Genomic DNA, 57,296 nt, shown 5'->3' on the forward strand with positions numbered 1-57,296 from the left:
TGGCTAGAAAGGGATCTAGTAAAGTATTGACATTCAGTATTCCTCATGTATTCAAAGCATTACAGTTGTTAACAAATGAAAAATTTGTTAGCAGAGCAACATTCTGTAAAGAAATTCAGATGGGTGAAGGGGCAGTTAAAACCTTAATTTCGCATCTAAAAGAAGCAAAAATTATCGATTCAACTAAATCTGGAAGTTTTCTCACAGATAAAGGAATAAAATTATCTAAACAATTCCAAAAAATTATTCCTAGAGAATGTCAAATTAAGTATTCATCATTGATTCCTGGAAAAAACAATCATGCCATTTTACTAAAAAATTATGTATTTTCAATCAAGTCAGGATTAGAACAAAGAGATTACGCAATAATGTATGGGGCCACAGGATGCATGACAATTCTGTTTAAAGGAAATAGGTTTGTTTTTCCAGGAGAAGAAAAAGATTGTTTTGCTAATGATAAAAAAACAAAAGAACACCTATTGAAAAATCTACAACCTGATGAAGGAGATGTAATCATAATTGCATCCTCAAATGATCCATTCATCTCCGAAATATCTGCAAAAAATTCGGCATTATGGACATTAGCAGTAAATTAGCGAAGATATTTACTTGAAATAGATTTTATTGGAATATGTCAAGAATTTATCTTTTAACAATTCCATTAACCATTGGAATAATTACGGGTTTAATTTTAGTAGTGTTTCCCGAATCAGAAAACGATTCCAAATTATTTACAGTGTCAAAATTAATTGAAAATGGTTCCCCAATTTTAGGAGATTCTAATGCACCAATTACAATTTTAGAGTGGGGGGATTATCAGTGTACGTTTTGTTATAAATTTCATCAAAACACTTTAGATATGATTAATGAGAAGTATATCAAAACAGGTAAAGTCAAATTAGTATTCAAGGATTTTCCATTAAATGGTCCTGATTCATTGTTGGCTGCACAAGCTGCTTACTGTGCTAATGACCAAGACAAATATTGGCAGTATCATGATGAATTATACAAAAATTGGGGAGGAGAACGCACAGGTTGGGTTACTAGAGATTCTCTAAACAGTTTTGCCATATCAGTAAATTTAGATTTAGTAGAATTTAACAAATGTCTTGATGAACGAAAATATGAAAATAAAGTTAATTCTCTGTATGAATTTGGAAGAGAAGTTGGAATTGATGCAACTCCTTCATTTTTGGTGTTTAACGATAACAAAATTATTAAAATTAGAGGAAATCAACCATTAGAAGTATTTCATAAAACATTTGATGAGTTGCAAATTAAAAATGAAATCAATCAAAATTAATATTTGCACATTAAGGAGAAGTTGGAAATGAAAAAAATTGATGTTGAAAAGCAGGATTCAGTTAAACTCTATAAAATAAGAAAAACTTTAGAAGAATTATCTCAAAAGTCAGGAAGAGGAACAGAGTTAATTTCAGTATACATTCCAAAAGGAAAACAACTTCACGAAATTATTAGTTCCCTCCAACAAGAACAAGGAACAGCTGATAACATAAAGTCGGATCTTACTAGATCTCATGTTGTAGATTCACTTGGAAAAGTAGTTCAAAGATTAAAGCTTTATAAAAAAACACCAGAGCGTGGGCTGGTAATGTTTTGTGGGGCATTACCACCAGAGGGAGGAGGCCCATTAGGAAGTGAGACAGTTACGGTTTGGGAAATTGATCCTCCTAAAGATTTGAATCAGTATCTGTATCGATGTGATGATCATTTCCATGTCGATATTCTAAAAGACATGCTAAAAGACGACAATCTCATTGGATTTTTAGCAATTGATGCAAAGGATGCAGGTTGGGGGTTATTACATGGCGATAAAATTGAAGTTTTATCTCAAACAGGTTCAGGGGTTGCAGGTAAACATAGACAAGGAGGTCAATCTGCAAAGAGGTTTCAGAAACTACGTGAGATGGAATTGACTTATTATTTTAACAGAGTTGCAGAGACCACTAGAGAGTACTTTATTGATATTTATCCAATCAAAGGGTTAATTATTTCTGGTCCAGGCCCAACAAAGGAAGATTTTATCAATGGGAATTATTTAGAATATAGATTACAAAATATGATCATCAATACAATTGATGCATCATATTCTGGTGCTGAAGGGATAAGAGAAGCATTTGCAAAATCCTCAGAGATTTTAGGAGATTTCAGAATGGTAGAAGAGAAAAAACTTGTCGAAGATTTGTTTAGAGAGATTAACTCACACTCGGGAAAAGGGTCCTATGGATTACAAGAGGTAATAGAATATCTAAAAAACAATGTAGTTCAGACATTGATAATTACTGATAACACAAATTTGCATAGAGTAGAAGGCAAATGTAAAAGATGCCGGAACTTACAAGAAGCAATTGTTGAACGCCCTCTTGTAATTCCAAAAAAAACTGAATTTTCAAGTAATCCATGTCCAAGTTGCAAAGCTATGGAAGTCGAAGTAAATGAACAAGATATTGTAGACTATCTGGAATTACTTGCAGCAAAGACAGGCACTCAATTGGAAGTAGTTTCAGGTAGTGCTGAACACGGAAATATGCTTGCCAGCCTTGGAAAGGTAGGGGCAATTTTGAGATACAATCCAGGCCATTCTAAATAATATTTTTACGAATTTTATTTGCTAATTCTGAGAGTTCCTCATCAGTTGAAATTTGACGTTTTGTCCAGATAGTTCCTTTACTGTTGTATCTAGGTATAATATGAACATGAACATGAGGTATGATTTGTTTTGCAGCTCTTCCATTGTTTTGACCCAGACTAAAAGCATCAGCACCAGTTGCATCCAAAATGGCTTTTGCAATTTTTGGAACTATTGTGAAAATTTTTCCAACATTTTCTGGTTTCATATCAATAATTTTTTCATGGTGTTCTCTTGGAATGACAAGACTATGACCAACATCAATTGGGTATTTGTCTAAAAACGAAATGTGAAAATCATCTTCATAAATAATGTGTCCATCTCTCTTACCATCTAAAATATCACAAAATATGCAAGCCATACAGATCAGCCATTTAAGATTTTATTTATTGTTTTTATCGAATAGTTAATTAGGGCAAATTCAGGACTTTGTTTATCCAATGGGCAGAAAAGAACGTAGAGAACGTGAACAAAAACGAGAAAATTATGCTACTAAACATTCAGCAGAAAAAAGAAAACAAAATCTTATAGCTATTGGTGTTTTTGCAGTAATTGCAGTAATAGTTGGATATGCTGCATGGCAATTTGCAACCATGACTGAAACTGCGCCAGGAGGACCAGAAAATGCAGGAGCTCTTGGAAGTGAGCATTCACATGCAGCAATTCTTGTAAAGATTTTTGGAGATCAGTTTGATTTTTCAGCACCAGCTTATCAAATTAAATCCAGTTGGATTCATTTTGAAGGAAGAGATGGATCCACCATTCACAAACATGCTACAGGTGTAACGCTAGGCTATCTCTTTGAAACATTAGGTTTGGGACTAGATGATCAATGTTATGTATTTCAAGATGGAAGAAGTTTTTGTACAAATGAAGATTATACACTAAAATTTTTCATTAATGGAGAACCAGTTTCAGACATTAGAGATTATGAAATTAGTGAAGACGATAGAATTCTAATCACATATGGAGCCGAAACACCTGAAGAACTTGAAGGTCAATTATTAGAATTGGAAAACCAAGAAATTATCAAATAATTAGTTAGGAATCACTTTTTGGTCGTAAATTTTGCCATTTTATCAAACAACATATAATATCCACACTTAGCACATCGTAAAACAGTCAGTTCTGTAGTGAGAAATTCTTTATCTTCAAATCTTCCACTTAATTTCACATTTTCTCCAGCAATTTCTGCTTTGGTACTTTTACAAACAGGACATTCAAGTGCTTTTTGTTCCATAAAAGTCTCAAATAGAATTACAATTTAAATCAATGAAATTTGTAAAATGGATAATCTCAATAAAGTCTAAATTATAGCAAACTGAAAATCTCATGTTATGGAAATTTCTAGTAGAAATGTTGTAGAAGGAACTTCAAGATCACCGCAGAGAGCAATGTACAAAGCTATGGGGTTAAATGATGATGATTTATCAAAACAATTCATCGGTGTTTGTCATACAGGAAATGAAGCAACTCCATGCAACATTCATCTGCCAAAATTAGCACTAAAAGCAAAAGAAGGTGTATCAGATGCAGGTGCAACGCCTAGAGAATTTTCAACAATTGCAGTCAGTGACGGTATTGCAATGGGACATGAAGGAATGAAATCATCCCTTGTTTCCAGAGAGATTATTGCAGATTCAATTGAACTAATGGTTAGAGCTCATCAGTATGACGCTCTTGTGGGAATTGCAGGATGTGACAAGAGTCTTCCTGGAACTATGATGGCAATGGCCAGACTAAATATCCCATCAGTTTTTGTGTACGGAGGCACAATCATGCCAGGGATGCTTGATGGGAAGGAGCTTACAGTAGTTGATGTTTACGAGGCAGTTGGAGCTTATGATTCAGGTCAATTAACACTTGAAGCTTTAAAGAATATTGAAAATACAGCATGTCCAAGTGCAGGTTCTTGTGGCGGTATGTTTACTGCAAATACAATGGCATCTATTTCTGAAGCTATAGGTCTTGCATTACCTGGAAGTGCAAGTCCACCAGCAGAAGATGAAAGAAGAGATAAGATGGTGTATGATACTGGTGTTGCATGTGCAAAATTACTAGAACTAAATATTAAACCTAAAGAAATTTTATCATTTGAGGCGTTTGAGAATGCAATTACAATGCTAAATTCAGTTGGAGGATCAACTAATGGAATATTACATTTGTTAGCACTTGCAAATGAAGTAAATATTGATTTGACATATGACGATTTTGAAAGAATTAGAAAGAAAACTCCGCATTTAGCTGATATGAAACCAGGAGGAAACTATGTTATGAATTCACTGGACAAAATTGGTGGAATTCCATTTGTACTAAAAAAACTACTCGATAAAGGATTGTTAAATGAGAATTGTATGACAGTGACAGGGAAAACGATTAAAGAAAATCTTTCATCAATGAAAATACCAGAGGTAGAGCAACACATCGTAAGATCAGTTGAAAATCCCATTCATCAAGTTGGAACAGCTGTAGTTCTCAAAGGTAGTTTAGCTCCAGAGGGAGCTGTAATTAAAACAGCAGGAGTTGAAATGACCAAATTTACTGGAAAAGCGCGAGTGTTTGATAGAGAAGAATTTGCGTTTGATGCAGTTTCAAAAGGAGAAATTGATGAAGGGCATGTGGTTGTAATCAGATATGAAGGACCAAAAGGAGGTCCTGGAATGAGAGAGATGCTAGCAACTACTGCAGCCTTAGTGGGACAAGGATTAGGTAAAAAAGTTGCAATGGTTACAGATGGTAGATTCTCTGGAGGCACTCGTGGATTCATGGTAGGCCATGTAGCCCCTGAAGCTTATGTAGGTGGGCCAATCGCTCTTGTAAAAGATGATGATGAAATTACAATTGATACTGAAACCAATATTTTAGACCTTCATGTATCAGAACAAGAATTAGAAAATAGGCGAAAACAATGGAGTCCACCAAAACCTAACTACACATATGGTGCTCTTGCAAAATATGCAACATTAGTAGGCTCTGCTGCAAAAGGTGCGATTACTAGTCCAAAATTATAGAAAAGATCAATTTGTTCACAAGCTTTATAGATCATAAACTTTAAAATTTTCTAGAGATAACAGGCAGAAAAATAAATTATAATTATCGAATTTCTGTTATCTACTACAGATTGAATAAAAACAAACGTTGAAAGCACGAATTATTTTAGAAGAACTGTTTACTCTTGCAGTCAAAAATAAAAGCCCCTTAAGAGATTAAATGGTCAAAGTCACAGAACTATGAGAATTTGGGATTAATTCAACATTTGTAAAACTGTCAGAACAAAGATTTTGCTTTTGCCAACTCCATCTTAATAGAGTCGATTTTTGCATCAATTGTGTCTACTGCATCTCCATTCTTTATTATGTTTCGAAGATCTACACGTAACATCAATTCTATTTTCTCCATTAGAGTCCTGTCTTTTTGTGCAATGGCACCTTCAACATACTCATAATTTTCCAAGTATGCATTTGTTACAAGTGAGAATGCAATATCCTTTTCACCATTTCTGTAGTTTGTTGATACATCATCTAGAATTTTTTCTATGTTAGTTATTGTATCTAACACCTGACTTTGTTCTGTAATAGAAGTGCCCATCATGTTTCCCATCATGCCAGAACCCATCATGTGACTTCCCATCATCATATCTCCACCCATCATGTTCATCATTTGTTGATTGTTCATCATGGTATTCATCATTCCCTGATGTTGCATCATCATATCTAGCATTTGTTGCTGTAGTTGAGGATCATCCATCATTGTATTCATCATGGGGCCCATCATTTGGTTCATGTGTTGAGGATTTCCCATCATCACATCATGCATTTGCTGCATGGCTTGTGGATCATTCATCATGTTTCCCATCCATTGGTTCATGGCTTGTGGGTCTTGCATCATAGCATTCATCCATTGGTTCATGGTTTGCGGATCATTCATCATTTGTTGCATTTGTTGAGAAGACATCATCATTGGTGATGAAGGTGTGGGTGATTGTAAAACAGCATAGCCTATTCCTATACCTGTAAAAAACACTCCAACCGCAATTCCAATCAGAATGCCTTGACTGACCATATCAAAAGATAATAATTTTCAATAATATATGACTAACTAGATTTTCAAAAGTGATTCTCAAAAGATGTAATTTCAAAAAGGTTTACTTTTTCTCACACTGTTATCCTCTAAAGATTTTCCAAACCCAGAACATCATAGTATGCTTTAGGAATCATTTGTTGTGCTTTGAATAACACATTGTTTACAGCAGTGTCAAGAACATATGTCCTTGCCCAATCATCTTCACTTCTAATTGAGCGTCCAAATCCCTGAAGTAGTTTTGTAAGAGTTTGAGAGGTATACCATAAAGGAAACTTTTCCATCTTTGCTTTTGTTCTCTTTTCTTTATAATTTGGATACGGGACCTTTGCAATTATTTGAAATCTTGATAAATCATCTTTAAGATCCACTCCTTCCCACAATGAGGAGGAAAGTAAAACGCCGGTAGGATCTGATGCATGTTCTGAAATTATTTCATCTTGAGTTTTTCCGTCTTGGTTTTTACTATGACAAATTCGAATTCGCCTAGTATTTTTTGGTGAAAGAAATCTAAGAATTTTCTGACATCGTGGTACAGAAGAAGTAAGAATCAAACCTTTTTCATTTGAATGCTCGTCTAAAATTCGATCAATAACTTTGATTACCTCAATTTCATCTTCTTCAGTTGAGCCATAACTTAATCGCTTAATGTTAAGAAGATCAATTTTTCTGTGTTCAATAGGGAATGGAGATTTTGGAGCATCAACAAAGGCAACATCATCTTTTTTCAATCCCATATTTTCACAAAAACTTGACTTGTCAATGGTAGCAGACATAAAAATTTGATATTCAGTTTCAAAAAATGATTTTGCAAATTTTGAAACATCTATAGGTTTTACAGAAATTGTTCTAAAATTTCCATTAAAATCTTTTATTGGATCATTTACTATGAAATTATCTTTATCATCTAAAATATCTATTTTAGCTTGAGCAACTCTGTCAAACCTACGTTCTAATCGAGTGATTAATTCATAGTCAGGTTCTTTTTCAAATGCAGGACTTTCCTTGATATCTTTAATTTTTTTTGCATAAGAATACGCAATATCATCGGTCAATTTAATCATAGAATCTAAATCAGTAAAATCATATTTTTCTGAATTAAGATTGCATTCATCAATTTGCCCACTAAAAATATCAAATCCTACAAATTGAATAATCTGATCTTCTATTTTATGGGCCTCATCAAAAATAGATACCTTCCTGTCAAGATATTCTTCAAAGAGTTTCTTGTTAAATTTCATTATCTGAAAAAATGCATGATAATTCCATAGAGAATGTTTTGATACCAAGGCCTCATATTTTTGTAAATAATAATGACAAGAAGAAGAATCTTGAGTGTTATCTTCAACTTGTTTAATAGTTGGTTTAAATTTGCAAACCTCAACGCTTTCTTTACCGTTTTTATTAATGCGTTCTTGGCATTGGCCTTTATCACATGTAAGGCCCCATCGCATTGCCCTTCTTGAATTTTCAACTTTCTCAGACGACATCAATTTTAGGCAGGGAAAATTTTGTTTTCCTTTAACTGATTTTAAAAAGGGAATATCTTTGATATATTGATCTTGTAAATGCTTTGAAGCAGTTACTGTAAAAGAACTATCATAATAACTTGCAATTGTTGCACCGACAAGGGATTTTCCTACTCCAGTTGGTGCACATAAAATAATTTTTTTATATCCTAATTTTAATTCCTCTTCAATTTGATGAATTAGATCTTTTTGAATTTCACGTGGGGTGAATTGTTTTGGAAATTTTTCTAAAAGAGACAGGATCATTCATGTTAATTTGGATTATTAAAAGGATGAAGGTTCTTGTAATATCACATTACTGCAATCTAGTTAAATAACTAGTAAGATCTACAATAATCATGGAATTGCTAGATGACAAAATGAGAGTTTGGCTTGAAAGTGCTAAATTTGTTAAACCACTTGCAGGGGTTTATGTTTTGTATAATAGAAATAAAGAGGCAATATTTATCGGAGAGAGTAAAAATCTTGAAGAGACTTTTACAAAATATGTCGATACAAATTTTGATGGAAATGAATGTAAACAGAAAACTCAATCATACCAGAGAGTCTTTACTGAAAATCCTAAAGAATTGCAATTACAACTAATTGAACAAGTTAAAACAGAAACAGGTAAGATTCCTGCATGTAATTCCGAAATTAAATTAGAGACACATTAAAACCACAAATAAAATTTTAGTCAGTTATAAGATGTATATTTTAAAAATATGCAATTATTGATAAAACATAGCAATATTATACCATATTTAGGAACAAATTTTTTTGGATTTACAGAAAGTAATTAATCTTAGATATACGTAATTTAGGAATGCATCAATGTTACTATTGTGAGCAAATATTTGAATCAAAAGAAAAACTATACGAACATGTAGAGGTTCACTCCGATATTGAACGAAATAAGGAAATAATGGAAAGGAAAAAACAATCAACAAAAAAATAATCAATTCAAGGCTAAATTAAAAAAAATAGAGCAAGAGTCAGAATTTTTCAAATTCAGGTGATGATATAACAACTATTAATCAAAATATTATGGATTGGGTTGAAATATTACTAAAAAAATCATGTGATAGAACTCTCACAAAAGGAGAAGTTCTTCACAGTCTATTCCATATGATAGAAGTAAACGAAAATACATTAAATTACATTCAAACAGACAAAAGAGACTTTGGTCCTGAGCTTGAAGAATTAAAACAAACTGAAATTAGAGATTTAAATTTTCATTTAAAATACTATAGAAGTCTAGTAAATTTCATCAATTTAATACCCGAAAATAAAATAATTGAAAATAAATAAGTCATTTATTAATTGAACAAAAAATCATTTTCTCAATTTATCAAAAGTTAAATCAAATTCAAATTGTTTTTCAATATTTTTCCCATAATCGGTTTGGAGATCATATTCATTACTTTGTGATTGAAATTCAGATTCCAATTTTTTAACCTCTGAACCAATCATGTTGCCAGAGTCTTCCTTTGCAAATTGTTTTCGTTGTTCTTCATTTGAACCTCTTGTAGGAAATTTTTTTCCATAAAAGATTTCACATAGTTTCGAAATTTTTTCCTGTTTGATCAATTCAGCCAAATCAAAACGACCTTGTTCATGATTTAATAATTTGTCTTGTTCAATTGAATTTCTTACCCAAGATAATAAAGGATGGAATTCAACAAAAAGTTGTATATTTTCAATAAAAAACATTATTGTATCACCAATTTTTTCAGAATTTACAACCCAAGTATATCTATATTTTATGACACTGTGAGAATCTTCAAAAACAGCAGGATTAGACTCGGCTTTAAAATCTGACCAGTTTAATTTTCTATCTTTTGACCAAACAATAATTTCGTGTTCTCCCATATCATTTCAAATAAAATCGAACATAAAATTATTGACATGTAATAATTAACAAAAATGATTATGTAAAATCATTCTCTCTTACCATCTCGACCACTAAAACTGCCAAAAGTTTGAGGAACATCAAATCCCAACCAAGAATGAATCTTAGATTCTAATGATTTATGATACTTTTCATGCTCAATTAATTCCTTATCCCCCCATTTACCATCATGTAGAAACGAGCATTTTTCCAAGTGGTTGTTTATTTGAGCACCTTTACAAATTATAATCATATTTCTAAAGAATGAATGAAATTGAAAAATTTTGCGTTAAATAACAATATGTTTGACGGCAGTTGAATTCTAGGGTATGGTCGATTAAGGCAAACGTATGAATGCCGTCAAACGATGACTCGACTATTATTTCTCACAGAAGACTAAAAGATATTGTATGTACATTTTGAACATAAATTCAGAAAATAATTTTTGTTTAGGCTCAAATTACAATAAAAACATAATTTGGATCACTTTTTCAACGCTTTTTGATCAAATTACAAAACATGTTTTATTTTAAGAATTTTTGAATATATCAATTATTAATAAATTGGAAGCAAGGTGTTTGCTGGTTTGACATCTAACCGTAACTCCCAAAGAGTCGATGCAAAAAGGATGTCAAACTTGCTTGCTCTCCAAACTATTAATTTCAGTTAATTTTACAAATAACATGAATAAACAATTCTATATTTGGATGGGAGTTTCTATTGGAGCGCTTATAGTCGGATTTACTATTTTGTTTAGCTAATTATTGTGTAATTTCAAAATTTGGATTACATCCTAACTGGAAAACTATTTTATTTAGTTGGTCAATTAATTTATTTTGTTTATCGATTAGTAAATTTACATTTTTACCTTGAAAATTTAATTTATCTATAATTTGTTGAGCTTTTTGATAATCTTGATCAGAGAGAGTTTTATCATCATAGTATTGGTATTGTTTGTAGTATTCATCATATTGGTTTTGCTCATGTGAAATTTTACTTTGAATAGATTGTATTTCAGCACTGATTTCTCGTTCCTGTTGTAATAATACATCTTGGCCTATGTATAATTCTTCAAATCTTTTAGGAACAACAAATCCTTTTGAATCAAAAGATATTTCAGGAGATTCAGTAGAATACATCAAATGACCTTCTTCACTTGTATGACTCAATCCCAAAGCATGACCTATTTCATGCATCAAAATATTGGCAACCATGTTTTCATCATTTTGAATAAATTCTCCAGAACAATCCTTTGCACCTACTGAAATATCCAAAATGCAATGAGTAAAAATTCCAAACAAAACAGTACTACATGTTGCAAGTCCTGTGTGAGTAGGAGATGCATATTCTTGCCATCTAATTTCAATATTCGAATTCTTGGATTGGACAAACTGGAGTTTAGGATTTTTTTGCTCCCAAGTCTCAATTGCTTTTTTAAGTGCAGAAACAGGTATTTGTTTATCAGGTATTTGTGGAACATCCTCAAAAGAATAATAGATAGTTTGCTTCTCATTTGAGGTAATTGCATTTGAGATTTGTTGAATATTCTCAACAGATAGAGCTAGTGTTGGAGATTTTTGAAATGTGTTAAATGGTAGCATTTCAGAATACCACATATATCCAAACACGACCACTGCAAAAACTACTATAACTGTGGCCTTCAATGCAATATTGGAATTAAATTACTAACTAAAACTTTCTATGCAAAGTTTACCTTATGCCTAGATGAATAATTTTAACAATACAAATCAACTATCACACACATTTTTTATTTTAAAAGTAAATTTTGAGACAATAACATTGCCATAGATTAGCTGGGATGTTGGTAATTGCCACAAAGCAAGGCGACATTAATTACCAACTTTATCTGTGGCACAAGTTAGGTCGGATGAGAATTACTAAAATAATCAAAAAACTCGTGATTAGAAAATAACCCGTCATTAATTTTAGATAATTCTTCAACATCATTAAATGCTGGACATTTTTTATCTATAGAGAATAATTCTTCACAATCAGGACATTGAATCACCATATGCGATCCCCAATCACATTCAATATCATCAATAAATTCGAAAACCACATAGCTTTTACAGATGCACTGTAATCTTTGTTTAAATTTTTTTATTGTATCCATACACTAGTTTTAATCCATCATAATTTATTAACATACAATTTGTTAAAACATTGTTTAATTAATGACTGAATGCCCCACTTGTAGATTGTCAATGGAATCTCATTCAACATATGAATTGATGGAGTGTTGTATGAAACAAGTTGGAGATGAAATAAATACAGAAGAATTAGGGGTATGCCCAAACTGTAAACACGATCTTAAAAAACATACAACAAAGGAATTAGCTGAATGCACAATTGCTTTCTTAAAATCAGGAATAAACAACTAAGTCAAGATATAATTAAACAATAGAGAAATATCAAATATTGTGAATCATACTACTAGAAAATTAATAGAAAAGTTCTCTCCAATGTGGACAAATAAAGAGATTTGGGAGTTTGAACAACTTAATGAAAATTTAAGATTTGATTTAGCATACACGGAACCAGAAAAGTTTAGAGTTGAATCTTGGAAATCAAAATTAGCATATCCAGATTCAGATATCAGAGACGTGGTCGTAAGAACTTTTAACAATTTTCAAGATGGAAATGAGTGTTGGATTGCAAACAAAGGGCAAGGAAGAATAGATAAGAAATTCATACCATACCTGATGGCTGTGATGGCAGATATTATGATAGAGGAGGAAATATGCCTAAATTTCAGAATTGAACATGATTGTCTTGTAGTATCTATAGATAACACAGCAGATGTAATTGATTGTAAAGAATTTTTCGAAGAATTTTATCATTTAGCAACGGGTTTCAACTATGATATAGATACTGGAATTCCAGATGACGAAACAGAAGCTGAAATTTATCTCACAAGACTACAAGAAGAATTTGATCAAAAAATGAAATCACTGTTAGGGGACAAGTACTTACCAGGAAATAATGATCCAGATACAATTAATTCAAAATGATAACTAAAATACAAGAAAATCATCAATAATTTAATGTCAGAAAGAAAACCATTCAGAAATTTTAAAACAAAAGAACCCTCATTGCCAATAGAACAAAAAATTGAAAAATTTGTATTGAGGAATTCAAGGAATGGTTTTTTTACCAGATCTTCTACCTTGGCACAGAAATTTGAAATTTCAGAAAGTAAGTCTTGGGACATAATTGGAGAATTGTTATCTTCTGGATTGTTTGAATCAATTCATGATGAGAGAACTGGAGAAATGAAGCTTTGTGAGACAGGAAAAATATATGAAATTATGGATTTGGAAAGAAAACGAAAAAAAGAAAAATTTAGAGATAGCAAAAAGAAAAAATCAAAGAACTGAGATCATTGTGTAGTATTTTAAAATTTGAAACTAGCAAACTCTTAAGTTGAGATATGGATGTAGAGTTATTATGAGTGAAGATGAAAATTTACCAGCACAATGTCATCCATTAATTAAATCAAAAAAGAAAAAAAGTGAGGAAAAAGATGAAACAATGTAAATTGTGCGGAACACCATTTGGAAATGACCCAACGATAGAAGAATTAGAGAAACATTGGAAATCTCAACACAATTGGCATTGGAAATCAAATAAAGAAAAAACACCTAGTGAAGCATTATTAAAAAACAGAATCTAATTGACGTCTTGGAATAGTGATCGTTTATAGCATGCCTAGATCACTAAACGAAGGCGTCATTTATTGATTAGGCTCAAGATATAAAAAAACAAAGTCAAAGGTAGTGAACATTTGTTTAAAATTAACATCAAAATAATACTAATTTAAAGAATAACTTAGAGCAATTTTTCAATTAATTCATTAGTTTTTCATATTTTATTTATAGATTAAATTATAAAAAAAATCCGTCATGCTTAAAAAAATTTTTTTTAAACTAAAAACTATGTAAAAATTAACTTTGGATTTGTAATAGATATGAGGAAATAATGATTAATGTCAGTAATAGAGGCATATGATATCAAAGCACGAAAAAAAGTGTCAATGAAAAACCCACAACCATATTTAATGAAAAATGGAACATGGGCACTAAAAGGAACTAGCTCTGAGACTGGAATAAAAGTATTCAAAATTGTAGGTAAAACAAAACCATCAATTAATCAGTCAAAATTTGAAGCATTTAAAAATATATTCATCAGTAGAAAATGTGAATGCAACAAAAGTTGCTAGATTCCATTTTTTTAATAAAAATGTCACAGATGGGTTTATTTCATCATAAATAATTCAACAACATAGTGTTTTTTCCTCTTCCAGCACGATGTTTTTTCACTAGAAATAATTTAAGACGCAGGTTATTTATTGGCCATAAAGAAGAACATGCCTACTAAATTAATTTACCATAAATTCGAAACCATTAATTTGATATTTTGCACATAATTTTCATTGTCATTTGAAATTACTTGGCACAGAAATTTTTATGGAATTTCATGGGCATATGAAAAGGATCGATTAGTAGTATCTACAGTTTTTGAGGACAAAAAAGAAGCAATAGCCATTGCTAAAGAAATAGAGGATTGGAGTGATAAATTTACTCGTTTAACAATCATTGAGAAAGAAAATGATGAGTTTGCTATTTGCTGTTATCAAGATCCTCAAGTATCTAAAAGTGAGACACATGTAGGTTTGTTTCGAACTGGTATGCGTCAGAGTGGCGGATATGAACAAGCAAAACCAATGATTGAAGAAAAATCCCCGTTACTACAAATTGCATTTGCCGCAGATGTCAGAGATATGAATACATATGAACAAATTTCAAGATTAGTTCCAATGAGAAAATGCAGAATTATTACTGAAAAAGAATTGAAAAAACAAGAGTACTATTATGAAAAAAGTGCAAATTTAGAGAAATAAAATGATGAGATTCAAATCTTAAATTTTTTGAATCATCATCACTTATGGTCGGGTAGTTCATCTAATACGAATTAAATTTAAAGAATCACTACTAAATTATACATAGTATTGATACTGATAAATCGTTCATTTGGGTTAAATACAAATTTGATTAAATCTAATCATGCAAGACAATGATAACCAAGTATCATGGGAAGAAGTAATAGGAATTTCGTGGCTCATTTCTGAGGAATAAATTGTCTAAAATGTATTCATAATGCAGTTTGAATTGTGAGTGAAAACAATCTTAAGACAAGCATAAATGAGATGTAAAATTTTTCAAAACATGCATTGTGATGACAAAAGAACATTATTTGTTTTAAAAGAACAAATTAAAAAAACGTGGGATTTGTTAAAAGAGTCTGATTTTAAGGATAAAGATCTTCTGAAAATGCTCAATGATATTATTTTAGACTATACAGAATGCCAAAAAGAGTCATAGATTCTACCTAGTTATTGTTGAGTGTTTTTGTAGTCATTAGAATCGGAGTTTTTTCCTAAAATCTTATCAATCCACTTAAAGAATGGGCATTTGTCTTCATACATAGCAAAAATAGCAAAAATAAGTATAAATGGATTCGGAGAAATCAAAATCCCTTAAGTAATATTTTGACGTATAAAATGGAATGGATTATGAAAATCTCTTAAAAAGAATCATGGATTCAGACGTCAATATTAGACACAGCATCATTACAGACATCGAGGGAAATATTCTTGCAACAAGTCATAGAGATGGGGTAACAAACTATCTATCACCAGATGAGACTGCTTCTTCACTTAAGAGAGCAGCTGCAGCATGGAAGGGAAGAAGAGAACTAACCCCAAAAATTGGAAAAGGATTGTATGCAGTAGCAGCATTTGAAAAAATCACCAGAATAACTTTTCCATTAGGAGACAAGAATTTGATTTTTGTTAGCATGGGCTCCGATTCAGTAAGAATGGATCTTCACCAAGGAGGACAAAAACAAATTGTTGAACATGTTCTTAACATATTGAGTAGAGATCCAACCAAAACATAGTAACAAAGTAAAGATTAGGAAAAACCTAATCATTTTTTTGTTTTATGAGATTTTCAAAAAAAATATCCAAACAAAAAAGAATATTCTTTTTAGGGATAGCAAGAAGAATAGAACATATGTCTATGATGGAACATACAAAAGAATGCAAATACAGAATAGATAACGATATGCCTCACGTGAATTGCTTTTGTAAATGTCACAAAATAATCATGGCAGAATCATCAAAAATGGAATCAAGAGTTTTTTGATTCTTTAAGTGGATCAAAATTATCAATTATCTCAGTTACATTTTTCAGTATAATTTCTTTGATTTGATTTTGAGTCATACCGGATTTGCTCATTAGTTTCATTTGATCAAGCAAAGCAAAATGAACTCTACCCTGCAGATAATCAACTATACCAAATCCCTTTTTTGGAAATTCTGTAACAAATAGTTCAATTTCAGAAAGAATTTCATCATCTTTAGGCATAATAGAAGTTTAGAAAAACTAGTTATAAAATTTGCAAATCTTCATTAGTATCATCAAAAATCAAATTTCATGACAGAATTTACCCATAAACCATATGATAGAATTTATGTTAGAGATATGATCAAACTAAATCTTGATGATCTAATTGGAATGATGTCCTCATTAGAATCAGCTAATGCATACTGGGTAGATGGGGTATTGTTTGCAAGCTTTGCCATGACCGAATCCGAAGAGTTGGCAAAAAAAGAGATGCAAAATGAGATGTATTTAGATAAGATTGTATTTGCAATTTATCCCAATTACACAAAAACTGTAAAGTCCTCAACAAATCTTGAAATTGGAATTCTAAATATGCAAAAAAGTAATCTTTACCGAGGTTTGATTGCCTGGCTTAAAACACAGCCAATTTGGACAGAATAAATAATTTATCATGATAATATTCATTTATGTATGGACAAGTATCAATAGATTTTTTATTTTTCATAAATTTTTTAATTTTTGAATCTGAAGAAAAAAGCAGTCTCCTTTACTTAGGAGACTTTGTAATATGCATTAACTAGTTTATGTGAGCTTTTGGCCCCCAGCTAACACCGCGAGATGTCTCTGACTCAATAAACGAACTAGAACTCTGTTTTTGTTAAAAAACAGGGATCAAAAAGTATTACTTTTAGCTAAAAAAAGTTATCAGATGATTCTAGGATTGAATTTTTACTAACTTGAATCAGAGATCAAATTTTCAGTCGAATGAATTGTTCTAACATGACGATGAAGAAATCCAGAACTTACTAGTTGAATATCACAGTGAGGGCATTGTTCCATGATCATACAACAAACCTAGTTCTGATAAATATTGTGGAATTCAGATCAAAACAGAGGTTCCTAAATGGAATAATTGATCGTAAATGAATTTATTGTAATGGATAATGAACATCACAAAATAGCACTATTCCATTTGGAAGAGTTTTTGCAGTAATGCATTTACCGTCTTCTATTCCTTTTCCACAAACATAGCACTCAAAATTTGATACTGATGATTGTAGATTATGAGATTTTTTAGCAAATTGCATATCTTGCATTATAGCGCTTCTTACACGTTGCATGATTCTATATAACGATCAAATAGGATATAAAGGTACCGTACTATACCGTAACCTTATTGAGCCTAGAAAATCAATTAATCCAAACAAATTATGTGATAGGCAGTCCTACTCATCAATTTAAATAATAAACCACCAAAATTTTGTCTATGGGTGGACACCTTTGGAAAAATTCAAGCAAAAGTAATACCCCTAGATTTATCTGAAAACCAATTTCAAATTTATAATAAAATTTCAAGAAATTATTCTCACTCATTTCTCTTTGAATCACTAAATGGTCCTGAAGTACTAGCAGAAACATCGGTGATGGGATTTGACCCTAAAATAATTCTAAAAGGATATTCAAATAAAGTTGAGATCATAGAAAATAATCAAACTAAAACAATTGACACATCAGATCCATTTTCAGAATTAAAAAAACTACTCAGTAAATCAAATGACACATCATATAGATATCTTGGAGGAGCAGTAGGAGTAGTAAATTATGATGCAATAAGAATAGTAGAAAAAATTCCAGATACTCATAATGCACCTCAACAGTTGATGGAATTTGGAATTTATGATGATGGAATTTTATTTGATAATGTTCACAAAAAACTATTTTATTTTTATAATGAAAAAAATAGATTTGATGATCTTCAAATGGGGAAAGGGGGTTTTGGGAAATTTAGTGCTAGTGATGTAAAACCAAACATGGATGAGTCAAAATATTCAGAGATTGTAAACAAAGCTAAAAAATACATACATGATGGAGATATTTTTCAAGTAGTATTGTCACGAAAGTTTTCATTTGACATTAATGGAGATAATCTTGCATTATACAAAACACTACGACATCTTAATCCGTCACCTTACATGTACCATTTAAAACAAGGAGAAAAGACAATTATTGGAGCATCACCAGAAATGTTGGTTCGAATTACAGATAACAAAGTTGAAACATTTCCAATTGCAGGAACAAGAAAAATTACAGATGATGAGGATAAAAATAACAGACTAGCTGAAGAGTTAATTCAGGATGAAAAGGAGTTAGCAGAGCATACAATGTTAGTGGATTTAGGTAGAAATGATATTGGTAGAGTTTGTAAATATGGAACTGTTCATCCAGAATCATTAATGGAAATTAAGAGATTCAGTCATGTTCAGCACATTGTAAGCCACATTTCAGGCACTCTAGATCCTAAAAACGACATGTTTGATGCGTTTAAAGCAGTTTTTCCTGCAGGAACTGTCTCAGGGGCACCAAAAGTCAGAGCCATGGAAATAATTGACGAGTTAGAAACTGAAGCTAGAGGACCATATGCAGGGGCCGTAGGATATTTTTCATATAATGGATGTTGTGATTTTGCTATTGCCATTAGAAGTATTTTCATTGAAAAGAATAAGGGATTTGTACAATCAGGTGCTGGAATTGTTTCAGACTCTATTGACAAAAATGAGTTTAAGGAAACAGAACACAAAGCAGAAGCAATGCTTCAAGCATTAAAGGAGGCATCAAATTGAAATTTCTTGTAATTGACAATTATGATTCGTTTGTGTATAACATTGCACAATATTTAGGAGAATTGGGAGTTGATTGTGATGTTATAAGAAATAACAAAATCACATTAGAGAAGATTATTGGAAAAAAATACGATGCAATAATTATTTCACCAGGACCAGGTACGCCTGAAGATAAAAAATACTTTGGAATATGCTCAGATGTAATCAAAGAATTAGGGCCAAATACACCAATACTTGGAGTGTGTCTAGGACATCAAGGAATTATTAATGCATTTGGGGGCAAAGTTACTAATGCAGGTTGTGTAAGACATGGCAAAACTAGTTCAGTAGTACATACCAATTCAGAATTATTCAAAGATGTAAAAAATCCATTTAGAGCAACAAGATACCACAGTCTAGTTGGGGATAAAACAATAATCCCAGATATTCTTGAAATAACAGCTACTGCATCAGATGATGGGGAGATCATGGGAATTAGACATAAAGAGTATCTCATCGAGGGTGTTCAATTTCATCCAGAATCAATAATGACAGAAGACGGTAAAAAAATTCTGGAAAATTTTATAAAACAAGTAAAGGAGAAAAAATGATTTCAAATATTATTGAAAAATTGAAACAAAAAACAGATCTGTCCTATGATGAGACGAATCAGATAATGACAGACATTCTATCTGGAAAAACCACAGATTCAGAAAATGTGGATTTTCTATCAAATCTTGCATCAAAAGGAGAGACAGATGATGAACTTTTAGCCATGCTAGATAAAATGCAGGAATTTTCACTAAAAATTGAGCCTAAAAATGAAGGAACAGTAATTGATATGTGTGGAACAGGAGGAGATAAACTCCAAACTTTCAACATATCCACTACAGCATCATTTGTAGTAGCAGCAGCTGGTGGAATAGTGGCAAAACATGGAAACCGATCAAGTTCGGGAGTATCAGGCAGTGCAGATATTTTTGAATATTTTGGATATGACTTGAATTTAGAACCTTTAGAAATTTCAGAGATTTTACAAAGACACAACATCTGTTTTATGTTTGCCCAAAAATTTCATCCTGCAATGAGATTTGTGTCATCGGCTAGAAAACAAATTGGGAAAAGAACAGCATTTAATCTTCTTGGACCACTTTCAAATCCTGCAAATGTTAAGAATCAACTAGTAGGTGTATTTTCAATTGAATATCTAGATAGACTTCCACTACTTCTCAAAAGAAAAGGAGCTGAAAACATAATGACTGTTCGTTCAGATGACGGAATGGATGAATTTTCTACTAGTGCAACAAACAGAGTGTGTATTTTAAGAAATGAAAAAACATTAATGAATACAATTGATCCTGAAGTATTAGGATTACATAAATCAAATCTATCTGATATTCAAATAAAAACTAAAGACGATGCTATCAAATCATTTGTGTCCGTATTAAATAACACATCAAATCAGGCAATGACAGAAACAACTGCACTTAATGCAGCAGGAGGATTGATTGTATCAAATATTTGTAAGAATTTTGAAGAGGCAATTGAATTAGCTCTAAAAACAATAAAAGATGGAAAGGCAATGTCATTATTAGAAAGATTTGTCAAGGATACAGGAAATTTTTCTAAGTTAAAGGAGATAAAAGATGGCTGAAAATATTCTACGAAAGTTAGTCAATAATTCTCAGATGGCAATTGATGATGGAGTGTATGATGTTGATTCAGATTTACAAAAATCAAACAAAGATTTTATTCATATAATAAAGACAAACCCCCATGCTACCCTACTAACAGAAGTAAAGTTTGCCTCACCTTCTTTAGGAAAAATCAGAACACTGACTGATCCAGTTAGCATTGCAAACCAAATGATTTCTGGAGGCTCAAAAGCACTCTCAATTCTTACTCAGCCTCATCTCTTTAATGGATCTCCAGAATATTTCATGAAAGTCAGACAAGCAGTAGATGTACCCCTTCTAATGAAAGACATCATGATAGATAAAATCCAAATTGATGCAGCAAAAAAGATAGGGGCGGATTTTATTTTGGTAATTCAATCTTTGTACGACAAAGGATTTCTCAATGAAATTGATGAATTCATAGATTACGGTCACAAACAAGGCTTACAGATTTTACTTGAAGTTCATACCAAAGAAGAATTTCAAAATGCATTAAAAACGAATGCAGATTTAATTGGAATAAATAATAGAAATTTGGATACTTTGGAGGTAGATCTCCAAACCACTGAGAATATTTTGGTAGGAGAGAGAAAATCAAGGCTTGTTTTATCTGAGAGTGGCATAGAGACACCGGAAGATATTCAATATCTAAAAAAGTGCGGTGCTGATGCATTTCTAATAGGTTCAAGCATTATGAAAAGTGACAACATTGAAGAACAGGTAAGAAGATTGGTGAATGCATATTGAAATATCCAAAAAATGGTAAATTTGGTGAATTTGGTGGAAAGTATATTCCAGAAACACTAGTTCCAGCAATAGAAGAATTAGAAGAAAATTATCTAAAATATAAAAACGATAAAAATTTCAAAAAAGAATTAGATTATTATCTTAAAGTGTATGCAGGACGTCCAACTCCATTATACTATGCAAAAAATTTGTCTGAAAAATTAGGAGGGGCAAAAATCTATCTTAAAAGAGAAGATCTCTTGCACGGAGGAGCACACAAAATTAACAATACTTTAGGACAAGCAATTCTTGCAAAAAAAATGAATAAAAAAAGAATCATTGCAGAAACAGGAGCAGGACAACATGGGGTTGCTACAGCTATGGCTTGTGCTGCGTTAGGAATGAAAGCAGAAGTATACATGGGATACAAAGATACGATAAGACAAAAACTCAATGTATTTCGCATGAATCTGTTAGGTTCAAAAGTACACCCAGTAAAATCAGGCTCACAAACACTCAAGGATGCAATTAATGAAGCAATCAGAGACTGGATTACAAATGTAGAGACAACATATTATCTTCTAGGATCCGCAGTAGGACCACATCCATATCCTGTAATGGTTAGGGATTTTCAAAGTGTGATAGGAAACGAGATAAAATTACAGATGAAAAAAATCAACAACAAAACACCTGATTCTGTCATTGCATGTGTTGGAGGAGGCTCCAATGCAATTGGAACCTTTTATCCACTTGTAGATTCAAATGCAGAGATTATTGGAGTAGAAGCTGCAGGTCATGGATTAAAAACAAAGATGCACTCTGCTACATTATCAGCAGGAAGTAAAGGAGTTTTACATGGAATGATGACATATTTACTTCAAGACAAAGAGGGTCAAGTTACTGAAACACATAGTATTTCAGCAGGGCTTGATTATCCAGGTGTAGGTCCTGAACATTCTTACTATAAGGATACTAAACGAGTAAAATATCGTTCTGCAACAGATACAGAAGTAATTGATGCATTTTTGATGCTAACTAGAACAGAGGGAATCATTCCAGCACTAGAATCAGCTCATGCAATTGCTGAAGCAATCAAGGTTGCTAGAAAAGGCAAGAAGTCAGAATCAATTGTAGTAACACTTTCTGGTAGAGGAGACAAAGATGTCGAAGAAGTGCAAAATTATTTGAATAAACATGTCAAAGATTAAAGAGAAATTTGCAGAAGTTGCTGCAAAAAATCAAAAAGCATTGATTGCATACATAATGGTAGGATATCCAAATGACAGTGTTACTTTATCAGCAGTAAGAGGTTTGGTAAAGGGCGGAGTAGATATTATTGAATTAGGATTTCCATTTTCAGACCCATTAGCAGATGGACCCACAATTCAAAATGCAAGCACCATATCGTTGAGTAAAGGAACAAAGATTAACAAATTTTTCAACATAGTTAAAAAAATCAGAAAAGAAACAGATATTCCATTAGTGTTGATGACATACACAAATATTTTGTATCATAGAGGGTATTCAAAATTCATCGCAGATGCCAAAAAAGCAGGAATTGACGGATTTATTCTACCAGATATGTCAATAGAAGAGTCAAAAGAATATTTACAAGCTGCAAAAAATAAAGCAGATACAATATTTTTAATTTCACCCAACACAAGTAAAAATAGAATTCAAAGAATTGCTAAAGCATCCACTGGGTTTTTGTATCTAGTATCAGTATTTGGAACAACTGGAATCAAGGCAGGAATAAAACAATACTCATTAAACGCCATTAAAGAAGTAAAAAAATTAACGAAGGAAAAAATACCAGTAGGGATAGGCTTTGGTATTTCAACTCCAGAAGATGTAAAAACATACATCAAAGCAGGAGCAGATGCAGTAATAGTAGGTAGTGCATTTCTAAAAATAATTGAAAAGACAGAACCTAACAGATTAGAAGCAAAGATTACGGCATTTACAAGAAGTCTCAAAAAAGAAACAATTCTAAAATAAGAACCGTCTTAGAGAGGTGGTCAAGTTTTCAGACTTGGATAGAGGGGAAACTCGATTTCAGTTATGACCACCAGACTAGATGTTCTCACAATACAACACCTTAACCAAAATAAAAAAATCTCGGATAAAATACTAAAAAAATGTCCAACTAATCTAAAATTTTTTCACAGGTTTAAAGATCGTTGGTTTTTAATTTAAAGTGATTTTTGAGCGAGTAAAAAATAATGTTGTAATCAATCCCACAGTTAAAATTCCCATTGCCAAAAATCCAAATTCAGGAATAACATGAGTTCCCATAATTTTAATTTCTTTTGAATGTTGAGATATTGGAATGATTAGTTTTGTTCCAGTAGATGTAATTTCAGTTTCAAAATCAGTCATCAAGCCATCAACCCATACAGATGTAGGATTATCAATTAGTTTTGGAGGTAAAATCAAGGTGATTTGTTCATTTTCTGTTTCACCAGATATTTTAAATGTCAAAGTTTTATCGTGAGAATTAATCACAACAGCATTTTGAAGATTGGCATCTAAGACATATTTTACTGTAAATCCTAAACCATCGTCACTTAATCCAGAACCAATATTATGTATTGATTTGACACTCCCAGGATTCTTTACTACATGAACAACACCATTCATCCATGGGTGAATACTACAGAAATAGTAAAAATTTCCAATTTCAAAAAACTGTCTACTGTAAGAATCTCCTGCATTAATAAAGCCACTATCAAACTTTCCATCCACTTCACCAGATTGGGTAACAGATGTAATTGTGTGAAATGCAGTATCTGCATTTTCCCATAATACTGTATCATCAGGATATACAGTTATCTCCCCCGTTGTAATTCCGGTAGTTTTTTCAGACCAAAAATAGGGGGCATCAGGATCTGACGCTCCAGAAGGCATAATGATGGTATGAATGTTTTCTGCAAAAACAAACGAGATAGAACTAATAATCAAAATTGCTAAAAGCGGTAAAACAAAAAACCCTGAACCCATAAGAGGATAAAACAACATCTTCTATTTCAATCAATTATGATCGACAAAACATACAAAAACCAGATACTCGTTTCATAAATGTGCAGACGAAGTTCATTTTTGTCACAGGTGGTGTGATGTCTGGCCTTGGAAAAGGGGTTACAACATCATCAATTGCAAAACTACTCCAACTAGCTGATCAAAAAGTCTCATGCATAAAGATTGACCCATATCTAAACTATGATGCAGGAACAATGAATCCAGTTGCACATGGAGAAGTCTTTGTTACTGAAGACGGAGGCGAGTGTGATATGGATATTGGAAATTATGAGAGATTTCTAAACCAAAATATTCCCAAGTCACATAATATTACAACTGCACAAGTTTATTCATCCGTTATCGAAGCTGAAAGAAAAGGGGAGTATTTAGGAGCGTGTGTACAAATCATCCCACATGTTACTGATGAGATTAAAAATAGAATCAAAAAAATTGCAGAAGATGAAAAATTAGATTTTCTAATAGTAGAGTGTGGAGGAACGGTGGGAGATATTGAATCACTGCCTTTCTTAGAGGCACTAAGACAGATGAGAGTAGAAGAAGGCCCACAAGAAGTAATTTTTGTTCACGTAACACTTGCACCATCTTTAGATGTAGTGGGAGAGCAAAAGACTAAACCTACCCAGCACAGTGTTCAGGAACTTAGAAGAATTGGTATTCAGCCAGACTTTTTAGCAGTTAGATGCTCATTACCATTAGAAGAAAAAACAAAGAAGAAAATTGCAATGTTTACAAATGTCACTACAAAAGATGTTTTGTCATGTCATGATGCAAAATCAATTTTTGAAGTACCACAAATTCTGTATGATCAAGGAATTATGGATTCAATTTTTACTAAATTTGGTAAAGTGGGGATGGTTAATGCATCAGCTAATTGGGATAAATGGAATAAAATTGCAAGCAACATGGTTAACCATGAAGACCAAAAAGTAAGAATTGCAATGGTTGGAAAATATGTTACACTTGCTGACAGTTATGTTAGTGTGAATCATGCGCTAAAACATGCAGGAGCACAATTGGGAAAATCAATCGATATTGATTGGATAGATTCAGAATCAATAACAGATTATAATATTTTATCAAATTACGACGGAATACTTGTACCAGGAGGATTTGGAACAAGGGGTTCTGAAGGCATTATTCAAACTGCAAACTATGCTCGCGAGAAAAACATACCATATTTAGGAATATGTTTTGGATTTCAACTTGCAGCGATTGCTTTTGCAAGAAATGTTTTGAAACTAGATGATGCCAATTCAACTGAAATTAAACCAGATTCAAAAAATCCAATTGTAGACTTGCTTCCAGAACAAAAAGATATCTCGGATATGGGAGGCTCACTTCGATTAGGAGCAAATGAGATAAAGATCAAAGAAAACTCCAATGCCAGAAAAATCTACAATAGAGACACAATTAGCAAAAGACATAGGCACAGATATGAAATCAATACACAATACATTCCAGAATTTGAGAAAAATGGATTGATTTTCTCAGCATATAGTGATGATAAAAAAAGAATGGAAATACTTGAGATTCCAAATCACAAATTCTATCTAGGAGTACAATTCCATCCAGAATTTAATAGTAGACCAGGTTTTCCTGAAGAATCATTTGTCTCATTTATCAAAGCTTCATCTGAGAAAAACTAACATGGGATTAAATCGATTTTAAGACCATATGGAGTAAAAATTTCAACATCAGAAATATGATCCTTAAAGTTCAAATATTATCATAGTCTATTTGATGGATAAATCCAGCCTCCAAAAATATGACTATGGGCAACGTATTTCTATTTTCCATATGTTGGAAATTGAAGAAATCTTATCTATTTATTAAAATCACAAATAATGATAACAGTGGAACAGTGTAAACTTTGTCAAAAGTCATTTAAAATTGGAGTTAAGGGATTTTGTTCCATGGAGTGTTATAAAAAAAATATTAAACAACGAATTGAAGATGCAACATTTAATGATCCTTCACACACAAAATCTTTTTCAAAAGATGAATGATTATTCTATTTTTGATATTTCATAAATTTTTTGTCTTGCATCTCTAATAGAGACTTTCTTTTTGACATAGCCTTTTTTTAATAAATGACTCAAGGCAAGGCGAACAGTTCTATCTGGCAACAGGGTCTTATTTGATAGATCCTTTTGGGTCAATGCACCCTCATACTCTAACGTTTTTAGGAGTAATTTTGAGCTTGGAGGCATACTAAGCAACTCCTCAGCTAAATGTACTTTTTTTGCTAGTGCAGAAATTGCAGTAGAGTCTTTTTTGAGACGAATGATTTTAGCATGAGGGAAAAACTGATTGCATTCCACAGTTTTGTTGACTTTGTATCTATCTAAACCATCTAAAACTACTTCACAGTGCAGTCTAGCTGAAATATCATCAATTTCAATCGAACTTTCATTTGAGACTATAATTGGTCTTCTTGTAACATCAAGAGAGTTAACTGAAATTATCTCAAATACAGCAGCATCTTGAAACAAGACAGGGCCACCAGCTGACATTGAATATGCTGATGAGCCGATTGGAGTAGATACAATGATCCCATCACTGTTATCATGCCATACTTCTTCACCATTGACTCTAAGTGTATGTTCCATGAGCATTGCACTTTTTGAAGAAAAAACTGCTACATCATTTAAAACAGGATAAACATTCTTTCCATCAATTTTCACTCCAAGACGCGGTACTTCTTCAACAGTAAAGTTTTGTTTTTTTAGAATGTTAACATAAGATGAAAATTCTCTTAATTCAATTTGAGCAAGAAACCCACTTGCTTCACCCTCATTGATTCCAAGTACAGGAGATGTAGAATCAAAGGTCCTATGAAAATAATTTCTGACTCCTTTATCACCACCTAAAACAATAATACAATCACATAGCCTACTCCTTGATTTTGTAATAGAAAATGACTTTATCCCAGAATCATCAAGTATTTTCTTTATTGTCTTTGCTGCAGTCTCTGCTGAACCAGAACCATAAATTCCTATTTGCACAAAAGTTACAAACTAATCAGTACAATAAAAGAATAATGTGTCATAGGTCTCGGAATTTCAATAAATTATAGAAATATGAGGCATTAGTTTCAATTGTACCTTTACGTGGAATCTTTTGTAATCCTATATTTTGTGATTCAAGAGCTGCTTGGGCTGCACCACCTGCAAAACACAAGGCCCATAAAAAATCATTTTCCTTAATCATTGTGCAGCAAAAGGCAGAACAGAAAATATCTCCAATTCCAGTAGTATCACGGACTTGTTTGTTTGGAAGGGTTATTGAATAAATTTTGTTTTTTACCAAAAGAGACACATTGATTTTATCAGTTAAGAGTACATAATCGATTCCTTTTTTTTGTAATGCTAACATCATTTCATCATGAGTGCCATCAACAATTTGTTTACCTTCTTCAGGATTTATTTTTATGGCATTTACACCAGACAGATCAAGATTTGTTTTTTGCAATATTACATTATTCTTAGAATCAATTTGTCTCAAAAAGCCCTGTGGATCAACAAGTAAGAATTTTGAATCGTTTTTAATTTTTGAAAATACATCATCAGAGATCTCATGAAAAATTGGACTCACAAGGTGACAGTCTGCATTTATTTGATCATATTCAATCAGATCACATTGATTTTCAAGATTTAGTGTTCTATCAGAACCATCTATAGTAATTCTAAATTTTGTTGTTTTTTTCTCTGATTCAGCATTTTGAAAATTGATTTTGTAATCTGTCAAATACTGCTTTGGAAAATCAGGACCAAATTTTGTAAATAATTCAACATCAAATTTGAATTCTCGAGCAGTAATTCCACAATAACATGCGGCTCCTCCAATTTGTTCATAATTTTGATTATTGATTGTTATAGTATCAATTGCGCAATGAGAAAAAAGAGCTAATTTCATTTCTCTAATTCAAAATTTAGTGGATTTAGTTTTTTGCATTAATCTTGTCAAAACAATCTTTGCATAGAACCTGTCCTTTTGAAATCATTACTTCAATTCCAGAAGTGAAGCAATTATGGCAAAGGCCTCGCATCAAATATCAATTAATTTAATTCGATCTATAATTAAAACATGAGGGATTTTTGGCCAGAAGTTAGGCACAAAAGTTACAAATCACATCAATTATCCGCAAGAATATAAGTAGGCAAAATAGTTTATGTTCATGCCATTAAAGCGTGCAAGTAGAGGCCGAACAAAAGGTGGAAAGGGTTCCTCAGGGGTAGTACAATGTACAAACTGCGGACAAACAGTTCCAAAGGATAAAGCAAAAAAAGTCACATCTAGATTAAATCTAGTAGAACATACTTTGGCAAAAGAATTAAGAGCTCAAGGAGCATATATTGCATCCCCAACAGTTTTGAAATGGTATTGCATCTCATGTGCAATTCACTTTAAAATATTAAAAATCAGATCTGCAGATAGCAGAAGAAAGCGCGGAAAACTACGTTAGTATTATTCCTTAATATTTTTAGCAGTTACAATCATTCTTTGAATTAATGTAATCGCTGCAATTATTACAACAATTATCACAGCATAATCCATAAATCCAATCATGCCAATAATAGCTATCACCAATAATCTTTCTGCTCGTTCACCAATTCCTACTCCTTGTAATTTTATATTCAAGGCATCTGATTTTGCTCTTGCATAGCTAACAAGTAAAGATAATGTAATTGCAAGTAAAACAAGATATGGTTCGGCATAGCCTCCAACTAAAATTCCTAAAAAAATTGCAGTTTCTGCAATCTTATCAAACATTGAATCAAGGTAGGATCCTTTGTTTGAAGTTTTGCCAGTAATTCGAGCAACTTGTCCATCAACCATATCAAAAAACCCTGAAACAAGTAGCAAAATTCCTCCAACAATTAATCCATATTCAATACCAAATCCATAAACTATGGCAGATACAAATGCAATAACAAGACCCACAACAGTCCAAAAATTAGGAGAAAGTCCTGTAGAGGCAAATCCTTTGCCAATTTTTTCAAGCGTAGGACGTAATGTCTCCCTGAGATTATTTAACACGAGATATCCCCAAATTACTATCTAATAAAGCCAACAGAAGCAAATGCAAGGCAAAATATTAAAAATTAATTTAATTTTTGAGAATTAATTAAGAAAAAAGTAATATAAAAAGATATTATGATGTTATGCATGGATAAATCTTTTAAAATTTTCATTGTACAATATCGTATTCAATATTATCTTGACATTTTTAATTAGAGAATATGCAAGATATTAAATGTGAATTAATTTTTAGATAAATTCATTGCGATCATTGTAGAGATTATTTTTGCAGCTAGTGATGCAGTTGAGCCATTATCATGATAAGGATTAAGCTCAACTATATCAACACCAGTGACATTGGTTTCACTAAAACAACGAATTAGATCAAATAATTCTCTAGATGTAACTCCTACTGCTTCAGGATTTCCAACACCGGGTGCAAATGCTGGATCTAAAACATCAAGATCATAGCTGGCATAAACATTATCATAAGATGATAGATACTCAGTTAGAAGTACTGGTCCTTTACCTTCACGAATTTCCTTATCAGATATTGTTTTTATATTATTTTCTTTAAGAAATTCTAATTCTTCTCTAACAAATGCACGTGCACCAACATGTAAAATATTATCAGCACCTCTTTCCTCTACAATTCTTCTTAGGTATGATGCATGGCTTAATTTACTATCAGCAAATTCATCTCGTAAATCATAATGGGCATCAAAGACAACATACCCAGTATCTTTTGGAAAACTTGAATATGTGGCATATGTAATTGAGTGCTCACCACCTAAAATGAATAATTGAACTTGCTTTGCAACAAGTTCAGTAGTAATTTTTTTAACCATATCAACCATTTCAGATGAAACAACAGTGTGACGAGTATTGCCTAAATCTTCAATATGGACTTCCTCAAGATCCACTTGCAAGTCAGGATGAAAAATCTCTATATTGTTAAACGAGTCACGTATAGCATCAGGTCCAAATCGGCATCCAGGCTTGTATGAGTGAGTGGCATCAAAAGGAATTCCAAATATTGTTGCTACAGGTTTAGAGTCTTCATTTGAGGCAGTAATCAAAGGATTTTTGTTCATGTATAAATCAAGGAAACTCATTTTCTCACACCATTAGTTGTGGTCTTTTTGAAAGATGTTTTGGAAGATTCAAACCAGTGTATGGTTTATTCTGTGTTTGAACTTTAATTTCTTTTATAAATTCATCAAAAGATAATTCCCTAACGGTTCCCATTTGTCTATCTCTAATACTTAGATTTTCAGAGTTTATCTCTTTTTCACCAATTACCAAGATATATCGTACCCATTCTTTTTCTGCTTCACGGATTCTTTTTCCAATACTTTCATTTCTATCATCAACATCTACACGAATATTTTTTGAAGATATTTTTTCAGACAATTCTTCACAGTGGGAATAGAATTCTTCATTTAAAGGAATAACACGAACTTGAGTGGGGGCAAGCCATAAAGGAAATTGAGGTTTTCTTCCTTCTTTGGAGTCTTTTGCAGCCTTTTCTAACAGAGCATAAATTATTCTTTCAATGGCACCACTAGGGGAATTATGCAATATTACAGGATGTTTAGATTGATTATGTTCATCAATGTAATCAATCTCATATCTTTCTCCGTTTTCAACGTCAATTTGATCTGTGGATAGTGCAGAAGCCTTACCAAGATTATCTATAAAATTAAATTCCCATTTTAAAACAAAATAAAAGAACTTTTCTTTCCACATTTCAACAAGAACCGGTCTACCATGTTTTTTTACTAATTCTTCAATGGAGGATTTGTTTTCATTGTAAAAATCTTCAGTGAATCTAATTGCCATCTCATAATCAGAGTCTTCAATTCCAAGCTCATGTAAAACACTTTGAGAAAGATCAAATCGAATTTTTATCTCGTCAACTGCTTGCGGTAAATCTTTGCAAAATGCATGGCAATCAGGCATAGTAAATGCTCTTAGTCTCCTTAAGCCAACTAGTTCACCGGATTGCTCTCGTCTGAAACTATAACGAGTAAGCTCGTATAATTTGTATGGTAAATTTTTGTAAGACAATTGATGATGATTAGCCATCAAGAACTGCCCAAAACAGGCAGCAAATCTTAGGAATAATTTTTTTCCTTCTGAATCAATATTGTATTGTCGTGCTGGAAATCGATTAAAGTAACTCACCATACTTGGATGCTCAGAGTCATACATGATTGGAGTCTCAACTTCACATCCACCATATTCTTTTACCCTATCAGTAACATATCTTTCAATTAAGGATTTTATCAAACGTCCATTGGGATAAAATCTCATATTTCCCGAATCAGAAGCTGGCTCATAATCAGCTATTGCCATTTTTTTCATTAGTGCAACATGTGGAGGTGGCTCATCGACTTTTCGAATTTTTGCAGATTCATATTTTGCCAAAATCTCCAATTTTTTATTTTTTGAAAAATCAAAATCACCAATGTTTATCATATTTCCATCAGGAGTCATTATCTTCCAATAAGAACGAATTTTTGATTCACCCTTTAGAGCATCAGATGTAATTTCTTTGTCTCCAGATACTGAAGAGTCTTTTGTGACAACTTTGGAGCTTTCAGCTAATGGGTGACCCTTTACTTGAATTTTGTACGACTTTGTCCAACCAAATGGCGAATGAGAGACTTCAAGTTCTGATGCATTACCCTCCATTTCTTTGAGTAGTGAAATAGCAACGGATGGTTTTGCAAGATTAGAACTAAGATGAGCATATGGGTATAATAACAATTTTCTACACCCAATTTTTTCCATTGATTTTTTAATCTGAGAAATAGCATTTAGAGCCACAGATGAATCATCACCATCCTCAATTGCCACAAAAGCAACCACAATTTCCTGCAAAAGAGTAGTCTTAGGATCTTCAATTTCCTCTGCAGATTTTATCTCCTTTTTTGTAGGAGTGTATTCAATGGAATCACAATGAAGTTGCAGTATTCGCATAATTTCAAACAGAAAACCTAATTGAATTAAGTGTTTTGAGAAATGATGAAATATTTAAGATCAAAACATAGTGTTTTGTACGTGGTTTTTGTAGATGTTAGCGAGTTTATAGGCAACCAGTAAAAATAGAAATCCCCCGCTTCGGCTGAAAATATGCGTTTCATTATAGTAAAAAGTTGGTATGTATGTTGGATTTCCAATTGATGTTTTTCTTTATCGTAAAAAGAAATTTTAACATTAAAAGGTCAGAAAAACCACAATAATATAAAAATCCTAAAAGGTCATAGTATTCAATATCTGTTAAAATTTCTAAAATTCAAAACCAGGCTTCTTCATAGACTGAACTTTCCATTTTAGTAAGGCTACCTGAAGTTCACTGTTTAGTTTATGCATTTCGTTTTCATAGAGTTGCTCAGGTTTACAAATTTGATTTGTGCTCATTGTTATTATTAAAAGAAAATATAATAAAACAACTAGTTTGTTATTTTTCAAACATTACAACTCTAGCCTATGTCAATTTTTCACGTAAAGAAATTACCGAGCGTAAAATTAAACCAGATATGCCTAAATTGGATTTAAGAAATTCAGATGCACGTAAAAGTGGATCATTGCCACGAAATCCTTCATCATATATCATTTCAATTGACCCCTTGTCAGTTTCTACAAAAGAAGTGATTAGGCAAAAAGTTCCCAATTTCTCATCTTCTCTTTCATTGTATAATCTTAATTCAACTTTAGAAATAGTAAAACCATCTTGAAGAAAATTACCTGATGAAAACAAAACGTGAATTTCATCAGGAATTCTATTGACCCTAGCAGGATCATACAGATCAATAATCTTCATAAAAGAACCTTAAGATTATTCATAATTAAGTAGTATTTGTATAAAAATTCATGATTTAATAACACAGATCAATTTTTCTTACGCAAGTATTATTTACCAAGATATTTAATTTTTAAAAATGGACCCACACAAATTTCATGGCAAGGATATTCCTCATATCAAACTACATCCAAAAATGACAATAGAAGATCTGGTAAATGTTTTTGCTAGTTCTGGGTTTAATGGCAGACAGCTTGGTGAAGCTGCAAAACTTTATGCAAAAATGATACAAGAGGATGCAACAATTTGTCTAACCGTATCAGGAGCAATGACACCAGTGGGATTTGGCGGAATAATCAAGACATTAATTGAGAGAGGATTTGTTGATTGGATAATTACTACTGGAGCAAATGTATACCATGAAGATCATTTCGCATGGGGGTTACCAGTAAAACAAGGAAGTTTTGATGTGGATGATATGAAATTATACGAAAATGAAATTGTAAGAATTAGAGATGTTTACATTAAATTTTATGAAACATTAGAAGCACAAGATCAAGTAATTCAAAAAATGTTTGGAGATAATTTCCCAGATAAACCATTTACTACTGCAGAATTTTGTAATTTAATGGGAAAAATTAGTAAAGAAAACTCAAAGTATCCAGAAAAGAGTTTCATAACAACGGCATATGATTATGATGTTCCAGTGTATATTTCAACAATTAAAGATTCATCATTGGCCCTTAATTTAGCAGTACATAGATTAAGAAACAAGGTATACAATCTAGATTTTGTAAGAGAGATCATAGAGCAAGCTGCAATTCTTTATGATTCAAAGAAATCAGGTATTTTGGAATTAGGTGGCGGAGTACCAAAGAATACAGCACAGCAAACAGGACCATTATTAGACCAAATTTTAAGAAGAAATGATGGAGGTCAAGATTATGTTATTCAAATTACTGATGCACGACCAGACACTGGGGGATTATCAGGTGCAACATTACAAGAAGGTAAGAGTTGGGGAAAGGTACAAGATGCACATCATGGAATGATAACAGTATATGCAGATGCAACAATTGCATTTCCCATTTTGGCGCTGTATGTTCTTAGTAATCAAAAGGCCAGAAAACCAAAAAGACTGTATAAAAAATTAGGAAAATTATATGAAAAACTAAGTGAAGATTATTCTAAAAATCCTGCAAACAAAAAAAAGAATAAAAAAAGAAATTAAAACTTGTCAAATCTAGCACGTTCTAGATCTCTATCATCTTTAGACTCTTTTTTCCATTCTTTGTAATGCTCTTTGCATAAAACAGTTTTTTTCCCAACAGAGTTTACCCTCAATCCAGCATTTTCTACTTTAGTAGTATTAAGTGAACGAGCTCCATCATTATCACATCCCTCAACATTGCATTTTGCTCCTTTTGATATAATTCCCATAAAATCAATTAATCAAGATGTTATTTATATTTGAAAATCATCACATTTGAAAATTTTTCTATTAACTGAATTAATGAAACGGTACATCGTTTATAAGAGGATTATTTTAGTCACAAATTATGGGTGGAGCAAAAAAACCAACTGCTGCAAATAAAGATAAAACTGCAGGCAAAGAGACAAAGAAAAGTAAAAAGGAGAAAGGAGAAAGTGGTCCTAAAAAAGCAGAGATCACAGTTATTGTAAATGAACAACAGGCAATGAAGATTATTCAAAACTCAAAAGTGGTTACAGTTCAAGATTTGGCAAGACAAATTGGAGTTAAAATTTCTGCAGCAAATGCATTTCTTAGAGAAGCTGCAAAAAAGGGAACAGTAAAAAAAGTTGGCGGATATTCAGGACATCATTTGTATCAACCAGTTTCTTCATAGATAGAAAAAACATCACCTGCTTTTACATCATTTAACATCATAATTTTATCACCTAGTTTTCCAATTGGAGTCATAGTTTTTCCTGAAACAACATCATTTGTAAAAAAGCATATACTTCCAGTAGAAGGCAAAAATGCTATATCCCCTTTCTTAAATTCAGATCTGGCTCTTTCAATTCCTGAATCAATAGTTGTTTCAAAATACACAATACTTTTTCCAAGATGATGAGCATGTCCTTCCAATGGCAAGGATCTCATTATTGTTCCAACGGTTCTTGGAGATAAATGTCGTTTAAGATCACATTGGATTTTTGCTTTGCCTCTAATTTCTAAAATCAGTTGTTTTCTGGAGACTGAAGATGTACTCAATTCGTACTTTAAAATGATTAGATTATATAACGTTTTAAGAAAATTTCGGTACTTGTCTGATGTCGAAGAAGCTGAATTAATTGAACCTCAAGAATCTGAAATACTAGAATCAACTGATACCACAGATGAAGAACCAGAAGTCAACGCAGGGTTAAACAAAGCACTAGACACATATCGAAAACTAATAGAAAAAAATGATGGTATCGAGCCATTAACTGAAAAAGAACAAGAGAAATTAGAGAAACGAATCAAAGAGATCGAAGAAAGAGACGTAGTTGAAAAAATTGAAGAACATGATCCTGTAGAAATTCCTTGTGAGAAAGGAAAAATTACAATTGGACCTCCAACATTAACAAGATTTGAAAAAGCAAGAATAATGGGTGCAAGAGCATTGCAATTATCATTAGGAGCACCACCATTTATTCCAATTCCAAAAACGGCAAGAATTTCATTAGATATTTCAATGGAAGAATTAGAACAAAGAGTAATTCCAATTACCATTAGAAGAGTTCTTCCAAATGGAGATTATCAGAACATTCCAATAGACTATTTTGATAAATGAATCAATGGTCGATAAAACTTAAAAGAACAAAAAATTGCTGATTGTTGAATAATGCTCATGGACGAGATAAGTGAACCGTATGGTCAAGAGCAGACCAAAAAGTCTGAGGATACCATCATCAATATTGGAAATGATCCTGTCATGTTATCAGCTGTAGATGTATTGTCAATTCTCGGAAATAAGAGCAAGGTAATTCTACGTGCAAAAGGGAATTCAATACCAAATGCAGTAGCAGTTGCAAATATCATTACAGAAAAAATGTTAAATGGAAATTCAAAAGTTCAAAAAATTACTCTAGATACAGAATCAGCACCAGGCATTGGAAATATGACTTCAACTGTAGAGATTATTTTAACTAAAAACTAGTAGACGCTTCCAGGACCCTTTAAAAGCATGTTTTCACATTCTTTGCAAACTTGTTCGTCAATGTTTGATTCTAAATTATGATGTATCTCACAGATTAACAGACTTGATTTAATATAATTACAAAGACCGATAAATTTTGAAAGGCTAGATGGAGTGTATGCCATATCAGATGATAAACTATCACTAAGCTCATCAATCATAATTGCCACTTGTTTTTCTGCCAATAATTTTGAAATCAAGGAAGGATCACCACGAGTTCCTCTAATGTAATTACTAATTGCTGCTTGAGTCACACCAAGCATTTTTGAAATTTCATCTTCTCTAATGTTATGATCTTCAGCAAGTTTTTTTGCAAGAATTGCACGTAAAGCAGGAATGAGTGTTTTGGATTCTATCTCAGCTGGTAGTAACATTGATTCTCAAGAACGGTATTAAGAATTTAAAGTTTGCAATACTATTACCGCATTACAATAAATCATTAGGCATAGCTATTTTAATTTCAAACAGGCAGTAGATGATAGTGGAAGATATTTCTCAGAAAATTTACAATGTTTTAAAAGAATCATGCAATTCATGTAAATCAAATTTAATTTCATTATCTGGAGGATTAGATAGTTCGATTATAGCATATTTTTTAAAACAAAGAAACCCTAGAGCGATTGCCGTAATAGCAGAAGATTTTGTTTCAACAGATCTTACATATTGTCAAATGATTTCAAAGGAGATGAATATCCCACTATCAATTTACAATGTAAAAACATCTGTTATTTTAGAAGCAATTGAGGATACAATTAAAATTTTAAAAAACTTCAACGATATTGAAATTAGAAATAATGTAGTAATGTATCTGGCAATAAAATGGGCAAAAGAGAATGGTGAAGAATCCATTATTACAGGAGATGGGGCAGACGAATTATTTGCTGGTTATAATTTTCTAATAAACAAACCCATTGAGGAACTAGAAGATGAGATAAAACGTGTATGTTCAGTCATGCATTTTCCTACACAAAAAATTGGAGAAAAGTTAGGAATAGAAATTGAATCGCCTTTTCTAAATGATAGAGTAATAGAGTTAGCTAAGAAGATCCCTGCAAATATGAAAGTAGGAGAAGGTAATGGAAAAAGACATGGAAAACTAATTTTGAGAAAGAGTTTTGAAAAATATATTCCAGTACAAATTGCATGGAGAGAAAAATCACCCATGCAAGATGGTTCAGGAACCTCAGGACTTACTAATCTATTCAACTCAGTTATCGGAGAAGAAATCTATGTGGAAAAGAAGTTAACAGTTGAGAAAAATGATGGTGTGGTGATTAGAAGCAGAGAATCAATGTATTATTATGAAATTTTTAAAAAAATATTTGGCTCTCCAGCTGATAACAAGGCAGAAAAAACATGCCCTTATTGCAAACATAAAATTGAGAATTCAAGATTTTGTAGAATGTGTGGGGCCTTTCCAGTTTAGGAAGCATTTTTGTATTTTCTAGGTTTTTTAATAAAAATTCGTCTGCATCCATTACAACAAAAATAGAATTTTTTTCCATCATGTTCATGCAGTAGAGCTAAATCTTCATCTAATTCAATTCCACATACTGGATCTACTGGCACAAATTTTCCTTATGTGAATTCTATTTATAGATTAAGACAAAAAATTGATTTTAGCCTTAATAAAATGAATGAATTTTTTTAAATTAAAATTTAATGTCAATTATTTGAAATTTTTCACCATTTATCATAGACAATGTTGAATCTTCATCTTACAAACATCATAATTTTGACATCATCTCTCACGCCAACCACTAGTTTAGATGAATATTTTCAGTAACTGTTTGGTATTGAATTTTGTAAATAAGGTATGACAGTCATAATAGAAATCTACAAGTCATACAGTAAGTTTTACAGATTGTCTCTTTAATGAACCAATAACATCACTAGTCATTTTGACAATATGTTCTATTTCTTGAGAGTTTAATTCATCTCTACATTGATTTATGGAATTCTCTACTATTGAACCAATTTCTTTGGTTAATTCAGCCATTGCCAAATATTCAAAATCAATTTCGCTGTAACCTATTTTATTATAGTTTTCCATTCAATCATAAGACTGTTTTTTAGTAATTAAGGATCACCGAAAAGTCCCAAAACTGGAAATAGAAAATTATGCATGAATTATTGACAAAATTTTTTTTGGAAGGACTCCATAATCTGCATCTGGTTCAGATACAACATACAGAATGTCTTCATTAATTAGAAAACTAATAGCTAATGCCCTCTCACGAGAAGCCATTGCAAAATTAACAGGACCAAGTTGCCTGTCAAATTCTTTTCTCATTTTAACACGTAGGGCCAATTCCATGAAGATCATTTCATCATCTTTTTCACTCTCTAGAGGCTCAACATTTTCCTTCATTCCTCCTGCAACCAAACGTCCTCTCTCATTTATCACACCTGCAAAACGAATTTTTGGGTCAAGGGATTTTATAGAATCACAAATTTTTGTATAATCATAAATCTTAGCAGACATACTTTAATTCCTACTGTAGGCCCATTAATTATCCTTCTATTTAATTTTGATTTAGAATTTACGACGTAAGTTTCTTGACTAATGCCAGGAATTCATACTCTGATAGTGGAGGAATTTTTAGAATCTCAAGATTTTCAGATATATGTTCTGGAGATTTCTGCCCAACTAGAGGAGCAATAACTCCTGGAGTGGAACGAATAAACTGTAAAGCCCGAAGTGATGGTTTTAATTCACTAAACTCAGGCATTACACCAGGGGCCAACAGTCTACCTTGCATGAATGGTACACTCGTAAAAACACCAACACCTAAGGAAGAAGCAGATTCTAAAATAGAGACAAATTTGGAATTAAGTATTTGGTTTTTTGCAAGCAATGCTTGGTCATAATGCATATTGTATGGCAACTGAATAAATCTAAAACCATGATCATCACCACCAATTTTTTTTGCCAGGTTGATTGTATCTTCTAGGGACAAATATTGGGAATTATCATTAGATACACGAAAACATTCCCATGTGGCCATTCCATAAAATTTAATTTTTCCTTCATCACGTTTTTGCTCATACAATTCAAAAGCATTTTTTAGATTGTCAGTGAATTTATCTTTAGAAGAATCTTTCATCTGTCCTTCAACAGCATTATGCAGGTACATCAAGTCAACACATTCTAAATCTAAATTTTTTAAACTTCTATCAAGTTGATCTGAAAGATATGTAGGAGTCATACAATGGTATCCAGAGGTCACATCCCCTTCTTTGATTACACCCTTTTGAGAATACTCTTCTTTAACATATTCCCAAAAACCCAAATTTACATCAGCATCATTTGTAACATATCCATTTTTTGTGCTAACAAATATCTGATCACGAGAGATCTTTTTCTCCTGAACTAGTTCAGATATTGCTTTTCCAACAGAACGCTCCGCCTTTTGAGATCGATAATTAATTGCAGTGTCAATTACGTTTATTCCAGATTGAATTGATTGTTTTACAGCATTTGTGACCAATTGATCAGTCTTTGAATCGACATCACCAAGATATGTTCCAATTCCAACATTAGATAATGTGAGGTGTTGAAATTCTTTAAAATTTGCAGGGTTTACGTCTGAATTTTGAGCAAATCTTTTAGTTCCCTCAGCAGTTGCATACCCGGAAATCATGAATATTCTAAATTTTTACTAAATTTATGTTAAAGCTCGTTTTCCGAGCACAAAATACTATCAATTTTCACATACATTTTGTAATGTACAAATTCGCATGTATTATAGGAGATAAATAAAATTTTGTTTAATGAACATCTTGAAGATGGTTTATTATAATAATATCTAATTTCTATCTCGTCTTTTTATGAAAACAAATATTCAATTTAGAGTTTAAATTCTAATCAAAAAACTAACAACAAACAGAAGTCCAGTGATCCTACTATACATCAATGTCAATGACATAAATGGTACAAGTTTATCAACAGAGTCATAATTTTTTTTCAATCCCAATCCAGATTTTATCATTAAGGGTAGACTTAGAAAGACAATAAAAGACGTTAATGGAAACAGTTCTGCAAGAACACCGATTACTACTACTGCATAAGAGACCAAGGGGAATATCCAGAAAAAATTTATGGCTTTTTTCTTTCCAACACAAATAACTAAAGTTTTTCGTCCTTTAGATTTATCAGCGTCATGATCTGGAAACGATGCAATAAACAATACAAGAGACGATAGTGCACCTACAAGAACTCCTGCAAGTGTAGATTCTATAGTTATTTGTCCAGATTGAATAAAGTATGTGCCAATAACAATCATAGATCCTTTAACTGCAACAAAAAACTCACCTAATCCAGAATCAACAATCTTAGTAGAATAAAAGTAAATAGACAGTATTGCAAATCCCAAAATTATGGCAATAGTAATTCCATCTGTCACTACAAAATAACCTCCAATAATGGTTCCAATTATTAAAAATGCAATTCCCGCTCTGTAAACAGATGATGGTTGGAGTAAACCTTCAGGTAACACACCTGTGCCCCCACTCATTTTCGTTTTAGGGGTTTTAGTATCAATACCTCGTTTAAAATCCCAAAAGTCATTTAATAGATCAACACTTGCATGTAGGGCCATAACTCCTGCAAATGTTAAAACGGCAGTAAAATAATCAATTGTGGAGTGTTGCCACCAATTAAGTGCCAATCCTACAGATACAGCAATTATTGAGGCAAGTAGAAAACGAACACGAATTACACGAAACCAAATCGATAACATCACTTTCCATTACAGGTTTTCAGTATAATATTCATGAGTTTTGTTTTTGGACCATTTTTTATAACAAAATGTCTAGTATTATTTGTGATAATTGGCAAAATTGGGAAAAATGAGAAAAGTGTCAATTTTGAATTGGAGTTACATTGTGCAAATTGTAAAAAGAAAGTTCCAGGAGGCATGAAATGCTCAAAGAAGTTCTATGAGTCAAAATCATTTGAAAAGAAAATAATAGAATTTAAGAAAAATTATCTCTGCGGGGTTTGTAGAGATAAAAAAAGAACAAACAAGTAAAAAATCATAGTTCCTCTTCTTCTTCCCATTCTTCTTCCAAGTTTGTTTTTGATTTCTTTAAGAACATAAACACAATTACACCTACCATCAATATACCACCAATTATAATGTAGATTATCCAATCAGGTAATTCTAAATCAATTGCGGCAAAGGTTCGATCAGGAGCATCAACATTAACAGTAAAAGTATCTTTACCTTCTGCATAGCCTTCAGCAGTAGCAATAATTTCAAATGAGATGTTTGGACCTTTAAAGGCAGTTAAGCTAACAATAGCACTTCCATCAGAACTTGTTCTAACAACATTTGGAGATACCAACGCCTCTTCTTCGTTGGTGATTATTTGAATAGATGCACCTGAAATAGAATCGGCGTTTTCATCATCAACAAACAATCTAAATTCAACGGGCTGGTTTGCAGGAATTTCACTGTCCAATCCTCCAGTAAAAATATTCAATTGTGTTTGAGACGATGCAGTGTTAATAGGAATTGATGTTCCATTGACGCCTTTTGCACTAGCAAATATTACCGATGCACCAATAGCTCCAGTAGTTTTGATGGAGAATGTAGTATATGATGAACCAGATGGAATTACACCATCATCTATTATTTGAACAACATTATCTTGAGAGGAAGTTATCTTAGACTTTACATTAAACTTTGGAATTACAGGATTTCCTTGTAAATCAACTAATTGAATTACTCCAATGTTTTGATTATGATTTGCATTAATTTTTTCCATTGGCAGTAAAATTTTCATTTGGGAAGTTGGCTGAGTGATGAATTTTTTTGTTCCAACCAAATTTAAATCAGCATTTTCTCCAATAGGCTCAACAGTTAAGGTTATCTCTTCTCTATCATTTGAAATTTCAAAAGAATCACTTCTTAATTGAGTAAATGCAAATGTTGAGCCCTTGTCAATTTCAACTACTCCATTAGTAGGAGTCACTAAATATTTACTAGTCTCTTTCATAACTTTGGGTCTTTCTTCGGCGTCAAGAGCTACCAAGAACATATCAAAATATCCATCTCTATCAAAAATTATGTTATCCTGACCAGTGGGGGAAAATAATCGAGTTTCTCTTTGTTCTAATGTGTTAATAACTTGAGTAGTGAACGAACCAGTTCCAATACCATTTATTGACGCAGAGATTTTAACAAAGCCTGTTTTTTGACCTGTTGAAATTTGTGCAGTGCCATAAGAAGAAGAGCTTTGTATTTTACCACCATTGCTAATAGTAGCTAAATTATCATCACTAGAAATCACATTAATTTTTTGAACAAACCCATCACTGTATTGATTATCGTTTGAGTGTATTGGGTATAGATCACCTTCTGATAGACAGTCAATAGTATACAAAATCATATCATCAGGATCTAATTCAGTATTATGAGAAATTCCTTTGGAGCTATCATCACCAGACTTTTCTTCATCTGTAATGTCCAAACAATCAGGATGAATCTCTACTTTAGTTCCATCAGATCTAAAACCATCATCATCTTCATCTTCTTCAATCATGGATAACTGATATATGAAAAATGCTGTAGCATTACTAGGAATTTTATCTAAACCCAAGACATTCACAGTAGTGTCATAATTTTTTGCGTCAAAGTTATAATCAGTAAGTCGTTGATCATGATCTACTTCAATAGATTCTCCAACAGTTCTAAATGTATCAGTCGCAGTTCCATAGCCTTTAGAACTTACACCAATCAAAATATCATTGGCCAATAAATTTTGTAAACTATATTTTTGTTGTAGAAGATACCCAAATTCACCTTTTTTAATCGTGGGCTTTTGGGATTTACTGAATTTATCGAGATTTTCACCAATTGGGTATTGTTCACTTGAGAAAAAATCAAGAGGAATATCACGAGGAGTTTTTGTAGGATTGCCATCAGAATCAATTACACTAACAAATAGATCTAAAGTCCTATCGATTTCAGCAGGAATTAATTTGGGGAGTATGATTAATTTTAAACCAGTCGGTAATGTAGATGATATTTTGATACTTTTTGCAACATCAAGTCCTGCATCTTCATAAATTGCACGTAAGAAAGTATTTCCAACTTTTTCATGAGAATTTAAAATTCCCCATGCGTAATAGTTGCCTTTACTAATTATCAAGGATTCAGAATTTGATGATGCTAAAAGTTCATCATACTCTAATTTAATTTCAATATCTTCAGGGGCGCGAACGATAAAACCATCAGGAGTTTTTAAAAAAACTGTAAAGGGCATTACAGAGTTAACATGCATTTTATTTGTTGGAAGGTTTATCTCTAAAACTAGATTATCAGGCAAATAAGTTTCATCTGTTCCAACATTAATTTTTTGAAAGGTAATCTTACCATCAAGATTTGCAGTAATTGTGGTTGAACCCGATTTTTCGGTAGTAGTTATTGGAAATGAAGCAAACTCTGCATTTGCTTTTAAAATTATTTTATTTGGAACAGATACAATAGTTGGATCATCAGAACTAAGACTTATTGGAACATCATTTGATGATGTTATAGGAACACCATGTTTGCTAAGAACAAAAAGGTACCCAACATTATGTTCTCCAGCACCGCTTTCTAAATGAGATGGAGCAATAGCTAATTTGATAGAATAGTCAGAAAGTGCTTCCAAATTTTGTGCGGATGCCGAATTCAGATTTCCCCCAATTAAGATAATTAAAGCAAGAAAGAAGATTGTGGGGTTTTTTGTGTTCATTTTTTTCTCCATTTTTCATTTTTTACTCCGTTTTTTTTTTCATAAAAAGGAAAAAAGGGTGGAGTTATCCACTTTGTTGACCAGCAATTACAGTTCCCACAAAGACTGCACCATTGGCAGTTGTTAGTTTGAACTGTGTGTCTCTTCCAGATTTGATGTTTTCATCAAGTGTTAGAAGTACTGTTACTTGTTGACCAGGTTGGATTTCAGCAGCTGTGGATGTCAAAATAGTACCAGGTCCTCTTGTAAGAACTTGGTAATCACCAGCAGCAGGGACAGCAGAAGTGTAATTGTACACTGTACCACCTAATCTTACCTCACTTAGAGTAAGCTTACCTACACTGTTACTTTGGACATAAACTGCCAATTCTTCACCAACAACAAGGCCATTACCTGCAGTATTTCCTGCTGCAAATACAGTACCATCATGATTTAACAGAGTAGTACCATCTGATGCATCATAGCCGGTGAATTTGATTGATTCGATGTTTGGGGAACCGCTGATTTGAGCAGAACTAAAGAATCCTTGTGAGAACACAAAGACAATACTTCCACCAACTACTGCGATTGCTACTAAAAGAAGGGTTGCAATTACTGGAGCAACTGCTCTTCTTGATGTCAACTTGTTTTGTTTTGACTGTAGTTTTGTCATTTCTGAATTTCTTAGATCTAAAAAAGATGTTAAAGAGATTTGTGTTCAAAATGGACTACAAACAGAAAGATTGTACAAGTGTTTTTGATTATGAACAAAATTATCCATCAACTTGAAGAACTATTTCGTTTAATGGTCCAATTGAAAAGTTAGACGAAGTCATGCCTTGAGCTAAGACATACATGACATAAAGTCTGTCATCAGTGATGTTGGGCGCACGTGCACTAAATGTAATCCTATCATTTGTATTAGAAGCATCACCTAACGGACCACTTGTAATCCCAATTATTTGATGGGATTTATCTCCAAACTCTACAGGAACAGGAGTACCTACAAATCCTTCATCAGAAATCACAGTAACTTCAGTCCACTCTTTTGGAACATTGATGATTAAACGTGCTCCAGAATTAATTATGGTCGTATCATCATTGTCCATATCTGCAAAAATAATATCAAACGTTTGAACACTATTAGGCACTATTCCAGTTCTTGTTGAAAAAATATTATTGTCATCTCTAGGAGTAACGGTATCATCGGTGAGATATACATTAACCAGAGGGGAAGTAGTTCCTGACATTGTAGACTGGTAACCTGATTTTCCAAATGAACCCAAAGTAGTAAAAACAGAACCCTGAACTATTACGGATTCCAATGATGCACTACCAGAAGGTTTTCCAGGTTCAACTTGTGTAAGAAATGCCCTAGTAGAATTTGCTGGAATAATTACAGGAGTGGCACTTTGCCACATCAAAGCGTTTTCAGAAGGACATGACCAATTTGGATCTGCGCCCAACACAGGAGATATAGGGTTAAAATTACAATCGCCACCAGCTCGATCAAACAATTTATCATTATTTTGTGCACCTGGTGCAAAAGCTGTTATAATTAATTTACTTACTTCCATGTTCGCATTTACTGGGTTTACAACATTGATGCCCCATGTTGCTTGGGCTTCAGTAGATTTTCCTTGAGAAGAGGGAATTATAAAAAACAATTGAGGTCTTGCAAGTAAATCATCATTAACAATATCAGGATCAGCTCCACCACCTTCACCTGCTTTACGCAATAGACTTGAATCAGTTGCAATGTTACTAAACACATCATCTATACCAACAAGATCACCACGAGCTAGAGCTGAAAATATGATATCATCACCACTGATTCCGTTTACTTGATAATCCCATGAAAACATTACAGATTCACCTGGATTCAAATTTACTATTGAAGGAGTATGAGACGATGAGGACATAATACTTGCACTGCCACCAGGAACCTGCATTTCAGGTTCAACGTTTCGGATTAATTCATCACCAGTATTTGTAACAAGCATTGCAACTGTGACATTTTTACCAAGCACCACATCTGGAGGATCAGTTATCAACTCTGCTCGAAGTCCAGAAGAACCAGCAACTCCTAAAGCAAATTCAGTAGTTTTTATTGTTCCATATGAAGATACTACTTTGATATCATAAACATCAGGAATCATTTGAAGTGTCTGTGATGAAAGAACATTTGTATTAAATCCAGAAGGTACAAATGCATCATTGTAATTAATTTCAAATCTAGTTGCAGGTTGAGTAGGTAAAGTCTTATTGGTAATCCAAATACTAGAAATCTCAACAGGATTTTGTCCTTTGTTATCAACACTAACATTTAGAATATTATTTCCGTCTGTAGATACTAAAAGACCAAAATCTTCTTGTTGTTTTTTAATTTCAATATCAGACACCATCCTCTGAGTTGTTACAATATCAGTTTGGGCATCTAAAGCTAGACTCAAAACAGAAAATCCAGCTATCATCAACACTGTAAAAAATAAAGCACCAACAACAGAGGATATTCCACGTCTATTTTGAGGCATTAATGAGATGTTTTTAGAATTTATCTTGCATCACCACTTTCAATTAAATACTCTATAGGTTGGACATTCCCCGCATCTAAGAGAAGTCGAATTCCCTTGTTTAGCGGAATATCGGATTCCAAAGCACTAAGCTTGACCAGAATGTTTACAATTTGGCCATTTTGAATTTCTATAGATTCATTTTGAATAATAGGAGTTTTTCCAACAGGTAGAATTGAAAATTTTCCATCTGATGGATATTTGCCATTAACTAATGGAGCAGTAGCATCTAATTGAACACCAGATGTTGAAGAGTCCCATGTGTATACTACACCGTTTAAAGATACATCATCAAGAAATATAGAATCCAAACTATTGTTCTGAACTTGAAAGACAATAAATTCAGTTCCACCATTTAATGGAATGTTATTTGGAGTTCCACTACAACTAGAACCACATAATAAAGAATTGAATTGATTATCAATATTTGGCAAGGACAATAATGTAATTGAGTCTCTAGTATCATATGCTAAAAGAAATAGATTCAGAGAAGAAGAATCCAATGTTGAGATTGTTCCAAGATTTCCAGATACAAAGGCATCATTCATAAAATATGTGAGTGTACTTGCACCGGTTATAGTTACTGCCATCAACATCATTGTACTAATTACATCAGCAACTCCACGTCTTTTTCTTAATCGAGATTTTTTTTCAGAGATTTTGTTAATAGTTGAATTCATTTTTCACCTATGTATTAAATGGACTTGCAACAGTAGTAAAGAAATTTCCCCTTACAGTTGTTAATGATATTTTGTATTCTTTATCAATGTAATTCACATCATTCCAGGTAGTACCTAATGCAAGATTATCTAGAATTATTTGTTGGGAATCTTTAACTTGAATTATTTTATCAACATCAACCCAATTGGCAATAATTTCTTGATTATCTATTTTTACGATGGTTATAGTAGAGATAGTAGATTCAACAGTTCCCGTATTGAGCAGATTAATGATTATATCATCAGTATTTGGTTCAAATCGTACATGCTCAAATACAATGCCTTCTCTATGAATTTGATTTTTTGTAGGCTCATGAAATGAAAGATCATATGTAAATGCACTGATACTATCCATCCCATTAAATAAAATAACAGAACCTACAGAGCTAACAATTCCTAAAATTGCAACACTGCCAATAACTTGACTGACTGCACGTCTATTTTTAGGTGAGAAGGAAGAGACATTTCTCACTATTTACCACCATTTTTAGAATACCATTCCGAAACAAACATCTCAACGTGAGAAATAATTTTAGAGAAATCAGGTTCTGAAATTAGATGAATTTCATAATGCTTTGCAAGATTTTCTACACCATCATTTATTCCAGATACAGTAACTAGCAATGTATTTGTTGGTGCAATATCTAATTTTGGAACAAGAATTGAATTCATATCAGTTTGATCAATCCCTCCAGGTTGATTTTTGATAAATATCAAAATTGATTCATTCGTAGTTTTACTTTTACCATAAATTGGAATTTCATGCACGTTTCCACTTTTTCCCTTTATGAGAACATTAAGTTTTGCAGTAAAGTTGAACCCCTCTAGTAGTTTCAATAACTCATCTTTAATTTGATTTGTATCAGAATTAATTGAGATTTCAGAATTTTTAAGCTTGTAGCAATATGTAGTAACAAATTGCCCAGAATTAGTATCAAAATCATGTTCGTGTTTTCTGCAATGTAATTTAATTACAGCGTTATCAAATTTTTCAGAACAATCTTCACATTGATACCACATTGCGGGAACACGTATTTCTTTTTCAAAGTTTTTGATTGGTTTTTTGCAAGAAGGACAAAAAGATTCTTCCTGATTTGTAAAATCAAAATTTGAGCTCTCAGTAATGTAACCGCATTTTTTATGCTCAAAAAGATTTAATTTTTCTACACCCATAGAATGACATTTTGGACAATAAAGACGCATACTAGAAGAGAATGTATCAGAATGTATTGGACAAACAATTAGTTTTTCATAAATTTTTTTTTCTAAAATACCATCTGCAACTAAATTATCTAGATATTCAATATTATCTTGAACTTCTCCAATTTTTGATAGAATTGGATAAAATAATTTTCCTTCATTATAATCTACAAAAGGAATGATAGTTCTATCATTGAGTTTTTGAACCTCTTGAATTAATTGAACTGATTTAATAGTGGATGTAGGAGGTAAATCAATTTGAGACACTATTTTATGATCTTCTTCATGAAATTCTTCAAGAACAGTCTTTGATTTAGTCTCATTTGAGTTACTTTTGAATATAGACGATAGGTTGTCCAAACCTGTTAATTTAGAGCTAGATTTTTTCTCAATTTTTGGGATATGAGAGGTAAATTTTTTTCCGAACATCATAATTTCGCCTCATATAGTATGAACATATAATTTGCCATTGTAGTATTCTTATCCTCAAGTGAGGTAAAAGGAAAATGTTGTTCAAATGAACGAACATTTTTAATCTTAAATATGGAGATCTAGTCAATTTACAAATACATGCAATTACAATGTAGTATTTTTTAAAAATATAATTTGATGTTTTGTCCAAATGAACGAACAAGCGTTAAAACACAAATGATACGAACAAAATTGTAATTTGAGATTAAAGATTTTCAAGGACAAACTATCAGCATTGCAAAAATTTCCAACGGAGACTAAAAATATTCTAAAATCAGACAAAAAGGATTTTGAAAACACAAATGATTTAGAAATTGAGACTAAAATTCCACAATTTATGACGCTATCTAAATTAGATTGGGACAATAATGAGATTCATGCAGGCATAATTAAAGATCCTACTGCAAAAGGAGGATTAAGATATCAAGTAATTGAACCTGTCTTATCAGAGAGAGACCAAAAGGCATTTGAAATAATTAAAAAATTACTAATGACGGAATTAACCGTATCTCTTCAAGATATTAAATCAAAAGAAGATGCAGAGCGCAGATTAAAAAAGAAGATATCTTCAATGATTAAAAAATACAGATTAAAGATTCCTCCAAAAAATATTGCCAAAATTAACTATTTTGCAATTAGAGATTTTGTATATCTTGGAAAAATTGAGCCCTTGATGAGAGATCACATGATTGAAGAGATTAGTTGTGATGGCACAAACATTCCAATCTACATATGGCATAGAGAACACGAATCAATGCCAACGAACATCATCTTTGAAAAAGATGCAGAATTAAATAATTTTTCAAGAAAAATGGCATACATTTGTGGAAAACATGTCTCAATGGCAGATCCAATTGTGGATGCTTCATTACCAAATGGGAGTAGAATAAATCTAACATTAGGACATGAGATTACCAAGCGAGGAAGCACGTTTACAATAAGACGATTCAGGGCAGATCCAATTACAATAATTGATTTGATAAAATTTGGAACAGTTTCAGTTGATATTGCAGCATACATGTGGTATTTGGCTGAAAAAAGATCAACTATGCTAATTGCAGGTGGTACTGCAAGTGGAAAGACAACAGCACTAAACGCCTTAGCCTCATTTATCAGACCAGGACAAAAAGTAGTCAGCATAGAAGACACACAGGAGCTAAATTTGCCTCACGAGAATTGGATTCCAGCAGTTTCAAGACAGAATTTTACGGACACCCAGGTTGGTGAAATTAATCAATTTGATCTCCTAAGAGCAGCATTACGACAAAGACCAGACATTATCATTGTGGGTGAAACAAGAGGAAGGGAAGCATATACTCTATTCCAGGCTATGGCAACAGGTCACGGAGGATTTTCCTCAATTCACGCTGATTCGGTAGAGGCAACCCTAACAAGACTAACATCATCACCAATGGATGTACCAAAAGCACTCATCTCAAATAGTTTAGATTTGATAACATTGCAATTAAAAATTAGAGTAGGAGACAAATCAGCTAGAAGAATCATCCAGGTTTCAGAAATTGATGGATTAGATGAAAATACTGGACAAATTAAAACTCATGAGATTTTCAAATGGAATCCAAAAACAGATGCGCATGATTACATGGGAGATAGTGTAATTTTTAGAAAAATCAAAGAAAGAGATGGAGATTCAGAAGAGAAGATCAATTATGAATTAACCAAACGAAGATTGGCATTAGAATGGATGGTAAAAAATGACATTCGTGATCATAAAGAAGTAACTGCAAATATCATGGATTACTATGCAGACCCTGAGCGCTTCTATGAAAGAAAGAGGTTAGAAGTTTAATGATGAAAATGGGAAATAAGCAAAAAAAGAAACGACAAGAAGAATCAGTAGGACAATTACATGTTTTTAGCTACAAGTTACTCAATGATCATGTAAAATTTTTGCATCCTAAAATGTCATCATTAGAAAAAGCAATCAAACAAGCAATGATGCCAATACCTTTCGAAGTGTATGTTTCAAGCATGGTTTTCTTTAGTATGATTGCAGCTGTTTGTGGAGGAGTAATGGGGATTGTTGCATCACAGTTTATCAACATACAGCCTGCAAGTATTGGATATCTTCTTCCATTTTTAACGGGATTGATGATGTTTGGGATGTCCTTTGGAATACTGCAAATGATTCCAACCATAAGAGTAAAGAACAGAGCAGCCAAACTTGTAGAAGAGATTCCCCATTTTATTGGGTACATGTCAACATTGGCAACAAGTGGATTAACACTAGAAGGAATTTTTAAGGCAATTGCAAAAGAAGAGACAGATGAAGATATTGTAAAGGATGCTAGGTTTATTGTAAGAAATATCGATATTTTAGGCATGGATTTGATTACTGCAATTAAAGATTTGATTCATAGAACACCGAATGGCCCATATTCAGAATTACTTGATGGAGCCATTATAACAGCACAATCAGGAGGAGATCTCAAAGAATACTTTAACGCAACAGCAAAGGTCCAGCTTGAAGAAAAGAAAATGCTGATGCAAAAGACAACTGAATCTTTAGGCAGTGTAGCAGAGATTTACACAATTCTTCTAATAGTTTTCCCATTACTAGCGGTAATCATGTTATCAATTATGGGAATTATGAGTCCTAGTCTAGCAGGATTTGATTTGTTGACGCTGATGAATATCTTGACATTTGCAGTAATTCCATTAAGTGGAGTATTGATGTTAGTGATGATGGACACAATGGTGCCAAAGAGGTAATGAAATGTTAAAAATAGAGAAATCAAAAAGAAAATCAATAGATATAGAACCTAAACAATCTATTTTAAAAAATGAGATAGTAAAAACAGCATCATTTTCAATTATAGCATCAATCAGCGTTATTACTATGAGTTTTTATTTTTCGGAGTATTCGGATTCAACAACAATTAGAGATGTGGGTTTAATTTTTGGAATTTTGGTTGGAATTATTCCACTAACCATTCATCAGTTAAAAGAAGTACAAAGAAGAGACAGCATAGATAGAAACCTTCCAGTGTTCCTTCTAGCATTATTAAGCTCGGTTCAAAGTGGAGCTAATTTGATCAAAGCAATAGAACAAGCTGCAGACAGAAATCTAGGAGCATTAACTCCAGAATTAAAAAATCTCAGAGCAAACATTAGTTGGGGAACCCCAATCGAGGAGTCATTTGAGAATTTTGCTGAAAGAACAGGCACAAGGGTTGCAAGACGTGTTACAGTACTATTAGAAATGGCAATGAAAATAGGTGGAGATGTTACTGAAAACCTAGAAATGATTCAAAAACATGTATCTGAAATGCAAAATATTGAGAAGAGTAGAAAATCGGCTCTTCAACCATATACATATACAATTTACATCTCCTTTGGAGTCTTTTTGGCAGTAGCAGTTTTACTTACAACTAGTTTCTTCACAGAGATTGAAAAAGTACAGGATGGGTTATTGGCCTCAGGTAGTGGAACTGAAGGACTGTTTGGATCATTGGCAAGCATGGAAATTGAAAAATTAGAATCGGCACTCTTCAACATGGCAATAATTGAAGCTGTCTTTGGCGGTCTTGCAGCTGGAAAAATAGGTTCAGGATCATATGTTGCAGGTACAAAGCATGTAGTTGTAATGATAATCATCTCAGTAATTGCATTTAACGTGCCACTCTAGTAATCAATTTAGACATTTTTTGAAAGAAATTGTTCAAAGTAATATCATAATATTTGATTAACATGGTATTTTTGTTATAATCAGAATAACATGGTTGTTTGTTTTTTACCTAACATGCAGATCTTTTAGTTCTCAGTGATCAATAATTTTCAGAGTACAAACATGAAAGAAAATAATGAACTAAGAATTTGTACGAAACTACTAAATGGTATCAAACAAAATGACCCTAGGTTAAGGAGAATGAAAACGTAAAATGATGTCATATCAGGATCAAGTAAGTGGGATTGCAGCAGAGTTAGAAGAGATTTTAGATCTTGATGATTTAGAAGCTAAAGTATATCTTAATTTACTAAGAGCAGGTCCAATTACTGCAAGTGCACTTGCAAAAGAGTTAGACATTGACAGAGCAAGAATGTACAGAACAGTAGACAAGTTAGTTAGCAGAAACATAATATCAACTACATTATCTAGTCCAAAATTATGTATTGCATCTGATCCTCATGATGCACTAAAAATTGCATTAAGTAAAAAAGAAGATGAGGTAAACAAAATTAAAAAATCAGGTGAAGCAATTATCCATAAAATAAATAATGAAATTACTACCAATCAATCAAGCAATGTCCCAACATTCAGAATAGTCCAAGGACGACAAAACATCTATGCAGACATTGCACAAATTATTGAGAATGCGACAGATGTAATCTATATCGCAACCACATTAGATGATGTATCTCGAATGTATCATAGTACAATTCCTGAAAAAATCAGCATATGTGAGAAAAATGGTGGTAGGGTGAGATTACTTGTAGATATGAATGATCCAAAACTAGCACCATTTGTTAAGCGATTTAATGCTACTGAAACAAGGGTTGGTAATTTACCATCAAAAGGAAGGATGGTGGTACAAAAAAGTCAAAAAATGATAATGTCAGATTCGGCAGTTTCTGCTAAAAACTCAAATTCGGATTCAGACTTTTCATTGTGTACAAATTCAAGTGAAATGGTAGATAACATCTTTACATTATGCACATATTTGTGGGAATCCTCAAAACCATTAAAAACTATTGACGTCAAAAATTTTGTTAAAAAATCTAGAGTGGTATAATTCTCTATTCCAAATACAGTGAAGATAAATTAGCAAAAAATATTTTTTAAAAATTAATTTGTAATTGTAGAATCATCTAAGGAATCTTCATCCCATTTTTGTGCTAATCTAAGCAGGTATGTTTTTCTCAACAATGTAAAAATGAAAAATAGATTCAATAATTGCTGTATGTTATTCAAATAACAAGCTACTTTGATGCTAATCTCTAGCAAGTCTATCTCTGAGGATATATGTTCCTGCGATAACCATAGCAATTGCACCTATATTTGCAAAAGAGATTTCCTCTCCAAGTAAAATATTTGAGAACAATACACCAAATACAGTAGTGGTTGAAAATACCATAATTGTTCTAACGGCCCCAATATACCTCAATGCAATTAATACAAAAAACACAGGTATTCCAACACCAATCACACCTGTGATCAATATCACTGGAAGATGAGCAGGATCAAGCTCAAAAGGCATTCCCATTATTAGAATACCTGTCATCGCTACGGCAGCGCCTATAAATGAAGTATATTGTATGATTCGTTTTGAATCAAATTCATCACCCATTCTCTTGTACATAGTCATCACTATTCCCAGGAAAAGGCCAGACATCAAGATCATAATATCACCCACCACAAAATTTGTCATGAATCCATATTCAGAAATATCAGCTCCAACAGGAATTAAAATTGCACCAATTCCAATGAGTAAAAATGGTAATACTTCTTTACGCTTAATTCGCTCACCTAAAACAATCATCGCAATAATTATTCCAAATACAATTTCACTATTTCCCAAAATAGAGGCATTAACTGCAGTTGTATCTTTTAGTCCGTATAGGAAAAAAATTGTACTTAGAACTTCAACAACCCCAAGTACAGTCAACAGATAGAGTGGTTTTATTGGGAATTTTGAGAGCGGTTTTGATTTTGTGGTAAATGGAGTAAAGATTGCACCGTTTACAATGTAAATTATAAAAACAATCAATAGGGGATTGGCAGGAGACATTTGAGTATCTGCCATAAGTGGTTTTGGAATAACATCAGCTAATGCTTCCATAGCAGCTGCTGCCAAAGTAAACAAAACACCCAAAGCAATCTTTCCTTTGTGAGAAGCAAAAGATTGTCGATTAAACCCATAAAATGACTCATTAACAATTTTCATGAACTATTGCCAATTTTGGAAATAACATCATCATTATTATCATTATTTGTACTATTTTGAGCCTGGAATTCTAAAAGTTGGAAATAACAGGATTTTCAAGAAAATCAATGTGTGAAATAATTCTTGTCAGATATGAAAAGAAGAAATTAATTTTAAAAAATAAATTGATTTTCTATGCTACTTGAACCAGTAAGGTGGTTCCTTTTTGAGAAAAATCCACCTGCACTTTGGAAAATGTTGGCCTATACATTGGAACCTTCCTACCTTCAACAATTTTTTCTCCATCCTGTAAAAGTAATCCAGATTTAATCATCGAATTGATTTTTCTATATGCAGATGTCTGAGGCAAAGTACTATTTTGAATTGCATCAACACAAAGTAAAGGGTGAGTCCATAATTGCAATAGTTGGCGCAATTCACTATCCCCATAACCAGATAGTATTTTCTTTACAAGCAATTCATCTTGAATTTTTAATGAATCACCACTTTTAACAGATTTTATTTCATTAAATGGTGTTGCTTCAGAAATTACTTTAGATCTAATTTCTTCTAACAATTTATCAGAAGCAGGACCAAATTGTCTTTTTAGAACCTCGTGGAATTGATCAAAATCCATAATAGCATATTTCATACTTGTCTTCCATATTTTCTCCAAATCAGACTCTAACTTTGCATATACTTTTTTACCCAAAATTGATGTTAGAACATCAACACTAGCCTGATACACTAACTGATTATAGATTTCCACAAAAAATGTTACACAATGGCATATTTCAAAAGGTGTCTGTTATTTTTTGAAATAATAAGTCACAGTGAATAACGGTAATGCCTGTAAAGGCCATAAAATATCACCATCCAAGTGGTAAGATAAAGGGTATCAATAGTATCAAGCGGCTCATATCCTTCAAAGAGTTCAAGATGATAATACCAAATATCCCCCACTGCATTGATTAATAGACTAGCAAGAATCAACGCCCAAACCAATCCCTGTAAACTATTCTTAAAACTGATAATTCCCAGTGTTGCCAATCCAACTGTAAAAGCAGCAGAACTAACAAAAATCATTCCATATGCAAAATCAAAATTAAAAATATCACCTTCAAAAACATCGTAAGAAATTCCAGTATAGGCTAAAATCAGTCCAGCAGTAATTATGCTAATCAATGTTACTTTAGGCTTGGATAATGGGAATGCAAAAAATTTCAATGCGTAAACGATGAACCCAATTACAAATGGATAGAATAACCAGTAAAACAAATCGCCAATTGACGGATAAGGATCCTCACCTAATACTACATCATAATATAGATAAGTTACATCTCCAAGCATGAAAAATAATATTCCAACTGACAGGGCCATAAATGGCTTGAAATACATTGAATCTTTTCCACTCTTTGCAGCAATTGAAAAACCTAATGTCATGGCACCAATTGGACCTATAAAAAAGAATGAATCAGCTATATTGAAAATAGAAGTATCAAATTCCACATATAAGACATAAAATTCAAAGAGTATTGCAAGACCAGCAATTAATAGTAAAACACGATTATCAAAACCAAATTTAGATTGGATAGATTCTTCTTCTTTATCCAGAGGATTAGATTTATGCATGGTTTTCCTCCACAGATACAATTTCAAACGAAAAACCACTCTTGTTATATTGATCATTAATTATTCTATGACCAACATCATTGAGCACTGTATTCATCTGAGTTACAACAAGATATGGCCAGTTTTTACCTAAATCATGCTGAATTATAATTTTTTTAGATCCGTCTGATTCAATCATTCTAAATTGAATGTTCATGCTTTGTAGACGCTTTTTGAACAAATCTAAAATTGTTTCAAGAGATATATTTCCATAAAAATAGTTCAAGGAATTTTTAAAATCATTGGTTCCTGTAGATGAGGCAATCTGTTGAATTGATTCTATGGAGGAAGAGTCAAGTAGATCTTTGAATGTTGAACGAAATATAGTTATCCATCCCATTTCATTGCCTAGATCATTCCAGTTTACCTGTTTTTCCAGAATGTGATTAATTAGAGTATTAAGGCTAATTTTTTGTTCAAT

General features: G+C 32.4%; 71 protein-coding genes (2 of these 71 running past the window's edge). 35 read left to right on the forward strand and 36 right to left on the reverse strand.

Annotated features, from left to right (window positions below; translation table 11 throughout):
* The 3 genes in view from K5790_RS03255 to prf1 are tightly spaced (at most 35 nt apart) and all read left to right on the forward strand, a layout consistent with a single transcriptional unit that may run on beyond the window.
* Positions 1-596, forward strand: partial view of a DUF4443 domain-containing protein gene (locus K5790_RS03255; protein ID WP_297592370.1) — the 3' portion only. Its footprint begins 1 nt before the window's first position; the window shows 596 of its 597 coding nt (coding positions 2-597); only part of the start codon is in view: it crosses the left edge, with 2 bases visible at positions 1-2; its stop codon occupies positions 594-596.
* 35 nt (positions 597-631) lie between these two features.
* On the forward strand, positions 632-1,303 hold the full coding sequence (locus tag K5790_RS03260) for a thioredoxin domain-containing protein (RefSeq protein ID WP_297592371.1): 672 nt from the start codon (positions 632-634) through the stop codon (positions 1,301-1,303).
* A 27-nt stretch (positions 1,304-1,330) separates the two neighbouring features.
* Positions 1,331-2,611 (forward strand): peptide chain release factor aRF-1, encoded by a 1,281-nt coding sequence (gene prf1 / locus K5790_RS03265; RefSeq protein WP_297592372.1) that lies wholly within the window; start codon positions 1,331-1,333, stop codon positions 2,609-2,611.
* Here prf1 and K5790_RS03270 read toward each other — a convergent pair.
* Positions 2,604-3,011: an HIT family protein gene (locus tag K5790_RS03270; protein ID WP_297592373.1), complete on the reverse strand. Its 408-nt coding sequence runs from the start codon at positions 3,009-3,011 to the stop codon at positions 2,604-2,606. The two genes, prf1 and K5790_RS03270, sit on opposite strands and share 8 nt — an antisense overlap.
* Before the next feature lie 79 nt (positions 3,012-3,090).
* On the opposite strand from K5790_RS03270, the gene K5790_RS03275 reads away from it, so the two are divergent.
* Positions 3,091-3,687 carry a protein-disulfide isomerase gene (locus K5790_RS03275; protein ID WP_297592374.1) on the forward strand — a complete coding sequence of 199 codons (597 nt, stop codon included), beginning with the start codon at positions 3,091-3,093 and terminating at the stop codon, positions 3,685-3,687.
* Between the two features lie 11 nt (positions 3,688-3,698).
* On the opposite strand, the gene K5790_RS03280 is transcribed toward K5790_RS03275, so the two are convergent.
* Positions 3,699-3,890 carry a hypothetical protein gene (locus K5790_RS03280; protein ID WP_297592375.1) on the reverse strand — a complete coding sequence of 64 codons (192 nt, stop codon included), beginning with the start codon at positions 3,888-3,890 and terminating at the stop codon, positions 3,699-3,701.
* A gap of 97 nt (positions 3,891-3,987) precedes the next feature.
* Between K5790_RS03280 and ilvD the strand changes: the two genes are divergently transcribed.
* Complete coding sequence (gene ilvD, locus K5790_RS03285; protein ID WP_297592376.1) at positions 3,988-5,661, forward strand: dihydroxy-acid dehydratase; 1,674 nt, start codon at positions 3,988-3,990, stop codon at positions 5,659-5,661.
* 256 nt (positions 5,662-5,917) lie between these two features.
* Here the strand turns inward: ilvD and K5790_RS03290 are convergent, their stop codons facing one another.
* Together K5790_RS03290 and K5790_RS03295 are read right to left on the reverse strand one after the other, a co-directional pair.
* On the reverse strand, positions 5,918-6,712 hold the full coding sequence (locus K5790_RS03290; RefSeq protein ID WP_297592377.1) for a hypothetical protein: 795 nt from the start codon (positions 6,710-6,712) through the stop codon (positions 5,918-5,920).
* A gap of 107 nt (positions 6,713-6,819) precedes the next feature.
* Positions 6,820-8,505, reverse strand: coding sequence for a helicase C-terminal domain-containing protein (locus tag K5790_RS03295; protein ID WP_297592378.1), 1,686 nt, complete (start codon positions 8,503-8,505; stop codon positions 6,820-6,822).
* A 92-nt stretch (positions 8,506-8,597) separates the two neighbouring features.
* Here K5790_RS03295 and K5790_RS03300 point away from each other — a divergent pair, with 92 nt between their 5' ends.
* The 3 genes from K5790_RS03300 to K5790_RS03310 all read left to right on the forward strand — a co-directional run bounded on the left by K5790_RS03300 (position 8,598) and on the right by K5790_RS03310 (position 9,549).
* Positions 8,598-8,915, forward strand: coding sequence for a hypothetical protein (locus K5790_RS03300; RefSeq protein WP_297592379.1), 318 nt, complete (start codon positions 8,598-8,600; stop codon positions 8,913-8,915).
* A gap of 149 nt (positions 8,916-9,064) precedes the next feature.
* Positions 9,065-9,196, forward strand: a complete 132-nt coding sequence (locus K5790_RS03305; protein WP_297592380.1) for a hypothetical protein — start codon at positions 9,065-9,067, stop codon at positions 9,194-9,196.
* An 89-nt stretch (positions 9,197-9,285) separates the two neighbouring features.
* Positions 9,286-9,549 carry a hypothetical protein gene (locus tag K5790_RS03310; protein ID WP_297592381.1) on the forward strand — a complete coding sequence of 88 codons (264 nt, stop codon included), beginning with the start codon at positions 9,286-9,288 and terminating at the stop codon, positions 9,547-9,549.
* A 24-nt stretch (positions 9,550-9,573) separates the two neighbouring features.
* Here the strand turns inward: K5790_RS03310 and K5790_RS03315 are convergent, their stop codons facing one another.
* From K5790_RS03315 to K5790_RS03330, 4 genes are all read right to left on the reverse strand, one after another.
* Positions 9,574-10,110 (reverse strand): hypothetical protein, encoded by a 537-nt coding sequence (locus K5790_RS03315; RefSeq protein ID WP_297592382.1) that lies wholly within the window; start codon positions 10,108-10,110, stop codon positions 9,574-9,576.
* Positions 10,111-10,178: 68 nt separating this feature from the next.
* Positions 10,179-10,382 (reverse strand): hypothetical protein, encoded by a 204-nt coding sequence (locus K5790_RS03320; protein WP_297592383.1) that lies wholly within the window; start codon positions 10,380-10,382, stop codon positions 10,179-10,181.
* 508 nt (positions 10,383-10,890) lie between these two features.
* The gene (locus K5790_RS03325) at positions 10,891-11,793 is read right to left on the reverse strand and encodes a matrixin family metalloprotease (protein WP_297592384.1); all 903 of its coding nucleotides are present in this window, start codon (positions 11,791-11,793) and stop codon (positions 10,891-10,893) included.
* 215 nt (positions 11,794-12,008) lie between these two features.
* Positions 12,009-12,263, reverse strand: a complete 255-nt coding sequence (locus K5790_RS03330; protein WP_297592385.1) for a hypothetical protein — start codon at positions 12,261-12,263, stop codon at positions 12,009-12,011.
* A 130-nt stretch (positions 12,264-12,393) separates the two neighbouring features.
* On the opposite strand from K5790_RS03330, the gene K5790_RS03335 reads away from it, so the two are divergent.
* The 8 genes from K5790_RS03335 (at position 12,394) to K5790_RS03370 (ending at position 16,108) form a co-directional block, all read left to right on the forward strand.
* Positions 12,394-12,531: a hypothetical protein gene (locus tag K5790_RS03335; protein ID WP_297592386.1), complete on the forward strand. Its 138-nt coding sequence runs from the start codon at positions 12,394-12,396 to the stop codon at positions 12,529-12,531.
* A gap of 39 nt (positions 12,532-12,570) precedes the next feature.
* Positions 12,571-13,161, forward strand: coding sequence for a hypothetical protein (locus K5790_RS03340; RefSeq protein ID WP_297592387.1), 591 nt, complete (start codon positions 12,571-12,573; stop codon positions 13,159-13,161).
* Positions 13,162-13,194: 33 nt separating this feature from the next.
* Entirely contained in the window at positions 13,195-13,527 is a 333-nt protein-coding gene (locus tag K5790_RS03345) for a hypothetical protein (protein WP_297592388.1), read from the forward strand.
* A gap of 146 nt (positions 13,528-13,673) precedes the next feature.
* The gene (locus K5790_RS03350) at positions 13,674-13,823 is read left to right on the forward strand and encodes a hypothetical protein (RefSeq protein WP_297592389.1); all 150 of its coding nucleotides are present in this window, start codon (positions 13,674-13,676) and stop codon (positions 13,821-13,823) included.
* 312 nt (positions 13,824-14,135) lie between these two features.
* A complete protein-coding gene (locus K5790_RS03355; RefSeq protein ID WP_297592390.1) occupies positions 14,136-14,369 on the forward strand; it encodes a hypothetical protein in 234 nt (77 codons plus the stop codon).
* A gap of 213 nt (positions 14,370-14,582) precedes the next feature.
* Complete coding sequence (locus K5790_RS03360) at positions 14,583-15,050, forward strand: hypothetical protein (RefSeq protein ID WP_297592391.1); 468 nt, start codon at positions 14,583-14,585, stop codon at positions 15,048-15,050.
* Between the two features lie 325 nt (positions 15,051-15,375).
* Entirely contained in the window at positions 15,376-15,531 is a 156-nt protein-coding gene (locus K5790_RS03365) for a hypothetical protein (RefSeq protein ID WP_297592392.1), read from the forward strand.
* Positions 15,532-15,715: 184 nt separating this feature from the next.
* Positions 15,716-16,108 carry a hypothetical protein gene (locus K5790_RS03370; protein ID WP_297592393.1) on the forward strand — a complete coding sequence of 131 codons (393 nt, stop codon included), beginning with the start codon at positions 15,716-15,718 and terminating at the stop codon, positions 16,106-16,108.
* Between the two features lie 233 nt (positions 16,109-16,341).
* Here the strand turns inward: K5790_RS03370 and K5790_RS03375 are convergent, their stop codons facing one another.
* Entirely contained in the window at positions 16,342-16,578 is a 237-nt protein-coding gene (locus tag K5790_RS03375; RefSeq protein WP_297592394.1) for a hypothetical protein, read from the reverse strand.
* 69 nt (positions 16,579-16,647) lie between these two features.
* Here K5790_RS03375 and K5790_RS03380 point away from each other — a divergent pair, with 69 nt between their 5' ends.
* Complete coding sequence (locus tag K5790_RS03380; protein ID WP_297592395.1) at positions 16,648-16,998, forward strand: hypothetical protein; 351 nt, start codon at positions 16,648-16,650, stop codon at positions 16,996-16,998.
* A 488-nt stretch (positions 16,999-17,486) separates the two neighbouring features.
* Here the strand turns inward: K5790_RS03380 and K5790_RS03385 are convergent, their stop codons facing one another.
* A complete protein-coding gene (locus tag K5790_RS03385; RefSeq protein ID WP_297592396.1) occupies positions 17,487-17,678 on the reverse strand; it encodes a hypothetical protein in 192 nt (63 codons plus the stop codon).
* A gap of 150 nt (positions 17,679-17,828) precedes the next feature.
* Here K5790_RS03385 and K5790_RS03390 point away from each other — a divergent pair, with 150 nt between their 5' ends.
* From K5790_RS03390 to trpA, 6 genes are read left to right on the forward strand one after another with little or no spacing between them, the layout of a single operon-like run.
* Positions 17,829-19,178, forward strand: a complete 1,350-nt coding sequence (locus K5790_RS03390) for an anthranilate synthase component I family protein (protein WP_297592397.1) — start codon at positions 17,829-17,831, stop codon at positions 19,176-19,178.
* Complete coding sequence (locus tag K5790_RS03395; protein ID WP_297592398.1) at positions 19,175-19,768, forward strand: aminodeoxychorismate/anthranilate synthase component II; 594 nt, start codon at positions 19,175-19,177, stop codon at positions 19,766-19,768. The genes K5790_RS03390 and K5790_RS03395 overlap by 4 nt, the downstream gene beginning before the upstream one ends.
* Positions 19,765-20,811: an anthranilate phosphoribosyltransferase gene (trpD, locus tag K5790_RS03400; protein WP_297592399.1), complete on the forward strand. Its 1,047-nt coding sequence runs from the start codon at positions 19,765-19,767 to the stop codon at positions 20,809-20,811. The genes K5790_RS03395 and trpD overlap by 4 nt, the downstream gene beginning before the upstream one ends.
* The gene (locus K5790_RS03405; RefSeq protein ID WP_297592400.1) at positions 20,804-21,580 is read left to right on the forward strand and encodes an indole-3-glycerol-phosphate synthase; all 777 of its coding nucleotides are present in this window, start codon (positions 20,804-20,806) and stop codon (positions 21,578-21,580) included. Before trpD ends, K5790_RS03405 begins: the two co-directional genes overlap by 8 nt.
* A complete protein-coding gene (gene trpB, locus K5790_RS03410; protein WP_297592401.1) occupies positions 21,577-22,767 on the forward strand; it encodes a tryptophan synthase subunit beta in 1,191 nt (396 codons plus the stop codon). Before K5790_RS03405 ends, trpB begins: the two co-directional genes overlap by 4 nt.
* Positions 22,754-23,557 carry a tryptophan synthase subunit alpha gene (gene trpA / locus K5790_RS03415; RefSeq protein ID WP_297592402.1) on the forward strand — a complete coding sequence of 268 codons (804 nt, stop codon included), beginning with the start codon at positions 22,754-22,756 and terminating at the stop codon, positions 23,555-23,557. The genes trpB and trpA overlap by 14 nt, the downstream gene beginning before the upstream one ends.
* A gap of 189 nt (positions 23,558-23,746) precedes the next feature.
* Here trpA and K5790_RS03420 read toward each other — a convergent pair whose 3' ends face one another.
* Entirely contained in the window at positions 23,747-24,559 is an 813-nt protein-coding gene (locus K5790_RS03420) for a PEFG-CTERM sorting domain-containing protein (protein WP_297592403.1), read from the reverse strand.
* 80 nt (positions 24,560-24,639) lie between these two features.
* On the opposite strand from K5790_RS03420, the gene pyrG reads away from it, so the two are divergent.
* Positions 24,640-26,244 carry a glutamine hydrolyzing CTP synthase gene (gene pyrG, locus K5790_RS03425; RefSeq protein WP_297592404.1) on the forward strand — a complete coding sequence of 535 codons (1,605 nt, stop codon included), beginning with the start codon at positions 24,640-24,642 and terminating at the stop codon, positions 26,242-26,244.
* Between the two features lie 360 nt (positions 26,245-26,604).
* Here the strand turns inward: pyrG and K5790_RS03430 are convergent, their stop codons facing one another.
* Both K5790_RS03430 and K5790_RS03435 read right to left on the reverse strand, forming a co-directional pair.
* On the reverse strand, positions 26,605-27,603 hold the full coding sequence (locus tag K5790_RS03430) for an NAD(+)/NADH kinase (RefSeq protein WP_297592405.1): 999 nt from the start codon (positions 27,601-27,603) through the stop codon (positions 26,605-26,607).
* A 40-nt stretch (positions 27,604-27,643) separates the two neighbouring features.
* Entirely contained in the window at positions 27,644-28,513 is an 870-nt protein-coding gene (locus K5790_RS03435; RefSeq protein WP_297592406.1) for a PfkB family carbohydrate kinase, read from the reverse strand.
* 262 nt (positions 28,514-28,775) lie between these two features.
* On the opposite strand from K5790_RS03435, the gene K5790_RS03440 reads away from it, so the two are divergent.
* A complete protein-coding gene (locus tag K5790_RS03440; protein WP_297592409.1) occupies positions 28,776-29,063 on the forward strand; it encodes a 30S ribosomal protein S26e in 288 nt (95 codons plus the stop codon).
* A 2-nt stretch (positions 29,064-29,065) separates the two neighbouring features.
* On the opposite strand, the gene K5790_RS03445 is transcribed toward K5790_RS03440, so the two are convergent.
* The 5 genes from K5790_RS03445 to K5790_RS03465 form a co-directional block, all read right to left on the reverse strand.
* Complete coding sequence (locus tag K5790_RS03445) at positions 29,066-29,638, reverse strand: CDP-alcohol phosphatidyltransferase family protein (protein WP_297592411.1); 573 nt, start codon at positions 29,636-29,638, stop codon at positions 29,066-29,068.
* A gap of 224 nt (positions 29,639-29,862) precedes the next feature.
* Positions 29,863-30,735, reverse strand: a complete 873-nt coding sequence (speB, locus tag K5790_RS03450) for an agmatinase (RefSeq protein ID WP_297592413.1) — start codon at positions 30,733-30,735, stop codon at positions 29,863-29,865.
* 4 nt (positions 30,736-30,739) lie between these two features.
* Positions 30,740-32,605, reverse strand: coding sequence for a threonine--tRNA ligase (locus tag K5790_RS03455; RefSeq protein WP_297592415.1), 1,866 nt, complete (start codon positions 32,603-32,605; stop codon positions 30,740-30,742).
* A 309-nt stretch (positions 32,606-32,914) separates the two neighbouring features.
* Positions 32,915-33,046, reverse strand: a complete 132-nt coding sequence (locus tag K5790_RS03460; RefSeq protein WP_297592417.1) for a hypothetical protein — start codon at positions 33,044-33,046, stop codon at positions 32,915-32,917.
* 67 nt (positions 33,047-33,113) lie between these two features.
* Positions 33,114-33,449 carry a hypothetical protein gene (locus K5790_RS03465; protein WP_297592419.1) on the reverse strand — a complete coding sequence of 112 codons (336 nt, stop codon included), beginning with the start codon at positions 33,447-33,449 and terminating at the stop codon, positions 33,114-33,116.
* A 118-nt stretch (positions 33,450-33,567) separates the two neighbouring features.
* Between K5790_RS03465 and speY the strand changes: the two genes are divergently transcribed.
* A complete protein-coding gene (speY, locus tag K5790_RS03470) occupies positions 33,568-34,659 on the forward strand; it encodes a deoxyhypusine synthase (protein WP_297592421.1) in 1,092 nt (363 codons plus the stop codon).
* Here the strand turns inward: speY and K5790_RS03475 are convergent.
* On the reverse strand, positions 34,656-34,868 hold the full coding sequence (locus tag K5790_RS03475; protein ID WP_297592423.1) for a hypothetical protein: 213 nt from the start codon (positions 34,866-34,868) through the stop codon (positions 34,656-34,658). The genes speY and K5790_RS03475 overlap by 4 nt on opposite strands.
* Positions 34,869-34,987: 119 nt before the next feature.
* On the opposite strand from K5790_RS03475, the gene K5790_RS03480 reads away from it, so the two are divergent.
* A complete protein-coding gene (locus K5790_RS03480; protein ID WP_297592425.1) occupies positions 34,988-35,296 on the forward strand; it encodes a MarR family transcriptional regulator in 309 nt (102 codons plus the stop codon).
* On the opposite strand, the gene K5790_RS03485 is transcribed toward K5790_RS03480, so the two are convergent.
* Positions 35,278-35,664, reverse strand: a complete 387-nt coding sequence (locus tag K5790_RS03485) for a cyclophilin-like fold protein (protein ID WP_297592427.1) — start codon at positions 35,662-35,664, stop codon at positions 35,278-35,280. The genes K5790_RS03480 and K5790_RS03485 overlap by 19 nt on opposite strands.
* A gap of 52 nt (positions 35,665-35,716) precedes the next feature.
* On the opposite strand from K5790_RS03485, the gene K5790_RS03490 reads away from it, so the two are divergent.
* The gene (locus K5790_RS03490) at positions 35,717-36,226 is read left to right on the forward strand and encodes a DNA-directed RNA polymerase subunit K (protein WP_297592430.1); all 510 of its coding nucleotides are present in this window, start codon (positions 35,717-35,719) and stop codon (positions 36,224-36,226) included.
* Between the two features lie 51 nt (positions 36,227-36,277).
* A complete protein-coding gene (locus K5790_RS03495) occupies positions 36,278-36,592 on the forward strand; it encodes a DNA-binding protein (RefSeq protein WP_297592432.1) in 315 nt (104 codons plus the stop codon).
* On the opposite strand, the gene K5790_RS03500 is transcribed toward K5790_RS03495, so the two are convergent.
* Positions 36,589-37,005, reverse strand: a complete 417-nt coding sequence (locus tag K5790_RS03500; RefSeq protein ID WP_297592434.1) for a helix-turn-helix domain-containing protein — start codon at positions 37,003-37,005, stop codon at positions 36,589-36,591. The genes K5790_RS03495 and K5790_RS03500 overlap by 4 nt on opposite strands.
* Before the next feature lie 101 nt (positions 37,006-37,106).
* Between K5790_RS03500 and K5790_RS03505 the strand changes: the two genes are divergently transcribed.
* On the forward strand, positions 37,107-38,057 hold the full coding sequence (locus tag K5790_RS03505; RefSeq protein WP_297592436.1) for an asparagine synthase-related protein: 951 nt from the start codon (positions 37,107-37,109) through the stop codon (positions 38,055-38,057).
* On the opposite strand, the gene K5790_RS03510 is transcribed toward K5790_RS03505, so the two are convergent.
* From K5790_RS03510 to K5790_RS03530, 5 genes are all read right to left on the reverse strand, one after another.
* Positions 38,054-38,200: a YHS domain-containing protein gene (locus K5790_RS03510; RefSeq protein ID WP_297592438.1), complete on the reverse strand. Its 147-nt coding sequence runs from the start codon at positions 38,198-38,200 to the stop codon at positions 38,054-38,056. The genes K5790_RS03505 and K5790_RS03510 overlap by 4 nt on opposite strands.
* A gap of 274 nt (positions 38,201-38,474) precedes the next feature.
* The gene (locus tag K5790_RS03515; protein WP_297592440.1) at positions 38,475-38,684 is read right to left on the reverse strand and encodes a hypothetical protein; all 210 of its coding nucleotides are present in this window, start codon (positions 38,682-38,684) and stop codon (positions 38,475-38,477) included.
* A gap of 66 nt (positions 38,685-38,750) precedes the next feature.
* Positions 38,751-39,116 (reverse strand): DUF6659 family protein, encoded by a 366-nt coding sequence (locus K5790_RS03520; protein WP_297592442.1) that lies wholly within the window; start codon positions 39,114-39,116, stop codon positions 38,751-38,753.
* A 58-nt stretch (positions 39,117-39,174) separates the two neighbouring features.
* Positions 39,175-40,275, reverse strand: coding sequence for an aldo/keto reductase (locus K5790_RS03525; protein WP_297592444.1), 1,101 nt, complete (start codon positions 40,273-40,275; stop codon positions 39,175-39,177).
* Between the two features lie 213 nt (positions 40,276-40,488).
* Positions 40,489-41,373, reverse strand: a complete 885-nt coding sequence (locus K5790_RS03530; protein ID WP_297592446.1) for a prenyltransferase — start codon at positions 41,371-41,373, stop codon at positions 40,489-40,491.
* Positions 41,374-41,406: 33 nt separating this feature from the next.
* Between K5790_RS03530 and K5790_RS03535 the strand changes: the two genes are divergently transcribed.
* Positions 41,407-41,664 (forward strand): hypothetical protein, encoded by a 258-nt coding sequence (locus tag K5790_RS03535; protein WP_297592448.1) that lies wholly within the window; start codon positions 41,407-41,409, stop codon positions 41,662-41,664.
* Positions 41,665-41,668: 4 nt separating this feature from the next.
* Here the strand turns inward: K5790_RS03535 and K5790_RS03540 are convergent, their stop codons facing one another.
* From K5790_RS03540 to K5790_RS03565, 6 genes are all read right to left on the reverse strand, one after another.
* A complete protein-coding gene (locus K5790_RS03540; RefSeq protein WP_297592449.1) occupies positions 41,669-44,377 on the reverse strand; it encodes a hypothetical protein in 2,709 nt (902 codons plus the stop codon).
* 64 nt (positions 44,378-44,441) lie between these two features.
* A complete protein-coding gene (locus K5790_RS03545) occupies positions 44,442-45,029 on the reverse strand; it encodes an archaellin/type IV pilin N-terminal domain-containing protein (protein ID WP_297592450.1) in 588 nt (195 codons plus the stop codon).
* 100 nt (positions 45,030-45,129) lie between these two features.
* Complete coding sequence (locus K5790_RS03550; protein ID WP_297592451.1) at positions 45,130-46,890, reverse strand: hypothetical protein; 1,761 nt, start codon at positions 46,888-46,890, stop codon at positions 45,130-45,132.
* A 20-nt stretch (positions 46,891-46,910) separates the two neighbouring features.
* Positions 46,911-47,609, reverse strand: a complete 699-nt coding sequence (locus K5790_RS03555; protein WP_297592452.1) for a hypothetical protein — start codon at positions 47,607-47,609, stop codon at positions 46,911-46,913.
* A 7-nt stretch (positions 47,610-47,616) separates the two neighbouring features.
* Positions 47,617-48,120, reverse strand: a complete 504-nt coding sequence (locus K5790_RS03560) for a hypothetical protein (protein ID WP_297592453.1) — start codon at positions 48,118-48,120, stop codon at positions 47,617-47,619.
* Positions 48,120-49,277, reverse strand: a complete 1,158-nt coding sequence (locus K5790_RS03565) for a hypothetical protein (RefSeq protein WP_297592454.1) — start codon at positions 49,275-49,277, stop codon at positions 48,120-48,122. The genes K5790_RS03560 and K5790_RS03565 overlap by 1 nt, the downstream gene beginning before the upstream one ends.
* 241 nt (positions 49,278-49,518) lie before the next feature.
* Here K5790_RS03565 and K5790_RS03570 point away from each other — a divergent pair, with 241 nt between their 5' ends.
* The 4 genes from K5790_RS03570 to K5790_RS03585 all read left to right on the forward strand — a co-directional run bounded on the left by K5790_RS03570 (position 49,519) and on the right by K5790_RS03585 (position 54,073).
* Complete coding sequence (locus tag K5790_RS03570; RefSeq protein ID WP_297592455.1) at positions 49,519-51,129, forward strand: type II/IV secretion system ATPase subunit; 1,611 nt, start codon at positions 49,519-49,521, stop codon at positions 51,127-51,129.
* An 8-nt stretch (positions 51,130-51,137) separates the two neighbouring features.
* A complete protein-coding gene (locus tag K5790_RS03575) occupies positions 51,138-52,052 on the forward strand; it encodes a type II secretion system F family protein (protein WP_297592456.1) in 915 nt (304 codons plus the stop codon).
* A gap of 4 nt (positions 52,053-52,056) precedes the next feature.
* Positions 52,057-52,968, forward strand: a complete 912-nt coding sequence (locus K5790_RS03580) for a type II secretion system F family protein (RefSeq protein WP_297592457.1) — start codon at positions 52,057-52,059, stop codon at positions 52,966-52,968.
* A 253-nt stretch (positions 52,969-53,221) separates the two neighbouring features.
* Positions 53,222-54,073: a TrmB family transcriptional regulator gene (locus tag K5790_RS03585; protein ID WP_297592458.1), complete on the forward strand. Its 852-nt coding sequence runs from the start codon at positions 53,222-53,224 to the stop codon at positions 54,071-54,073.
* Positions 54,074-54,271: 198 nt separating this feature from the next.
* Here K5790_RS03585 and K5790_RS03590 read toward each other — a convergent pair whose 3' ends face one another.
* From K5790_RS03590 to K5790_RS03605, 4 genes are all read right to left on the reverse strand, one after another.
* Positions 54,272-55,225 (reverse strand): DMT family transporter, encoded by a 954-nt coding sequence (locus K5790_RS03590; protein ID WP_297592459.1) that lies wholly within the window; start codon positions 55,223-55,225, stop codon positions 54,272-54,274.
* A 172-nt stretch (positions 55,226-55,397) separates the two neighbouring features.
* Positions 55,398-55,973 carry a hypothetical protein gene (locus K5790_RS03595; RefSeq protein ID WP_297592460.1) on the reverse strand — a complete coding sequence of 192 codons (576 nt, stop codon included), beginning with the start codon at positions 55,971-55,973 and terminating at the stop codon, positions 55,398-55,400.
* A gap of 59 nt (positions 55,974-56,032) precedes the next feature.
* Positions 56,033-56,836 carry a hypothetical protein gene (locus K5790_RS03600; RefSeq protein WP_297592461.1) on the reverse strand — a complete coding sequence of 268 codons (804 nt, stop codon included), beginning with the start codon at positions 56,834-56,836 and terminating at the stop codon, positions 56,033-56,035.
* Positions 56,829-57,296, reverse strand: partial view of a hypothetical protein gene (locus tag K5790_RS03605; protein WP_297592462.1) — the 3' portion only. The gene runs 93 nt beyond the window's last position; the window shows 468 of its 561 coding nt (coding positions 94-561); the start codon falls outside the window, past its right edge — the gene reads right to left on this strand; the stop codon is at positions 56,829-56,831. Before K5790_RS03605 ends, K5790_RS03600 begins: the two co-directional genes overlap by 8 nt.

This window comes from Nitrosopumilus sp. (assembly GCF_025698945.1).
Taxonomy (GTDB): domain Archaea; phylum Thermoproteota; class Nitrososphaeria; order Nitrososphaerales; family Nitrosopumilaceae; genus Nitrosopumilus.

Coding starts and splice junctions, on each gene's coding strand:
- K5790_RS03455 (WP_297592415.1), bottom strand. CDS start 32,605: ATGCGAATACTGCAACTTCATTGTGATTCCATTGAATACACTCCTACA.
- trpA (WP_297592402.1), top strand. CDS start 22,754: ATGTCAAAGATTAAAGAGAAATTTGCAGAAGTTGCTGCAAAAAATCAA.
- K5790_RS03380 (WP_297592395.1), top strand. CDS start 16,648: ATGACAGAATTTACCCATAAACCATATGATAGAATTTATGTTAGAGAT.
- K5790_RS03270 (WP_297592373.1), bottom strand. CDS start 3,011: ATGGCTTGCATATTTTGTGATATTTTAGATGGTAAGAGAGATGGACAC.
- K5790_RS03370 (WP_297592393.1), top strand. CDS start 15,716: ATGGATTATGAAAATCTCTTAAAAAGAATCATGGATTCAGACGTCAAT.
- ilvD (WP_297592376.1), top strand. CDS start 3,988: ATGGAAATTTCTAGTAGAAATGTTGTAGAAGGAACTTCAAGATCACCG.
- K5790_RS03330 (WP_297592385.1), bottom strand. CDS start 12,263: ATGGATACAATAAAAAAATTTAAACAAAGATTACAGTGCATCTGTAAA.
- K5790_RS03295 (WP_297592378.1), bottom strand. CDS start 8,505: ATGATCCTGTCTCTTTTAGAAAAATTTCCAAAACAATTCACCCCACGT.
- K5790_RS03300 (WP_297592379.1), top strand. CDS start 8,598: ATGGAATTGCTAGATGACAAAATGAGAGTTTGGCTTGAAAGTGCTAAA.
- K5790_RS03280 (WP_297592375.1), bottom strand. CDS start 3,890: ATGGAACAAAAAGCACTTGAATGTCCTGTTTGTAAAAGTACCAAAGCA.
- K5790_RS03375 (WP_297592394.1), bottom strand. CDS start 16,578: ATGCCTAAAGATGATGAAATTCTTTCTGAAATTGAACTATTTGTTACA.
- K5790_RS03530 (WP_297592446.1), bottom strand. CDS start 41,373: ATGTTATCGATTTGGTTTCGTGTAATTCGTGTTCGTTTTCTACTTGCC.
- K5790_RS03480 (WP_297592425.1), top strand. CDS start 34,988: ATGGGTGGAGCAAAAAAACCAACTGCTGCAAATAAAGATAAAACTGCA.
- speB (WP_297592413.1), bottom strand. CDS start 30,735: ATGAGTTTCCTTGATTTATACATGAACAAAAATCCTTTGATTACTGCC.
- K5790_RS03505 (WP_297592436.1), top strand. CDS start 37,107: ATGATAGTGGAAGATATTTCTCAGAAAATTTACAATGTTTTAAAAGAA.
- K5790_RS03440 (WP_297592409.1), top strand. CDS start 28,776: ATGCCATTAAAGCGTGCAAGTAGAGGCCGAACAAAAGGTGGAAAGGGT.
- K5790_RS03275 (WP_297592374.1), top strand. CDS start 3,091: ATGGGCAGAAAAGAACGTAGAGAACGTGAACAAAAACGAGAAAATTAT.
- K5790_RS03405 (WP_297592400.1), top strand. CDS start 20,804: ATGGCTGAAAATATTCTACGAAAGTTAGTCAATAATTCTCAGATGGCA.
- K5790_RS03350 (WP_297592389.1), top strand. CDS start 13,674: ATGAAACAATGTAAATTGTGCGGAACACCATTTGGAAATGACCCAACG.
- K5790_RS03515 (WP_297592440.1), bottom strand. CDS start 38,684: ATGGAAAACTATAATAAAATAGGTTACAGCGAAATTGATTTTGAATAT.
- K5790_RS03520 (WP_297592442.1), bottom strand. CDS start 39,116: ATGTCTGCTAAGATTTATGATTATACAAAAATTTGTGATTCTATAAAA.
- K5790_RS03385 (WP_297592396.1), bottom strand. CDS start 17,678: ATGCAACGTGTAAGAAGCGCTATAATGCAAGATATGCAATTTGCTAAA.
- K5790_RS03345 (WP_297592388.1), top strand. CDS start 13,195: ATGTCAGAAAGAAAACCATTCAGAAATTTTAAAACAAAAGAACCCTCA.
- K5790_RS03465 (WP_297592419.1), bottom strand. CDS start 33,449: ATGAAGATTATTGATCTGTATGATCCTGCTAGGGTCAATAGAATTCCT.
- K5790_RS03600 (WP_297592461.1), bottom strand. CDS start 56,836: ATGCATAAATCTAATCCTCTGGATAAAGAAGAAGAATCTATCCAATCT.
- K5790_RS03365 (WP_297592392.1), top strand. CDS start 15,376: ATGCATTGTGATGACAAAAGAACATTATTTGTTTTAAAAGAACAAATT.
- trpD (WP_297592399.1), top strand. CDS start 19,765: ATGATTTCAAATATTATTGAAAAATTGAAACAAAAAACAGATCTGTCC.
- K5790_RS03355 (WP_297592390.1), top strand. CDS start 14,136: ATGTCAGTAATAGAGGCATATGATATCAAAGCACGAAAAAAAGTGTCA.
- K5790_RS03590 (WP_297592459.1), bottom strand. CDS start 55,225: ATGAAAATTGTTAATGAGTCATTTTATGGGTTTAATCGACAATCTTTT.
- K5790_RS03420 (WP_297592403.1), bottom strand. CDS start 24,559: ATGGGTTCAGGGTTTTTTGTTTTACCGCTTTTAGCAATTTTGATTATT.
- K5790_RS03575 (WP_297592456.1), top strand. CDS start 51,138: ATGGGAAATAAGCAAAAAAAGAAACGACAAGAAGAATCAGTAGGACAA.
- K5790_RS03435 (WP_297592406.1), bottom strand. CDS start 28,513: ATGAAATTAGCTCTTTTTTCTCATTGCGCAATTGATACTATAACAATC.
- K5790_RS03460 (WP_297592417.1), bottom strand. CDS start 33,046: ATGAGCACAAATCAAATTTGTAAACCTGAGCAACTCTATGAAAACGAA.
- K5790_RS03320 (WP_297592383.1), bottom strand. CDS start 10,382: ATGATTATAATTTGTAAAGGTGCTCAAATAAACAACCACTTGGAAAAA.
- K5790_RS03475 (WP_297592423.1), bottom strand. CDS start 34,868: ATGGGAATTATATCAAAAGGAGCAAAATGCAATGTTGAGGGATGTGAT.
- K5790_RS03310 (WP_297592381.1), top strand. CDS start 9,286: ATGGATTGGGTTGAAATATTACTAAAAAAATCATGTGATAGAACTCTC.
- K5790_RS03525 (WP_297592444.1), bottom strand. CDS start 40,275: ATGATTTCCGGGTATGCAACTGCTGAGGGAACTAAAAGATTTGCTCAA.
- speY (WP_297592421.1), top strand. CDS start 33,568: ATGGACCCACACAAATTTCATGGCAAGGATATTCCTCATATCAAACTA.
- K5790_RS03540 (WP_297592449.1), bottom strand. CDS start 44,377: ATGAACACAAAAAACCCCACAATCTTCTTTCTTGCTTTAATTATCTTA.
- K5790_RS03535 (WP_297592448.1), top strand. CDS start 41,407: ATGAGTTTTGTTTTTGGACCATTTTTTATAACAAAATGTCTAGTATTA.
- K5790_RS03585 (WP_297592458.1), top strand. CDS start 53,222: ATGATGTCATATCAGGATCAAGTAAGTGGGATTGCAGCAGAGTTAGAA.
- K5790_RS03305 (WP_297592380.1), top strand. CDS start 9,065: ATGCATCAATGTTACTATTGTGAGCAAATATTTGAATCAAAAGAAAAA.
- K5790_RS03495 (WP_297592432.1), top strand. CDS start 36,278: ATGCTCATGGACGAGATAAGTGAACCGTATGGTCAAGAGCAGACCAAA.
- prf1 (WP_297592372.1), top strand. CDS start 1,331: ATGAAAAAAATTGATGTTGAAAAGCAGGATTCAGTTAAACTCTATAAA.
- K5790_RS03580 (WP_297592457.1), top strand. CDS start 52,057: ATGTTAAAAATAGAGAAATCAAAAAGAAAATCAATAGATATAGAACCT.
- K5790_RS03335 (WP_297592386.1), top strand. CDS start 12,394: ATGAAACAAGTTGGAGATGAAATAAATACAGAAGAATTAGGGGTATGC.
- K5790_RS03290 (WP_297592377.1), bottom strand. CDS start 6,712: ATGGTCAGTCAAGGCATTCTGATTGGAATTGCGGTTGGAGTGTTTTTT.
- K5790_RS03550 (WP_297592451.1), bottom strand. CDS start 46,890: ATGCCTCAAAATAGACGTGGAATATCCTCTGTTGTTGGTGCTTTATTT.
- K5790_RS03315 (WP_297592382.1), bottom strand. CDS start 10,110: ATGGGAGAACACGAAATTATTGTTTGGTCAAAAGATAGAAAATTAAAC.
- K5790_RS03555 (WP_297592452.1), bottom strand. CDS start 47,609: ATGAATTCAACTATTAACAAAATCTCTGAAAAAAAATCTCGATTAAGA.
- K5790_RS03545 (WP_297592450.1), bottom strand. CDS start 45,029: ATGACAAAACTACAGTCAAAACAAAACAAGTTGACATCAAGAAGAGCA.
- K5790_RS03500 (WP_297592434.1), bottom strand. CDS start 37,005: ATGTTACTACCAGCTGAGATAGAATCCAAAACACTCATTCCTGCTTTA.
- K5790_RS03260 (WP_297592371.1), top strand. CDS start 632: ATGTCAAGAATTTATCTTTTAACAATTCCATTAACCATTGGAATAATT.
- K5790_RS03565 (WP_297592454.1), bottom strand. CDS start 49,277: ATGTTCGGAAAAAAATTTACCTCTCATATCCCAAAAATTGAGAAAAAA.